At 74.2% G+C, this 56,766-nt stretch carries 52 protein-coding genes (2 of these 52 only partly in view); 31 read left to right on the top strand and 21 right to left on the bottom strand.

The window, feature by feature from the left end; all coding sequences use genetic code 11:
• Positions 1-350, bottom strand: the 5' portion of a protein-coding gene (locus AB0881_RS13555; protein WP_366616913.1) for a roadblock/LC7 domain-containing protein. The gene continues 103 nt to the left of window position 1, outside the view; 350 of the gene's 453 nt are visible here — the first part of the coding sequence; the start codon lies at positions 348-350; the stop codon falls past the left edge of the window.
• On the bottom strand, positions 347-3,703 hold the full coding sequence (locus AB0881_RS13550) for a nitrate- and nitrite sensing domain-containing protein (RefSeq protein WP_366616912.1): 3,357 nt from the start codon (positions 3,701-3,703) through the stop codon (positions 347-349). Before AB0881_RS13550 ends, AB0881_RS13555 begins: the two co-directional genes overlap by 4 nt.
• A 455-nt stretch (positions 3,704-4,158) precedes the next feature.
• Here AB0881_RS13550 and AB0881_RS13545 point away from each other — a divergent pair, with 455 nt between their 5' ends.
• From AB0881_RS13545 to AB0881_RS13525, 5 genes are all read left to right on the top strand, one after another.
• Positions 4,159-5,136 (top strand): ABC transporter substrate-binding protein, encoded by a 978-nt coding sequence (locus AB0881_RS13545; protein WP_366616910.1) that lies wholly within the window; start codon positions 4,159-4,161, stop codon positions 5,134-5,136.
• On the top strand, positions 5,136-5,915 hold the full coding sequence (locus tag AB0881_RS13540) for an ABC transporter permease subunit (RefSeq protein WP_366616908.1): 780 nt from the start codon (positions 5,136-5,138) through the stop codon (positions 5,913-5,915). Before AB0881_RS13545 ends, AB0881_RS13540 begins: the two co-directional genes overlap by 1 nt.
• Entirely contained in the window at positions 5,912-6,790 is an 879-nt protein-coding gene (locus AB0881_RS13535) for an ABC transporter permease (RefSeq protein ID WP_366616906.1), read from the top strand. Before AB0881_RS13540 ends, AB0881_RS13535 begins: the two co-directional genes overlap by 4 nt.
• A gap of 75 nt (positions 6,791-6,865) precedes the next feature.
• On the top strand, positions 6,866-8,176 hold the full coding sequence (locus AB0881_RS13530; protein WP_366616905.1) for a flavin-dependent oxidoreductase: 1,311 nt from the start codon (positions 6,866-6,868) through the stop codon (positions 8,174-8,176).
• Positions 8,177-8,193: 17 nt separating this feature from the next.
• The gene (locus AB0881_RS13525) at positions 8,194-8,982 is read left to right on the top strand and encodes an ABC transporter ATP-binding protein (protein WP_366616903.1); all 789 of its coding nucleotides are present in this window, start codon (positions 8,194-8,196) and stop codon (positions 8,980-8,982) included.
• Positions 8,983-9,148: 166 nt separating this feature from the next.
• Here AB0881_RS13525 and AB0881_RS13520 read toward each other — a convergent pair whose 3' ends face one another.
• The 7 genes from AB0881_RS13520 to AB0881_RS13490 all read right to left on the bottom strand — a co-directional run bounded on the left by AB0881_RS13520 (position 9,149) and on the right by AB0881_RS13490 (position 18,446).
• Positions 9,149-10,969: a bifunctional 3'-5' exonuclease/DNA polymerase gene (locus AB0881_RS13520; protein WP_366616902.1), complete on the bottom strand. Its 1,821-nt coding sequence runs from the start codon at positions 10,967-10,969 to the stop codon at positions 9,149-9,151.
• Between the two features lie 90 nt (positions 10,970-11,059).
• On the bottom strand, positions 11,060-11,566 hold the full coding sequence (locus AB0881_RS13515; RefSeq protein ID WP_366616900.1) for a DUF4234 domain-containing protein: 507 nt from the start codon (positions 11,564-11,566) through the stop codon (positions 11,060-11,062).
• Positions 11,567-11,735: 169 nt separating this feature from the next.
• Positions 11,736-13,358: a metallophosphoesterase family protein gene (locus AB0881_RS13510; protein ID WP_366616898.1), complete on the bottom strand. Its 1,623-nt coding sequence runs from the start codon at positions 13,356-13,358 to the stop codon at positions 11,736-11,738.
• Positions 13,359-13,454: 96 nt separating this feature from the next.
• Entirely contained in the window at positions 13,455-15,116 is a 1,662-nt protein-coding gene (locus AB0881_RS13505; RefSeq protein ID WP_366616896.1) for a cation acetate symporter, read from the bottom strand.
• Entirely contained in the window at positions 15,113-15,469 is a 357-nt protein-coding gene (locus tag AB0881_RS13500) for a DUF485 domain-containing protein (RefSeq protein WP_366616894.1), read from the bottom strand. The genes AB0881_RS13505 and AB0881_RS13500 overlap by 4 nt, the downstream gene beginning before the upstream one ends.
• A 421-nt stretch (positions 15,470-15,890) precedes the next feature.
• Positions 15,891-16,811, bottom strand: a complete 921-nt coding sequence (locus tag AB0881_RS13495) for a diacylglycerol kinase family protein (protein WP_366616892.1) — start codon at positions 16,809-16,811, stop codon at positions 15,891-15,893.
• 3 nt (positions 16,812-16,814) lie between these two features.
• Positions 16,815-18,446 (bottom strand): FAD-binding oxidoreductase, encoded by a 1,632-nt coding sequence (locus tag AB0881_RS13490; protein ID WP_366616890.1) that lies wholly within the window; start codon positions 18,444-18,446, stop codon positions 16,815-16,817.
• A 17-nt stretch (positions 18,447-18,463) separates the two neighbouring features.
• Here AB0881_RS13490 and AB0881_RS13485 point away from each other — a divergent pair, with 17 nt between their 5' ends.
• The 4 genes from AB0881_RS13485 to AB0881_RS13470 all read left to right on the top strand — a co-directional run bounded on the left by AB0881_RS13485 (position 18,464) and on the right by AB0881_RS13470 (position 22,152).
• Positions 18,464-19,060 carry a TetR/AcrR family transcriptional regulator gene (locus AB0881_RS13485; RefSeq protein WP_366616889.1) on the top strand — a complete coding sequence of 199 codons (597 nt, stop codon included), beginning with the start codon at positions 18,464-18,466 and terminating at the stop codon, positions 19,058-19,060.
• Positions 19,057-20,628, top strand: a complete 1,572-nt coding sequence (locus tag AB0881_RS13480; protein WP_366616887.1) for a glycerol-3-phosphate dehydrogenase/oxidase — start codon at positions 19,057-19,059, stop codon at positions 20,626-20,628. Before AB0881_RS13485 ends, AB0881_RS13480 begins: the two co-directional genes overlap by 4 nt.
• Positions 20,629-20,725: 97 nt before the next feature.
• Positions 20,726-21,667: a sucrase ferredoxin gene (locus tag AB0881_RS13475; RefSeq protein ID WP_366616886.1), complete on the top strand. Its 942-nt coding sequence runs from the start codon at positions 20,726-20,728 to the stop codon at positions 21,665-21,667.
• A gap of 188 nt (positions 21,668-21,855) precedes the next feature.
• Positions 21,856-22,152 (top strand): WhiB family transcriptional regulator, encoded by a 297-nt coding sequence (locus tag AB0881_RS13470; RefSeq protein WP_156215350.1) that lies wholly within the window; start codon positions 21,856-21,858, stop codon positions 22,150-22,152.
• 276 nt (positions 22,153-22,428) lie between these two features.
• Here AB0881_RS13470 and AB0881_RS13465 read toward each other — a convergent pair whose 3' ends face one another.
• The 4 genes from AB0881_RS13465 to AB0881_RS13450 all read right to left on the bottom strand — a co-directional run bounded on the left by AB0881_RS13465 (position 22,429) and on the right by AB0881_RS13450 (position 26,003).
• Entirely contained in the window at positions 22,429-23,115 is a 687-nt protein-coding gene (locus AB0881_RS13465; protein ID WP_366616885.1) for a dienelactone hydrolase family protein, read from the bottom strand.
• Positions 23,112-23,867 carry a phosphoribosyltransferase family protein gene (locus tag AB0881_RS13460; protein ID WP_366616884.1) on the bottom strand — a complete coding sequence of 252 codons (756 nt, stop codon included), beginning with the start codon at positions 23,865-23,867 and terminating at the stop codon, positions 23,112-23,114. The genes AB0881_RS13465 and AB0881_RS13460 overlap by 4 nt, the downstream gene beginning before the upstream one ends.
• 89 nt (positions 23,868-23,956) lie before the next feature.
• Entirely contained in the window at positions 23,957-24,916 is a 960-nt protein-coding gene (locus AB0881_RS13455) for an aryldialkylphosphatase (RefSeq protein ID WP_366616882.1), read from the bottom strand.
• Between the two features lie 61 nt (positions 24,917-24,977).
• Positions 24,978-26,003: a YihY/virulence factor BrkB family protein gene (locus tag AB0881_RS13450; RefSeq protein WP_366616880.1), complete on the bottom strand. Its 1,026-nt coding sequence runs from the start codon at positions 26,001-26,003 to the stop codon at positions 24,978-24,980.
• A 592-nt stretch (positions 26,004-26,595) separates the two neighbouring features.
• Between AB0881_RS13450 and AB0881_RS13445 the strand changes: the two genes are divergently transcribed.
• The 5 genes from AB0881_RS13445 to AB0881_RS13425 are packed head-to-tail and all read left to right on the top strand — an operon-like array spanning position 26,596 to position 30,205.
• Positions 26,596-28,266, top strand: a complete 1,671-nt coding sequence (locus AB0881_RS13445) for a nitrite/sulfite reductase (RefSeq protein WP_366616879.1) — start codon at positions 26,596-26,598, stop codon at positions 28,264-28,266.
• 12 nt (positions 28,267-28,278) lie between these two features.
• Complete coding sequence (locus AB0881_RS13440) at positions 28,279-28,458, top strand: Insertion element protein (protein ID WP_366616877.1); 180 nt, start codon at positions 28,279-28,281, stop codon at positions 28,456-28,458.
• Positions 28,455-29,165: a phosphoadenylyl-sulfate reductase gene (locus tag AB0881_RS13435; protein WP_366616876.1), complete on the top strand. Its 711-nt coding sequence runs from the start codon at positions 28,455-28,457 to the stop codon at positions 29,163-29,165. The genes AB0881_RS13440 and AB0881_RS13435 overlap by 4 nt, the downstream gene beginning before the upstream one ends.
• Entirely contained in the window at positions 29,147-29,905 is a 759-nt protein-coding gene (locus AB0881_RS13430; RefSeq protein WP_366616874.1) for a sirohydrochlorin chelatase, read from the top strand. The genes AB0881_RS13435 and AB0881_RS13430 overlap by 19 nt, the downstream gene beginning before the upstream one ends.
• Before the next feature lie 57 nt (positions 29,906-29,962).
• Entirely contained in the window at positions 29,963-30,205 is a 243-nt protein-coding gene (locus tag AB0881_RS13425) for a hypothetical protein (protein WP_366616873.1), read from the top strand.
• An 11-nt stretch (positions 30,206-30,216) separates the two neighbouring features.
• Here AB0881_RS13425 and AB0881_RS13420 read toward each other — a convergent pair whose 3' ends face one another.
• Positions 30,217-30,867 carry a DUF1707 domain-containing protein gene (locus AB0881_RS13420; RefSeq protein WP_366616871.1) on the bottom strand — a complete coding sequence of 217 codons (651 nt, stop codon included), beginning with the start codon at positions 30,865-30,867 and terminating at the stop codon, positions 30,217-30,219.
• Positions 30,868-31,019: 152 nt separating this feature from the next.
• On the opposite strand from AB0881_RS13420, the gene AB0881_RS13415 reads away from it, so the two are divergent.
• The 10 genes from AB0881_RS13415 (at position 31,020) to AB0881_RS13370 (ending at position 41,333) form a co-directional block, all read left to right on the top strand.
• Positions 31,020-32,648, top strand: a complete 1,629-nt coding sequence (locus AB0881_RS13415) for an acyl-CoA dehydrogenase family protein (protein WP_366616869.1) — start codon at positions 31,020-31,022, stop codon at positions 32,646-32,648.
• A 107-nt stretch (positions 32,649-32,755) separates the two neighbouring features.
• Entirely contained in the window at positions 32,756-33,127 is a 372-nt protein-coding gene (locus AB0881_RS13410; protein ID WP_366616868.1) for a type VII secretion target, read from the top strand.
• The gene (locus tag AB0881_RS13405) at positions 33,124-33,996 is read left to right on the top strand and encodes a hypothetical protein (protein ID WP_366616867.1); all 873 of its coding nucleotides are present in this window, start codon (positions 33,124-33,126) and stop codon (positions 33,994-33,996) included. Before AB0881_RS13410 ends, AB0881_RS13405 begins: the two co-directional genes overlap by 4 nt.
• 4 nt (positions 33,997-34,000) lie before the next feature.
• Entirely contained in the window at positions 34,001-34,438 is a 438-nt protein-coding gene (locus AB0881_RS13400; RefSeq protein WP_366616866.1) for a YbaB/EbfC family nucleoid-associated protein, read from the top strand.
• 193 nt (positions 34,439-34,631) lie between these two features.
• On the top strand, positions 34,632-34,931 hold the full coding sequence (locus AB0881_RS13395) for an SAV_915 family protein (RefSeq protein ID WP_366616865.1): 300 nt from the start codon (positions 34,632-34,634) through the stop codon (positions 34,929-34,931).
• A complete protein-coding gene (gene lysA, locus AB0881_RS13390) occupies positions 34,928-36,244 on the top strand; it encodes a diaminopimelate decarboxylase (protein WP_366616863.1) in 1,317 nt (438 codons plus the stop codon). Before AB0881_RS13395 ends, lysA begins: the two co-directional genes overlap by 4 nt.
• A 251-nt stretch (positions 36,245-36,495) precedes the next feature.
• On the top strand, positions 36,496-36,585 hold the full coding sequence (kdpF, locus tag AB0881_RS13385; RefSeq protein WP_366616862.1) for a K(+)-transporting ATPase subunit F: 90 nt from the start codon (positions 36,496-36,498) through the stop codon (positions 36,583-36,585).
• A complete protein-coding gene (gene kdpA, locus AB0881_RS13380; protein WP_366616860.1) occupies positions 36,585-38,246 on the top strand; it encodes a potassium-transporting ATPase subunit KdpA in 1,662 nt (553 codons plus the stop codon). Before kdpF ends, kdpA begins: the two co-directional genes overlap by 1 nt.
• On the top strand, positions 38,246-40,414 hold the full coding sequence (gene kdpB, locus AB0881_RS13375; protein WP_366616858.1) for a potassium-transporting ATPase subunit KdpB: 2,169 nt from the start codon (positions 38,246-38,248) through the stop codon (positions 40,412-40,414). Before kdpA ends, kdpB begins: the two co-directional genes overlap by 1 nt.
• Position 40,415: 1 nt before the next feature.
• Complete coding sequence (locus AB0881_RS13370; RefSeq protein WP_366616856.1) at positions 40,416-41,333, top strand: potassium-transporting ATPase subunit C; 918 nt, start codon at positions 40,416-40,418, stop codon at positions 41,331-41,333.
• A 562-nt stretch (positions 41,334-41,895) separates the two neighbouring features.
• Here AB0881_RS13370 and AB0881_RS13365 read toward each other — a convergent pair.
• From AB0881_RS13365 to aztA, 7 genes are all read right to left on the bottom strand, one after another.
• The gene (locus tag AB0881_RS13365) at positions 41,896-42,828 is read right to left on the bottom strand and encodes an RNA polymerase sigma-70 factor (protein WP_366616854.1); all 933 of its coding nucleotides are present in this window, start codon (positions 42,826-42,828) and stop codon (positions 41,896-41,898) included.
• Between the two features lie 82 nt (positions 42,829-42,910).
• Entirely contained in the window at positions 42,911-44,272 is a 1,362-nt protein-coding gene (locus AB0881_RS13360; protein ID WP_366616853.1) for an NAD(P)/FAD-dependent oxidoreductase, read from the bottom strand.
• 44 nt (positions 44,273-44,316) lie between these two features.
• The gene (locus AB0881_RS13355; protein WP_366616851.1) at positions 44,317-45,216 is read right to left on the bottom strand and encodes a carbamate kinase; all 900 of its coding nucleotides are present in this window, start codon (positions 45,214-45,216) and stop codon (positions 44,317-44,319) included.
• Entirely contained in the window at positions 45,213-46,148 is a 936-nt protein-coding gene (argF, locus tag AB0881_RS13350) for an ornithine carbamoyltransferase (protein WP_366616849.1), read from the bottom strand. The genes AB0881_RS13355 and argF overlap by 4 nt, the downstream gene beginning before the upstream one ends.
• A complete protein-coding gene (locus AB0881_RS13345; protein ID WP_366616848.1) occupies positions 46,145-47,377 on the bottom strand; it encodes an arginine deiminase in 1,233 nt (410 codons plus the stop codon). The genes argF and AB0881_RS13345 overlap by 4 nt, the downstream gene beginning before the upstream one ends.
• 12 nt (positions 47,378-47,389) lie before the next feature.
• A complete protein-coding gene (locus AB0881_RS13340; protein ID WP_366616846.1) occupies positions 47,390-48,817 on the bottom strand; it encodes an amino acid permease in 1,428 nt (475 codons plus the stop codon).
• Positions 48,818-49,013: 196 nt separating this feature from the next.
• Positions 49,014-49,667, bottom strand: a complete 654-nt coding sequence (aztA, locus tag AB0881_RS13335; RefSeq protein ID WP_366616845.1) for a zinc ABC transporter ATP-binding protein AztA — start codon at positions 49,665-49,667, stop codon at positions 49,014-49,016.
• 51 nt (positions 49,668-49,718) lie between these two features.
• Here aztA and aztB point away from each other — a divergent pair, with 51 nt between their 5' ends.
• From aztB to AB0881_RS13300, 7 genes are all read left to right on the top strand, one after another.
• Complete coding sequence (gene aztB / locus AB0881_RS13330; RefSeq protein WP_366616843.1) at positions 49,719-50,567, top strand: zinc ABC transporter permease AztB; 849 nt, start codon at positions 49,719-49,721, stop codon at positions 50,565-50,567.
• On the top strand, positions 50,564-51,781 hold the full coding sequence (locus tag AB0881_RS13325; protein ID WP_366616841.1) for a hypothetical protein: 1,218 nt from the start codon (positions 50,564-50,566) through the stop codon (positions 51,779-51,781). Before aztB ends, AB0881_RS13325 begins: the two co-directional genes overlap by 4 nt.
• Positions 51,778-52,695, top strand: a complete 918-nt coding sequence (aztC, locus tag AB0881_RS13320) for a zinc ABC transporter substrate-binding protein AztC (protein WP_366616839.1) — start codon at positions 51,778-51,780, stop codon at positions 52,693-52,695. Before AB0881_RS13325 ends, aztC begins: the two co-directional genes overlap by 4 nt.
• Positions 52,696-52,730: 35 nt before the next feature.
• On the top strand, positions 52,731-53,882 hold the full coding sequence (aztD, locus tag AB0881_RS13315; RefSeq protein WP_366616837.1) for a zinc metallochaperone AztD: 1,152 nt from the start codon (positions 52,731-52,733) through the stop codon (positions 53,880-53,882).
• Between the two features lie 400 nt (positions 53,883-54,282).
• Positions 54,283-55,320 (top strand): polyprenyl synthetase family protein, encoded by a 1,038-nt coding sequence (locus tag AB0881_RS13310; RefSeq protein ID WP_366616835.1) that lies wholly within the window; start codon positions 54,283-54,285, stop codon positions 55,318-55,320.
• A 123-nt stretch (positions 55,321-55,443) separates the two neighbouring features.
• Complete coding sequence (locus AB0881_RS13305; RefSeq protein ID WP_366616834.1) at positions 55,444-56,508, top strand: hypothetical protein; 1,065 nt, start codon at positions 55,444-55,446, stop codon at positions 56,506-56,508.
• An 18-nt stretch (positions 56,509-56,526) separates the two neighbouring features.
• A protein-coding gene (locus AB0881_RS13300) for a hypothetical protein (RefSeq protein ID WP_366616833.1) crosses the window boundary here: on the top strand, positions 56,527-56,766 show its start. It continues 390 nt past the right edge of the window; the window shows 240 of its 630 coding nt (coding positions 1-240); the start codon lies at positions 56,527-56,529; its stop codon lies beyond the right edge, outside the window.

Here is a 56,766-nt window from a genome sequence, read left to right as displayed (position 1 = left end):
ACCCGCTCCACCAGGAGGGTCATCTCGTACGCCACCAGCCCGAGGTCGCAGTCGGACGCGGCCAGCACCGCGAAGACCGACCCGTTGGCGATCGACATGACGAACAGCAGCCCGCGGTCCATCTCCACGACCGTCTGGGCCACGCCGCCGGCGTCGAAGATCTTCGCCGCGCCCTGGGTGAGGCTCATCAGGCCCGAGGCGATGGCCGACAGCTGGTCGGCCCGCTCGGGCGGGAAGCCCGCCGAGTACGCCATCGGCAGGCCGTCCGAGGAGACCACCACCGCGTGCGCCACCTTGGGGACGCGATCCGCGAAGTTGGTCACCAGCCAGTTGAGATCCTGCCCGCTCACCGGGTTCCTCCGTTCTCTCCGTCGCCCTGCGAGGAGCCCTCACCTGTCGTGCCGGAGCCGGACGGGTCGCCCGGGCCCTCCGAGCCACGCGTCTCGTTACGCCCCCGGCTGACGCCGCGCTGAAGGCTGGCGAACCGGTTCCGTACGGTATCGGCCGACGGAGCGGGCGCCGGCGGCGGTGCCGCCGCGCCCGGGGCCCCGGGCTGCTGCCCGGGTACCTGCGGCGGCGACTGCCCGCCGGGGCGCGCCCCGACCGCGCCCGGCACCCGGTTCTTGCCGGGTACGCGCTTGGGCAGTCCCGCCTGCGTGCGCTGGCCGGCCACCGGCTCCCGGACCGCCTCCGCGGCCCGGAACCCGGCGTCGGCTGGAGATTCCCAACCCTTCACGGGATCCTCGATCGGTGTCTGGTCGGTCCGGCGCTGGAACCACTCCGACCGCATCGCGTCGAAGATGGGCGAGCGCGGAGGCACCCCGGGCGGGGCGGCCCGGTCATGATCATGCTCGGCCGGGGTCCGGTCGGGCAAGCCCCGTTCCGGCGCCGGTCCGGCGCCGGCGCCGGGCGCGACCCCGTTGGCGGCGCCCCCGTGCTCGGGCGCACCGTGCTCGGGCGGCGAGACCATCGGCATCGGCCCGGTCTCCCAGGGGTTGCCCGGCCGCGCCGGCGGCGCCGGGTCCGGTACGGCCGGCTGCGCCTCGGGCACTCCCGCCACCGGCGGCACCGGGGCGGTGCGGTTCGGGTCGCCCGCCTCGGGGGGCTCCGCCGCACCGCCGCGCGCCGGGTGCTGGGCACCGGGCTGCCGCTGCGGCAGCGGCCGGTCCCCGGGCGGCTGCCCTTGCCGGGGCCCGTGCTGGAACTCGTGCGGCTGCTCGTACTGCTTGTCGTACGGCTGCTCGTACGGCTGGTCGTACGACTGCTCGTACGGGGGCTCGTCCATCGGCGGCTCGGGCCGCTCCGGCTCGGCGGGCGCGTGCCGGCCGCGCATCGCGTACGGGTCGCGCAGCCCGCGCGGCGCCTCCTCGGGCGGCCCCTGGTCCAGCGGCTGCAGCGGCGGGACCGGCCCGGTCCCGCCGGGCGAGGGGTACTGGCCGTTGCTCCCGAACGCGGGCTGCGGCCCGGTGCCGCCGTACGGCGGCTGCTGCTGCGGGCCCGTACCGCCCATGATCGGCTGCGGGCCGGTGCGGCCGCTTCCGCCGGGGCGCCGGCCGGGGGGCATGCCGTGCGGGCCGGACTCGTCCCCCGCCATCGGCTGCGGCCCGGTGCCGCCGGGGACGGTGCGCATCGGCCCGGTGCCGCCCATCCGCGGGCGCGGGACGCCGAACTCGCCGGTGCCCTCGCCCTGGCGGTAGTCACCGGGGGCCGCCGGGGGCGGACCGGCCGCGGGCGGGGTGGCCATCGCGGCGTACTCGGCGGACCTGGCGCCCTCTTCCAGCACGCCGAACCCGCGCGATCCCACGCCGCCGCCGCCCGCCGGGGCGATGACCTGGTCGGGCAGCACCACGAACGCGGTGAGCCCGCCGCCCTGCGCGGCGCGCAGCTCGACCCTGACGCCGTGCCGGACGGCCAGCCGGCCGACCACGAACAGGCCCATGCGGCGGGCCGCCGAGAAGTCGATGACCGGCGGGTTCGCCAGCCGCCAGTTGGCCTGCTCCAGCTCCTCTTGCGACATGCCCACGCCGGCGTCGGTGATCTGCAGCATGGCGCCGCCGCCGCTGAGCTGCTGGCCGGATACGGTCACCCGGGTGTGGTCGGCGGAGAACACCGTGGCGTTCTCCACCAGCTCGGCCAGGAGGTGGACGAGGTCGTTGACGACCGGGCCGGCGACGGTCATGTCGCCGTGCACGCGCAGCTGGACCCGCTCGTACTGCTCGACCTCCGACAGCGAGGCGCGCACCACGTCGATCAGGGGGACCGGCCGGTTCCACCGGCGGACCTGGTCCTGGCCGCCGAGGACCAGCAGGTTCTCGTTGTTGCGGCGCATGCGGGTGGCGAGGTGGTCCAGCCGGAACAGGTTGCCCAGCTGCTCCTCGTCGCGCTCGCTCTGCTCCAGGTCCTCGATCAGCTTGAGCTGACGCTCGATCAGCGACTGGCTGCGCCGCGACAGGTTGACGAACATCGCGTTGATGTTGCCGCGCAGCACGGCCTCGTCGGCCGCCAGCCGGACCGCCTCCCGGTGTACCTCGTCGAACGCCCGCGCGACCTGGCCGATCTCGTCGGAGGAGTCGACGTCGATCGGCTCGACCTCGATGCCCTCGGCGGCCGCCTCGGGATCGCGCAGCCGGTCCACCAGGCCGGGCAGCCGGGTGCCGGCCACCTCCAGGGCGCCGACCTGGAGCCGGCGCAGCGGCCGCACCAGCGAGCGCGCCACGGCCCCGGTGGCGAGCGCCGCCACCAGCAGCCCGATGAGCAGCAGCGCGGCGTCGATGCCCACGCCGACGTACGCGTCGTCCTTCAGCTCGCGGCTGTGGCGCACGATCGAGGCGGCCATGTTCCGCTCCACCTCGCGCATCTGGCCGAGGCGGACGGTGGCCGCCTTCTCCCACGCGATCGCCTGCGAGGGGCGCAGCCCGACGGCCAGTGTCGGGGAGGCGTCCGAGCGGACCAGGACCTGCTGGTAGATGCCCTCGACCTGGCCGATCTCCGGCCCGGTGACGGTGTCCTCGAACGCCTGCCGCTGGGCGGTGGTGGCGGTCGTGCGGAACAGCGCCATCTGGCTGTCCTGCTGCGACCGGGTGGCCAGCAGCCGCTCCCGGTCGGCGGGGGTGGCGAAGCGCCGGCTCAGGATGACCGAGGCGACGAGCGCGCGCTCCTGGGACGCGTTGTCCTTCGCGCGCGCGAGGGCGGCGAAGGCCCTGGTGCTCTCGGCCACCTCGGCGTTCGGGCTGCCCTGGGCGACCAGGTCGTTCAGGTCGAGCAGCGCCACGATCACCTGGCTGTAGATGTCCAGCGTGGAGAACGCCGAGGCGCTGTTCTGCCCGGCGATCTCGCGCATGCCGGGCAGCGTCTGGAGCCGGTACCGGACGTCGCCGATCTTGGCGCGCACCAGGGAGGAGTAGTCCTCACCGATGTCGCCGAGCGCCTCCCGGACCTCCCCTGCCGCACGGTCGGTGACCGCCTGCTGGTCCTTCAGCGTCTGGGTCTGGCCCGCCCGCGCCGCCGTCAGGAACTGGACCGTAAGGTCTCGTTCGTCTTCGAGTTCCTGTACGAGTCCGGACACCCGCTCACTGAGCGTAGCCAGCCGTTCGATTCGCGTATAGACGCCGGCCTCGGCCACACCGTCGCGAACCCGCAGGCCGGCCAGGATGCCGGCAACGGTCGCGGGGATGAGGATCAGCACCACGAGCCTGGTGGTCACGCGGGTGTTGGCGAGCCTGAATCGGCGCCCGCCCGCGCTCCGACCGGCGTTGCCGTCGTCGTCCGGCGTGAGGGAGCGAGCATCCGGACCTCGCACGCGGTCCTGCTCCATCGCTGGTCGCACGTCCCTCCATCACCTATTCACGGGTCCGCGGCGGCTCGCCCACCGATCGCCGCCCCGCACGGCGCGGGGTTCCCGTGACCTGTCGATACCTCTGGGGCGAGGGTCATTGCAGCACAGAGTAATCCCAAGAACAAACCCCAAGATGGGCCATTTCGAACTTCCGCCATTTTGGGGTGTTTGTACGTGTTTTAGCCCTATTTGTCCGCTTCGCGTATCACGTACATAAACATCGAGGCAACGTTCGAGAGTTACCCAGGGTTACTGCGCTAGAGTCCGCCACGATCATGCCGTTGAACGGCATAACTCCCATATCCCCCCTGAAGGAGCCCTCGATGAGGTTCGCTCACAGCCGGCGCCAGTGGATCGCCGGGGCACTCGCCGGCTCGCTCGCCCTGGCGCTGACCGCCTGCGGCGGCGGTGGCGAGAAGTCGGCCAACGGACTGGAGCAGTCCGAGATCACGGTGGGCGTCATGCCCATCACCGAGGGCGCGGGCGTCCAGATCGCCATCTCCCGGGGCTTCTTCAAGGACGAGGGCCTCGAAGTGAAGATGCAGACGGTCACCGGTTCGGCCGACGCGCTGCCCAAGCTCAAGGGCGGCCAGCTCGACATCGCGCACGGCGGCCACGTTGGCCTGATCCAGGCCCAGGCCAGCGGCGACGTCAAGCTGAGGATCGTCGCCGAGGCGTCCTCGATGACCAAGAACCTCAACGGCGTGCTGGTCCCCAAGGACTCCCCCATCAAGTCCCCCAAGGACCTGGCGGGCAAGAAGATCGGCACGAACGCGATCAACAACCAGAACAGCCTGCTGCTTCGCGCGACCCTCCAGCCGCACAACGTGACGATCGACGAGAAGAAGGACGTCGTCGTGGCGCCGTTCCCGCAGCAGGAGGCGCTGCTGAAGAACGAGAAGGTGGACGCGATCATCGTCCCCGAGCCGTTCGTCACCCAGATCCAGCAGTCGCTGGGCGCGCGGATCCTCACCGACTTCTCCAGCGGCCCGACCAAGGACTTCCCGATCACCGGCTTCGCCGCGAGCGAGAAGTTCGCCACCGAGAACCCCAAGACGGTGGCCGCGTTCCAGCGCGCGCTGGTGAAGGCGCAGGCCATCGCCGGTGACCGCGCGGTGCTGCAGGAGGCGATGCCGAAGTTCACCAAGCTCGACCCGAAGGTCGTGAGCGTGATCGCCCTGAACGGCTTCCCGACCTCTACCAGCGCCACCCGGGTCCAGCGGGTCGCGGACGTCATGCGGCAGTTCGGGTACCTGAAGCAGGACCTGGACGTCAAGCCGTTCGTCGTGCAGAACGGCTGATGAAGGCCCGGCTCGCGCGCGTCGCGCGGGGCGCGGTCGGGGTGGCCGGGGCCATCGCGCTCGCCGAACTGGTCGTACGGACCGGTCTCGTCGACGCCGAGGACGTCCCGCCCGCCTCGACCGTGCTCCTGCGCGCCGCCGAACTCTTCGCCGACACCGAGTTCCTCACCGCGGTCGCCGACACCGTCCGCGCCTGGCTGGGCGGGCTGCTGCTGGCCACGGTCGTCGCGGTGGCGCTGGGCCTGCTGCTCAACGCCACCCCGTGGCTCAACAGCGCCGCCCGGGTCGTGGTCGAGCTGCTGCGGCCGATCCCGTCGCTGGCGTTGATCCCGCTGGCGACCGTGACGTTCAGCTCGGTCACCCAGTCCAAGATGTCGCTGGTGTTCTACGCCTCCACCTGGCCCATCCTCATCAACACGCTGTACGCGCTGCGCGATGTGGACCCGGTCGCCAAGGAGACACTGCGCAGCTTCGGCTTCGGCAAGCTCGCCGTGCTGCTGCGGGTCAGCCTGCCGAGCGCCGCCCCGTTCGTCGCCACCGGCGTGCGGATCGCGCTCTCGGTCGGGCTCGTCGTGGTCATCAGCACCGAGCTCGTCGCCGGCGGCGGCGAGGGCATCGGCGGCTTCCTCATGGACAGCCAGACCGGCGGCGGCCAGACCGACCTCATGCTCGCCGGCGCGGTCTGGGCCGGCCTGCTCGGCCTGCTCGCCAACGCGGTGCTGGTCGGTACGGAGCGCCGCGCGTTCCGCTGGCACGCGGCCGGAACGGAGGCGGCATGACCGACGTCAAGGCGGCCACCGCCGAGAAGACGGCCGGTGCCGCACGCAAGGGCGCCGGGAAGCCGGGCGCCGGGCGCGGGCTGCGGCTGCTCGGGACCGGCATCGGGCGGCTGTGGCTGTTCGTGCTGCTGATGGCGCTGTGGGAGGTCGTCACCCGGATCGCGAACGGGTCCTTCTTCCCGCCGCCCTCGGAGATCGTCGCGGCCCTGCACGAGATCTGGTTCTCCGGCCCGGCGAGCGACCTGTTCCTGACCGAGAAGGCGATCGAGGACTTCAAGCCGAGCTTCACCAACCTGTTCACCGGCTGGGCCATCGCCGCGGTGAGCGGCGTGCTGCTCGGCCTGCTGATCGGCCGGTCCCGGTTGCTGGGCGACCTGCTGGACCCGCTCCTGCAGTTCCTCCGGGCGGTGCCGCCGCCCACGATGATCCCGTTCCTCCTGGTCATCCTGGACCTGGACGGCCCGCTGCAGATCACCACGATCGCGTTCGGGGTCGTCTGGCCGGTGCTGCTCAACACCATCGACGGCATGCGCACCGTGGACCGGCTCCAGCTGGAGACGGCGCGGGTCTTCGGCATCACCGGGCTCACCCGGCTGCGGCGGGTCATCCTGCCCGCGGCGGCACCGAAGATCTTCGCGGGGCTGCGGGTCAGCCTGGGCTTCGCGCTGATCCTGATGGTGATCTCCGAGCTGATCGGCCAGACCTCCGGCATCGGCGCCCACCTCGTCCTCGCCCAGCAGAGCTTCGAGCTGGCCGAGATGTGGGCCGGCATCGTGCTGCTCGGCGTCCTCGGCTGCCTGTTCAACATGGTGTTCCTGCTGGTCGAACGGCGGGCGCTGCGCTGGCACGTCGGGGCCAAGAGGCTCGCGGACTGACCGGGAACGACCGCTTCACCCATCCCACCCCCCGAAAATCTCTCTCAATCCACTACGAACGGAGACAGGCAAGGCATGCGCGTACTGATCGCGGGGGCCGGCATCGGCGGACTCACCACGGCGCTGAGCCTGCACGCCGCGGGCATCGAGGCGGAGCTGGTGGAGTCCGCGCGGCGGCCGCGGCCGCTCGGCGTGGGCATCAACCTGCTGCCGCACGCCGTGCGCGAGCTGACCGCGCTCGGGCTCGGCGAGGCGCTGGCCGGGATCGGGCTGCCGGCCGAGGAGCTGGTGCACTTCGACCGGCACGGGAACCGGGTGTGGGGCGAGGGCCGCGGCACGGCCCTCGGTTACCGCTGGCCGCAGATCTTCGTCCACCGCGGCGAGCTGCAGATGCTGCTGCTGGAGGCGGTGCAGGAGCGGCTCGGCGCGGACGCGGTCCGTACCGGGACCACCCTCACCGGCTTCACCGAGGAGGCCGGCGGCGTCACCTCGCGGGTGCGCGACCAGGACACCGGCACCGGATCCGAGATCCGGGCCGACGTCCTGGTCGGCGCCGACGGGCTGCACTCGGCGGTGCGCAAGGCGCTGCACCCGGACGAGGGCGGCCCGCTGTGGAACGGCGTCCGGCTGTGGCGCGGCACGACGGAGGCCGACCCGTTCCTCGACAACAGGACGATGGCGGTGCTCGGCAGCAAGCACGCGGCCAAGTTCATCTGCTACCCGATCTCCAGGGAGGCCGCCGACCGCGGCCGCGCGCTGGTGAACTGGCTCGGCGAGGTGCAGGAGCGCCCCGTTGACCCCGACGACCCGGCCGGCACGGCGGGCGGGCTGACCGAGGTCCCCGACTGGAACCGCGAGGGGCGGATCGAGGACGTCATGCCGTACTTCGAGGACTGGAACGTCCCGTGGCTGGACGTGCCGGGCCTCATCAAGGGCGCCGGGGAGATCCTGGAGTACCCGATGGTGGACCGCGCGCCGCTGCCGTTCTGGACCCGGGGACGGGTCACGCTGCTCGGCGACGCGGCCCACCCGATGTACCCGCTCGGCTCCAACGGCGGCTCGCAGGCGGTCCTCGACGCCCGCGCCCTGGCGTACGAGCTGGCCCGGGCCGCCACCCCGGAGGAGGGGCTGGCCGCGTACGACGCCGCGCGGCGGGAGACCGTGAACGCCATCGTGATCGGGAACCGCGTCAACCCGGGCGACGCCATCCTGCACACCGTGGCCGAGCGCGCCCCGGACGGCTTCGCCCGGATCGAGGACGTGCTGACGCCGGACGAGCTCGCGCCGCTCGCCGCCGGCTACCAGTCCATCACCCACACCGACGACATGAACCGCGACTCGCCCTGGGCGGTCTCGGCCGCTCCCCCACCGGCGCGCACGCGCTGAGGCAGCAGGTGAACACCATGCTAGAGATCAACGAACTGACGCACCGCTACGGCGACCACACCGTACTGTCCGGCCTGGACCTCAAGGTCGCGGCCGGGGAGCTGGTCAGCATCGTGGGGCCGTCCGGCTGCGGCAAGTCCACGCTGCTGCGCGCCATCGCCGGGCTCGTCCCGCCGACGGGCGGCAAGGTGGTGCTGAACGGGAAGCCGATCGACGGCGTCCCCGACGACCTGGCCGTGGTCTTCCAGGACTACAGCCGGTCGCTGATGCCGTGGCTGACCGTGCGCGACAACGTGGCGCTGCCGCTGCGCCGGCGCGGCAAGGGCAAGAAGGATCGGCGCGCCGCCGCGCAGGAGGCGCTGGAGCAGGTCGGCCTCGCCGACGCCGGCCGCAAGTACCCCTGGCAGCTGTCGGGCGGCATGCAGCAGCGGGTGTCGATCGCCCGCGCGCTGGCGTACCGGCCGACGCTGCTGCTGATGGACGAGCCGTTCGGCTCGGTCGACGCGCAGACCCGCGAGGACCTGGAGGACCTGGTGCTACGGGTGCACCGGGACGGCGGCATGACGATCCTCCTGGTCACCCACGACATCGACGAGAGCGTCTACGTCGGCGACCGGGTCGTGGTGCTGGCCCGCAACCCGGGCCGGGTGCGCGCCGAGCTGCCGGTCGGCCTGCCCGCCTCCCGCGACCAGATCGAGACGCGCGGGCTGCCGGAGTTCGTCCGCCTCCGCGCCGAGGTCGGCCGCCTCGTACGCGGCAGCGCCCAGGACGGGCCCGGGAACGAGCCCGTCGACGTCACCAAGTAGCCGCACGGAAAGCCGCGCCCGCGAACGACCTCGCGGGCGCGGCTTTCTCATGCCCACCACGGGACGGACACGCAGCCCGCACAGCAGGACACCGCACACGCGGCACACAGGCGACAGCGCACAGACGGCAGCGTGCGCGGCACACCAGGTGGGACGCCGGGTGGGGTCACTTGGCGTCGGCGTAGCTGGTGACGGTCGCGATCTCCATGGGGAAGACGACCGGGGTGCGGTCGAACAGCAGGCGGGCCGCCTCGCGTGATGAGGCGTGGATGGCGTCGGCGACCTGGTCGGCCAGGGCGTCGGGGGTGTGGACGATGACCTCGTCGTGCTGGAAGAAGACCAGGCGGGGCGGGCCGAGGACGGTCAGCCGGCGGCGCAGCGCGGCCAGCAGCGCCAGCGCCCAGTCGGCCGCCGTGGCCTGAACGACGAAGTTGCGGGTGAAGCGGCCGCGGGCGCGCAGCGCCTGCGCCGCGGTGGCCTGGCCGGACCGGCCCGCGCCCTCCTCGCCGGCGGCGGTCAGCCGCCGCCAGCCGGCCGACGGCGGCGGGCAGGTGCGGCCCAGCCGGGACCGGACCAGCTCGCCGCGCTCGCCCGCGCGGGCGGCCGCCTCCACGTAGCCGAACGCCTGCGGGAACCTGCTCTTGAGCACCGCGAGCAGCTGTACGGCCTCGCCGGTGCCGCCGCCGTACATCGCGGACAGCAGGGCGATCTTGGCCTTGTCGCGGGCGCTCATGCCTCCACCGGCGGTGCCGCTGAACGCGTCGGACAGCGCGGCGTACAGGTCGCCCTCTGCGGCGGCCGCGGCGAACGCCCGGTCGCCGGCGAGCGCGGCCAGCACCCGCGGCTCCAGCTGCGCGGCGTCGGCGACGACCAGCGACCAGCCGGGATCGGCGACCGCCGCCTGCCGCAGCACCCGCGGGATCTGCAGGGCGCCGCCGCCGTTGGTGGCCCAGCGGCCCGAGACCACGCCGCCGACGACGTACTCCGGCCGGAAGCGGCCGTCGCGCACCCAGGTGTCGGCCCACGACCAGCCGTGCGCGGTGTGCAGCCGGGACAGCTCCTTGTACTCCAGCAGCAGCGGGACGGCCGGATGGTCGAGCCGCTTGAGCACGTGCGCGCGGGTCGAGTCGACGGGCAGCCCCACGGACGCGAACGCCTTGAGGATCTGCGCGGGCGAGTCGGGGTTGACCGGGCGGCGCAGCCCGAACGCGGCGCTGATCCGATCGGCGAGGTCCTGCAGCCTGCGCGGCCGCATCCCGCCGGACGGGCGCGGGCCGAGCAGGCCGGTGAGCACGGCGTCGTGCCGCTCCGCCGACCAGGGCAGCCCGTCGTGGCTCATCTCGGCGGCCACCAGCGCGCCCGCCGACTCGGCCGCCGCGAGCAGCGCGAACCCCGGCAGCCCGGCGATCCGCCGCTGCTGCTCGGCGTGCACGGCCAGGATGCGCTCCAGGTCGCCCGCGCCGCCGGGCTCGGGATCGTCCGCGCCGGTGCCGGGCACGGCGGCGGGCTCCCGTACGGCCGCGACGCCGGTCACGCTGTCGCCGAACGCGCCGTCCTCGCCGTCGCCCTCTTCGTCGCCTCCGGAAGGTGCCGGGGACGGGAGCAAGTCGCCGGTGTCGAACAGGAGGCCCTGGGGATCGGCCTCGGCCGGGGGCGGCGGGTCGTCGGGAACGGGCTCGCCGTGCAGCCGCGCCCACGCGGCCCGTACCGAACGCGGCTCCCCGTAGCGCCCGGCGTGCCCGAGCAGCAGCGTCTCGACCAGCTCCAGGTCGTGGCAGCGGCCGACGCGCACGCCCGCGCCGAGCAGCCGCGGGTAGAGCCGCGCGGTGGACGGCCACACCCAGCGCGGGGACGCGGCGCGCTCGTGCGCGGCGATGGCCGCCACCAGGTCGGGAACGGTCTCGGCGGGCGCGGCGGGCGAGCCGTCCTCGGACAGCCGGTGCAGCGTGCCGCCGCCGTCCGGTCCCGCCGCCACCGCGATCCTCACCCGCCCATTGTGGACGGTGGCACCGACAGAACGCGGAACCCCTCCGCGCCAGGGAGCGCGGAGGGGTTCCGATGCGGGCCCGCGGCCGGGTCAGGCGGCCAGGGAGACCTGCTGGCCGGGCTGGGTGTCGCCGTACCGGTCCACGATCTTGTTGAGCTGGATCTGGTAGTAGAGCACGCCGAAGCCGAGGATGCCGAGCAGGAAGCCGATCCCGCCGCTGCAGGACGGCTGGAGGCCGGCGGCGCGCTGGGCCTGGGCGATGCGGCCGCCCAGCTTGACGTACATGATCAGCGGCCAGATGCCGAGCGTGACGAAGCCGAAGATCATCGACAGCAGCGCGTTGGTGGCGGCGTCGCCGACCCGGCGGTCGTAGTTGAAGAGCTCGGCGTGCACCTTGAAGAACCAGACCAGGCCGTAGATGCCGAACGTGATGATCGGCAGGCCGAGCCAGGCGCCGATCGGGTTGCGGCGCTTCATGTTGTAGCCGGTCGCGGCGGCCGCGGGCGCGTGCTGCTGGGCGGGCACGGGCGCCTGCTGGCCGCCGTACTGGGGCTGCTGCTGGTACGGCTGCGCCTGGCCCTGCTGGGGGTAGCTCATCGCGTGTTCACTCCCGGGGGCGTGGCCGCGCGCGGCGCGGCGCCCCGTTTCGAGGATCCTTGATTGATGACGTTCGACTGTACGGCAGAAGGACCGCGCCACATGTAGGGAAACATCAGATTTTCCCGAGTTCACCGATACTTATCCCGAGAACACCGTTCTGTCGCGCTCAGCGCAGCGCGATCGTCACCTCGTCCTCGCACGGCGGCCGGGCCTCGTGGTCGCCGCACCCGGTCACGCCGTAGCACCGGATGCGCAGCTCCGCCGGGGTGACGTCCACGCGCAGGAAGCTCTTGAAGAACGGCGGCCGGTCCCAGTCGGCCATCTCCGACCGGAACCGCTGCGGGAGCCTGCGCACCGGGAGCCGCGTCATCCCGGGCCGCCACCGCCCGTCGCGCGGCACGCCGAGCGCCCACGCGACGAACCGCACCCGCAGCGGCGGCTTCGCGGTCCCCGTGCCGGGCCCCGCCGCGACGGGAGCGCCGCCCTCCGCCGCGCCCTCGCCGTCCAGGCCCTTGGCGGACGACGCGAGCGACCCGGTGCCGCCGTAGCCGCGGCCGGGGTTGATGCCGAGCCGGTGGCGGACGGCCTGGGTCGCCTCTTCGGGCGTCAGCTCGAACAGCTTCGGCATCCGCAGCACCCGGCCGTACAGCTTGCTGTAGCGCGACAGCGAGTCGCCGCGCAGCGGGTAGCAGCGGAAGTCGTCCTCGTCCACCAGGCGCGTCTTGGGGATGGTGTGGGTGGCGTGCATGAACGCGCCGCCGCCCCCGGCGACCACGTACTGCACCGTCCGGTCGCCGACGCGCATCGGGTAGCGCTGGTAGTTGTGGATGTCGCCGCCGATCGCCGCGACGTAGTTGTGCGCCGGGTCCTTCACGATCGCGTCGACCGTGCCGCCGCCCTCGATCCTCCCGGGCTTGGCGCGGTCGTCGACGTACAGCGGCTTGCCGGTGATGAGCAGCTTGGGCCGCGGCCCGGCGGACACCTCGCGCAGCCACTCCCCCTGGTCGCGGTCGATGCCGCCGGTGATGCCGGTGTCGATGGCGACGATCCGCAGCGCCGGGGTGTCGATGGCCCAGTAGGGGCCGGGCTGCACGGCGCGCTGCCCGGGAGCGCCGCGGTACTTCTCGCGCGCCGCCGCGAGCGCCGCCTCGTCGATCTCGCCGGGCCGCCGCCACAGCAGCCGCGCGATCGGCCCGAACGGCCCGCGCCACGGGTCCGGCCTGCAGTTCATGTCGAGGTCGCAGAACACGCGCAGGAAGCCGCGCAGCCCGTCGTACCAGTCGTGGTTGCCCGGGACGGCGTAGACCGGCCCCGGGTAGTCGCGGTACGGCCGGAAGAACTTGTCCGGGTAGTCGGCCGCCTCCCCCGCCGGGTAGACGACGTCGCTGGCGACGACCATGAAGTCGGTGCCGGCGCCGGCGTTCAGCATCGGCGGCACGACCGCGTACTGCGAGCGGTCGCCCTCCCCCGGGTCCCCGAGCACGACGAACGAGAACGACTCGTCCGGCCGGTGCATGGTGAACCCGGCGCGGGTGCCGCGCTCGGCGAGCGCGGCGACGCAGCGGCGGCGGATGCCGTTGGACGGGTCGCCGAACAGCTCGGCGACGACGTCGTTGCGGGAGCGCCACAGCACCAGCGGCCGCCGCCAGGAGAACCGCGGGACGCGGTCGGGCATCAGGTCGTAGAAGCCGCCGCGGGTGCGGCAGGCCCAGCCGGCCCCCTCCTCCGAGGTACGCGAGTTGGCCGGTGCGGGTTCCTGGTCCGGTGCCGTCGCGTCCTCGGCGCGCACTCACTACCTCCGTGGGGGGGGGACACGCGGGTAACGGTGATGATCGTACAGCGGCGGCACCGCCCGCAGGGGGCGGTGCCGCGCTTTACGGGACGGTCAGTGCGCGCCCTTGCCGGTGAGGGCGCGCACCTCCAGCTCGGCGTACTTGTCGTCGGTGCGTTCCTTGGAGAGAACCGTTCCCAGGTACGCGCACAGGAACCCGAGGGGAATGGAGATGAGGCCCGGGTTCTGCATCGGGAACGGCGCCACGATCGTCTCGCTGAACAGCGCGTCCGGGTTGCCCTTGGGCAGGGTCGCGGACTTGCCGCCCCACGCGATCGAGCTGCACATCACCAGCGCGACGGCCGAGACGAGCCCGCCGTAGATGCCGGCGACCGCGCCGACGGTGTTGAACCGCTTCCAGAACAGCGAGAACAGCAGCGTCGGCAGGTTCGCGGACGCGGCGACCGCGAACGCGAGCGCGACGAGGAACGCCACGTTCAGGCCGCGGGCGAAGATGGACAGCACGATCGCGACCGCGCCGATGACCAGCGCGGCGATCCGCGCCATCCGCACCTCGTCGCGCTCGCTGGCCTGGCCGCGCTTGAAGACGTTCGCGAACAGGTCGTGCGCGAACGACGACGAGGACGCCAGCGTGAGCCCGGCGACCACGGCCAGGATCGTCGCGAACGCCACCGCCGCGATGACCGCCAGGAAGATCGCGCCGCCGGTGGAGCCGGGGCCGCCGCCGAGGTGCTCGGCGACCTGGACGGCGGCGGTGTTGCCGCCCTTGTCCTGCGCCGCGACCGCCTTGCTGCCGACGAGCGCCGCCGCGCCGAACCCGATGACCAGCGTCATCAGGTAGAACACGCCGATGATGCCGATCGCCCAGTTCACCGAGGCACGGGCGGCCTTGGAGTTGGGGACGGTGTAGAAGCGGATCAGGATGTGCGGCAGCCCGGCGGTGCCGAGCACCAGCGCCAGCCCGAGCGAGAGCAGGTCGAGCTTGGACCACATGTCGGTGGCGCCGTACTTCAGGCCCGGCTTCAGGAACGCGTCGCCCTTGCCGCTGGCGTCGGCGGCGGCGCCCAGCAGGGAGGAGAGGTTGAAGCCGTACTTGGCCAGGATCCACACGGTCATGACGGCGGCGCCGGTCATCAGCAGCACGGCCTTGACGATCTGCACCCAGGTGGTGCCCTTCATGCCGCCGACCGTGACGTAGAAGATCATCAGCGCGCCGACGACCACGATCGTCCAGATCTTGGCGGCCTCGCCCTCGGCGCCCAGCAGCAGCGCGACCAGCGCGCCCGCGCCGACCATCTGGGCCAGCAGATAGAAGATCGAGACGACGATCGTGGAGATGCCGGCCGCGGCCCGCACCGGGCGCTGCCGCATCCGGAACGCCAGCACGTCGGCCATCGTGAACCGGCCGGAGTTGCGCAGCATCTCGGCGACCAGCAGCAGCGCGACGAGCCAGGCCACCAGGAAGCCGATCGAGTACAGGAAGCCGTCGTAGCCGGAGAGCGCGAACATGCCGGCGATGCCGAGGAACGAGGCGGCCGACATGTAGTCGCCGCCGATCGCCAGCCCGTTCTGCACGGCGCTGAACTGGCGGCCGCCGGCGTAGAAGTCGGCGGCGGTGCGGGTCTGCCGGCTCGCCCAGATCGTGATCCAGAGCGTGAGCGCGACGAAGACGGCGAAGAGGATCAGCGAGAACACGCGGTGCTCGTTCTCGGCGGGCGCGGCCAGCAGCTGCGGCGCGGCGAGCGTTCCGGTCACTTGCCCTCCTCCTCGGTGCCGGCGGGGGCGGCCGGGCCGACGGCCGCGGCGAGCGGTTCGAGCCTGCGGCGGGCGTACCGCTCGTACGCCCAGGCGATGAGGAAGGTGGAGAGGAACTGGAGCAGGCCGAAGACCAGCGCCACGTTGATCTCACCGACGACCTTGGTGCCCATGAAGCCGCGCGCGTACGCCGACAGCACGACGTACAGCAGGTACCAGGCCAGGAACGCCACGGTCATCGGGAGCACGAAGCGGCGGAAGCTCGATTTCAGCTTCTGGAACTCCGGGCTCCGGTTCATCTCCAGGAAGGCCTCGTGGTCCAGGTCAGGGGAGTCGGGAGAGTCAGGTTTCACACACACCTCCGGCGGGCGTGGCCCCGCCCGGTCGTCCTGCCATGCGTCATCCCGCCATGCCATCGCGGGAGCCGCGGGCAGAGCGGTACCGGCGGGGCCGTTGGGCGGCCATTTGACCAAGAAGTTGGCCGGCGCCAATAGAGGAGGTGATCCGGTCGATGCGGGTCCGATGCCGGAACGAGATCCCGATCTCACTCAGCGTGATGACGGGAGGGCCGTAAACGGGCGCCGGTGCCAACCCCCATGGACACCGGCGCCCTCACGACCCGGGTGCCCGCGGGCATCATGAGTCCCCCCAGAACGGCGAAGCTCTCGCCTTCTCATGATGCCTCCGCAGACGACCCGAAGGTCCCTGAAGAGGGACGTTGTCCACGCTATCCGGGCGTCCGTAATGCGGGCGTAAATCGCCCCATACGCCGTCTCAAAATCGTCCGGGGGGATCCTCGGGCGGATCCGCGGGGGCCAGCACCCGCAGCGCGGCGGGCATGATCCGGGCGGTCACCGGGAGTGTTCCCGGCAGCTCGCCGTCCGCGCCGTACGGGAGCGTCCGGCCGGGCTCGGCCAGCTCGATCCGCACCTCGCGGCCGCGCAGCACCTCGACCTGCGGCCGGCGGACGTGCGAGCCGTCCGACAACTCGCGCATCACCGCGAAGAACAGCGGGCGCGGGGCGTCCCCGATCACGACGATGTCGAGCAGCCCGTCGTCCACCCGCGCTCCCGGGGCGATCCGGCGGCCGAACCCGTAGTAGCCCGAGTTGGCCGCAACGACCGTGTAGCCGCGGCGCTCCAGCACCTCGCCGTCCACCGTGATCCGGTACGCGGCGGGCCGCCAGGTCGCCATCGCCCGCAGCGCGCCGACGTAGTACGACGCCTGCCCGCGCAGCAGCCGGGACTTGTTGGCGTTGTCGTTGGCCACGGCGTCGACGCCCGCGTACACGCTGCCCAGCACCGGCGTCCCGTTCGCCTCGACCGCGTCCACCGGCCGCGGCTCGCCCTCCAGCAGCAGTTCCGCCAGCTCCGCCGGCCCGGACGGGACGCGCAGCTGCCGGGCGAAGTCGTTGCCGCGGCCCGCCGGGACGATGCCGAACACCGCACCCGTCCCCGCCAGCGCGCCCCCCACGCAGCCGACCATGCCGTCGCCGCCCACGCCGAGCACCACGTGCCCCGCCCCGGCCGCGCCGCGCGCGAGCGCGGTGGCGTGCTCCAGCCCGCGGGTGTACTCCACGACGACCTCGGCCCCGGCGTCGCGCAGCAGCCGGGCCAGCGGGACGAGCCTCGCCGCCGCGGCCGAGCCGCCGGCGGACGGGTTGACGAGCGCGGTGAACGTACGGGGGGACGGCACGGCTTACTCCTTGTGAGGGACGGCGCGCGGCGGGCCCGCCTCGACCAGGATGCCCGGATTGAGGATGCCGCGCGGGTCGACCCGCGCCTTGACCGCCCGCAGCACCTCCATGCCGAGCGGGCCGATCTCGCGGGCGTACCAGTCGCGGTGGTCGGTGCCCACCCCGTGGTGGTGGCTGATCGTGCCGCCGGCGGCGATGATCGCGTCGTTGGCGGCGTGCTTGGCGCGGGCCCAGTGCGCGACGGCGTCGTCGGCGCCCTGCGCGGAGACCACGGTGAAGTAGAGCGACGCGCCGGCCGGGTAGACGTGCGAGATGTGGCACATGACCAGCGGCGGCGTGCCCGCGCCCGACAGCTCGCGGATGAGGGCGGCCCGCACCGCCTCGTACAGGGCGGGGATCCCGGACCAGAACGCTGCGGTCTCCAGCGTCTCGGCGAACGCCCCGGCGTCCAGGAGGGAGTCGCGCAGGTACGGGGCGTTGAAGCGGCCGTGCTCCCACTTCTCCCCCGGCCCGGCGCCCAGCGGCTCGCCGCCCGCCGCGGCCAGCACGGCGCCCGCCGCCGCCCGCCGCGCCTCGATCTCGCCGGGCGTCCCCTCGTACCCCAGCACCGCCAGGCAGCCCGCGGCGCCCGGGGGCGCGGCGCCGATCGCGGCCGGATCGGCCAGCCCGATCATGGTCTCGGTCTCGTCCGACAGCCGCAGCACCACCGGCGGCGGGCCGTCCTGGGCGAGCCGGGGCAGCGCCGCGGCGCCGCGCTCGAACGACGGGAAGCGCCACCCCTCGTACGCGGCCGCCTCGGGCACCGGCCGGACCCGCGCCGTCACCGACGTGATCACGCCGAACGCGCCCTCCGAGCCCAGCACGAGCTGCCGCAGGTCCGGGCCGGCGGCGGACTTGGGCGCGCGGCCCAGGTCGAGGGTGCCCTCGGGGGTGGCGACGGTGAGCCCGGCGACCATGTCGTCGAAGCGCCCGTACCCGGCGGACGCCTGCCCGCTGGACCGGGCGGCGGCGAACCCGCCGATCGTGGCCCACTCGTAGGACTGCGGGAAGTGCCCCAGCGTGAAGCCGTGCTCGCGCAGCAGCCGCTCGGCGTCCGGGGCGCGCAGCCCCGGCTGGAGCACGGCCGTGCGGGACACGGGGTCGACGGAGACGAGCGCGTCCATGCGGCGCAGGTCGAGCGTGACGAACGCGTCCACGCCCTCCGGGGCGAGGCCGCCGACGACGGACGTGCCGCCGCCGAACGGGACGACCGCGACGCCGTGCTCGGCGCAGGCCGCCAGCACGGCCAGGACCTCGTCGTGCGATCCGGGCAGCACGACCGCGTCGGGCGCGTCCGCGACCTCGCCCGCGCGGACGCGCAGCAGGTCGGGGGTCGACTTGCCGCGGGTGTGCCGGATCCGCGCCTCGGGGTCGGTGCGCACGTGCCCGGGCCCGCCGGCCGCCCCGGCGAGCGCCGCCAGGACGGCGTCCGGCAGGCGCGGCTCCGGTACGGCGATGCCGTCCAGCGGGACGGGCGGCGCGGCCGCGGGCCGTACGCCGAGCAGATCCCGCAGCAGGCCGACCACCGTCTCCGGCAGCGGCGTGGCCCTGGCGGGGTCGCCCCACCCGCTCCACAGCATGTCCCGCGTCTCCATGTCTTACACTGTGACATATGACGTCAGAACGTCACAAGAGGACCGGCGACGACCGGGTGCTGGACGCGGCCCGCGACTGCGTGCTGGCCGTGGGCGTGCGCCGCACGACGCTGACCGACATCGCGCGGCGCGCCGGCGTCTCGCGCATGACCCTCTACCGGCGCTGGCCCGACGTCCGCACGATCGTGGGCGACCTGATGACCCGCGAGTGGCTGGCCGCCGCGCTCGGCGCGCAGCCCCCCGCCGGCACCGGCCCGGCGCGGGCGCGGCTGGTGGCGGGCCTGGTCGAGGGCGTCCGGGCGGTCCGCTCGCACCCGCTGCTCCGCAAGATCATCGAAGTCGATCCCGAACTGCTGCTGCCGTACATGCTCGACCGCCTCGGCACCAGCCAGCTGGCGTTCCTGGAGATGTTCGAGGGCACGCTGCGGGAAGGGCACGCGGACGGCTCGATCCGGCCCGGCCATCCCGCCCGGCAGGCCCGCGCGCTGCTGCTGGTCGTCCAGTCGTTCGCCCTGTCCGCGCGGACGGTGACCGGCGGCGGCGATCCGGAACTGGACGACGCCGCGTTCGACACCGAGCTGGCGCACATCCTGGAGAGGACCCTCGCCCCATGACCCCTCCCCCCGCCGCCCCCGGGCGCTCCTCCCTGAACGCCGCCCGCCGCGAGCGCGAGCTGGCCGCCCTGCCGGACGAGGTCGTCGACGTCCTGGTCGTCGGGCTCGGCGCCACCGGAGCCGGGGCCGCGCTGGACGCCGCCGCGCGCGGCCTGAGCGTCGCCGCGATCGACGCCCGCGACCTGGCGTTCGGCACCTCCCGCTGGAGCTCCAAGCTGATCCACGGGGGTCTGCGCTACCTGGCCTCCGGGCAGGTGGACGTGGCGTATGAGAGCGCCGTCGAGCGCGGCGTCCTGATGGCGCGCACCGCCCCGCACCTGGTGCGGGCGCTGCCGTTCGTGCTGCCGCTGACGCCGCTGGTGCCGCACCGCCAGGCCGCGCTGACCCGCGCCGGGCTGGCCGCCGGGGACGCGCTGCGGGCGGCCGCCGGCACCCCGCGCGCCCTGCTGCCGGGCCCGCGCCGGCTGTCGGCCGTCGAGACGCTCCGGCTGGCGCCCGCGCTGCGCCCGCACGGGCTGCGCGGCGGCCTGCTGTCCTGGGACGGGCAGCTCGCCGACGACGCCCGGCTGGTGACGGCGATCGCCCGTACCGCCGCCGCGCACGGGGCCCGGATCCTCACCCGCTGCCGGGCGCTGGCCGTCACCGGCGACGGCGCCGAGGTCCGGGACGAGCTGACCGGGCGGACGCTCACCGTCCGCGCCCGGTCGGTGATCAACGCGGCCGGGGTGTGGGCCGGCGGGCTGGTGGACGGCGTGCGGCTGCGGCCCTCGCGCGGCACCCATCTGGTGGTCCGCGCCGAGAGCCTGGGCGGCCTGACGGCGGGCGTGCAGGTGCCGGTGCCCGGCGCGACCGCCCGCTTCCTGCTGGTGCTCCCCCAGGGCGACGGCCGGGTCTACGTGGGCCTCACCGACGAGCCGGCCGACGGCCCGATCCCCGACGTGCCCGTGCCGTCCGAGGGCGAGATCGGGTTCCTGCTGGACATCCTGGGGTCGGCGCTCGACCTGCCGGTGCGGCGCGCGGACGTCGCGGGCGCCTACGCGGGCCTGCGCCCGCTCCTGGACGACGGGCAGGGCGCCACCGCCGACATCTCGCGCCGCCACCAGGTGCTGACCTCGGCGGACGGCGTCGTCACGGTCGTCGGCGGCAAGCTCACCACGTACCGGCGGATGGCCCAGGACGCGGTGGACGCCGTGCTCGCGGGCGGCCGGGTGGAGTGCGGGCGGCCGAGCCGCACGGCGCGGATCCCCCTGGTCGGCGCCGCGCCGCCGGACCGGCTGGCCCGGCTGGACGCGCCGCGCCGCCTCGTCCGCCGGTACGGGACGGAGGCGCCGCTGCTGGCCGCGCTCGCGCGGGAGGAGGGCGCCGGGGCACTGGAGCCGGTGGTCCCAGGCCTGCCGGTCACGCGCGCGGAGCTGGACTGGGCCGTCCGGCACGAGGGGGCCCTGGACGCGGGCGACCTGCTCGACCGGCGGACCCGCATCGGGCTGGTCGCGGCCGACCGCGACGCGGCCCTCCCGGCGGCCGAGACCGCACTCACCAGGCAAGGAATCGTCCCGGATTCGGTATGACGAGCGTCACCTGGCACCCCTCGGCGGAGTGAGTTAGGTTACCCTAACCTAATAATCGACGATCGCCATGACCCGACGGAGAGCTGGGGGGGACGGCTTGACGCGCCGCGACAGCTGCGAGCACTGCCCGGGCAGCCACTCGGGCGAACGGCCGTGCCTGGCCAGTGCCACGGTGAAGGCGCACAGCTGGCTGCTCATCGAGCACCCCGGCCCGTGGCCCGAGCGGATCGAGCACCTCGCCGACTCCGCCGCCTGCCCCGCCCCGATCGCCGAGACCGTGCGCGCCGCCCTGGCCGCCGGGGTCCGGCCGCAGCTGATCCGCAGGGCGGGCCGGCGGCGGCGCGTCCCGCCCGTCCAGGTGTACGCGGGGTTCTCGGGAGACGGCGCGGGCTCCGGCCGGGCGTGGCTGGAGGGCCGGGAGCTGGACGATCCCGCCGCGCTGGCGGACCTGGACCTGCGCGCGCTGGCCGCCGGCGAGCGGCCCGGCTTCGGCGATCCGGTGGACGACCCGGTGCTGCTGGTCTGCACGCACGGCCGCCGCAACGCCTGCTGCGCCCGCACGGGGGCGCCGCTGGCCCGATACCTGTCCGCGCGTTTCGACCCTTTTGTGTGGGAAACAACCCACGTCGGCGGCGATCGCTACGCAGCCAATCTCGTATGTCTTCCCCACGCTCTGTACTACGGCGACCTTGGCCCCAAGGAGGCCACGGCGGCGATCGAGGCGTACCTGAACGGCCAGGTCACGACGGACCGGCTGCGCGGCAGGGCCGGGCGGCCCGAACCCGTGCAGGCGGCCGAGCACTTCGTGCGGGAGCATTCGAAGATCTTCGACATCGACGCCGTGACCGTGGAATCGGTCACCGGAACGGGACCGTACGAGGCGCTGGTGCGCGCTCGGCAGAACCGTTACCGAGTGATCTTTCAGAGCGTCGTACCGCCCGATCCGTGCGGCCAGGAGTACGGCTCCGAGTGCCGGGAGAACCTCCGGACCTACATTGTTAGGGACATCACCCTTCTCAACGAAGCGGCCCTCGTGTAATCTCTCCAAGGCCCCATTTAGAGGGTCTCCCTGTCGCACGGCCCCTCGGTCGCCCGGCGAACCGGGCGGAGGGGAACAGAGCGGCAACTCCAGACGTTGGACCATTCGGCGCTTCAGACACCTGTCTTCGGAGCATGTCGAGCGTCCATGTCGTTTTTTGTTCGTAAACCAACCAAGGTGGGTGTTCCATGGCTCAGGTACGTCGGCAGGCAAACCTCCCTCGTCCCAGCTGGGGCTGGCAGGACGCCGCGGCGTGCCGGGGGGAAGACCTCGTGCTCTTCTTCGGCCCCGACGGCGAGCGTCAGCCCGAGCGCGAGATTCGCGAGCGCAAGGCCAAGCAGATCTGCATGGGCTGCCCCGTCCGCTCGGACTGCCTGGACTACGCGGTGTCCCGGCCCGAGAAGTACGGCACGTGGGGCGGCCTCAACGAAGACGAGCGCGCGTCCGAGCGCCGGCGCCGCATGCGCCGCGCCAACGCCGCCTGACGCCGCCTGACCAGGCGCCGCAAGGGCTCCCCTCGCGCACCCCGGCACGCCACCGGAATCAGAACGTACGGCCCCGCCCGGCGGGGCCGTTTGCGTTGCCCGCTCCGGCGGGACGCGCAAACGGCCCCGCCGGACGTTCTACTACCGCCCCTACTACCACTCCGGCCGCTTCTCCGCGCGCCCTTTCAGCGAATCCTTGAAAACCGATCACGGCCGCCAATCCGGGAATGGCGCGCGCGACCTTCCCTGATACCGCACCCGGCCCGGCAATGCGGGCTATTTCCGCAAATTCGCGGTGAACCATTCCGCGCTCCGCCGGGCCACCTCTTCCAGCGCGCCCGGCTCCTCGAACAGGTGCCCGGCCCCCGCGACCAGCGCCAGCGCGTGCCCGCCCGCCGGGTCCATCCGCTCCAGCGCCCGCTCGTTCAGCGACAGGACCTCCAGGTCACGGCTCCCGACCAGCAGGAGCGTGGGCGCCCGCACCTCCTCCAGCGCGTGCGCCGCCAGGTCCGGCCGCCCGCCCCGCGACACCACCGCCGCCACGTCGTCCGGCGCGGCCGCGGCGGCGACCAGCGCGGCCGCGGCGCCCGTGCTGGCACCGAACAGCCCCACCGGCCCGCGCACGGCCCGCGACGCCCCCGACGCCCCTGCCGCGTCCCCCGCGGCCCGGTCGTCGGCCCGCACCCAGTCCACGACCCGGCCCAGCCGCCCGGCCAGCAGCGGGACGTCGAACCGCAGCCGGGCGCTGCACCGGTCGCTCTCCTCCTCCTCGGCCGTCAGCAGGTCGAACAGCAGGGTGCCGAAGCCGTGCGCGTTCAGCGCGGCGGCGACCCGCCGGTTGCGCGGGCTGTGCCGCCCGCTGCCGCTGCCGTGGGCGAAGACCACCACGCCGCGGGCGCCGGCCGGCTCCACCAGGTCGCCCTCCAGCCGGACGTCGCCGGCCGGAAGGTGAACGCTGCTCACCGGCCCTCCTCCCGCTCCCGGGCGGCGCGCTCCAGCAGGCCGGTCACGTCCGCGTCGGCGAGCTGCTCGAAGTGGCCGTACCACTGGCCGACCGCCCGGAACGACCACGGCGCCGCGAGGACGACGACCTCGCCGGACGCGCCCCCCTCCGCCGCGGCCGCCGCGGCCACCTCGGCTACCTCGGCTTCCAGGGCCCGCACGGTCTCGGCGGCGCCCACCGGGACCGCCAGCACCAGCCGGGCCGGCCCGCGCCCGCGCAGGGCCCGCACCGCCGCGCGGGCCGTGCCGCCGGTCGCCAGCCCGTCGTCCACCACGATCACCGGCCGGCCCGCCACCTCGGGCAGCGGGCGCCCGCCCCGGTAGGTCCGGACGCGGCGCTCCAGCTCGGCGCGCTCGGCCGCCACCGTCGGGGCGAGGTCGGCGCGGTCCAGCCCGACCCGGGCCAGCAGGTCCTCGTCGAACACCGGCTCGCCGCCCTCGGCGATGGCCCCCACGCCCAGCTCCGGCTGCGGCGGATAGCCGATCTTGCGGGTCACCAGGACGTCCAGCGGTACGGGCCGCTCCGGGCTCGTCAGCCTGCGGGCGATCTCGTACCCGACCGGGACGCCGCCGCGCGGCAGCGCGAGGACCACGGCGCCGTCCAGGCCCAGCGGCACCAGCCGCTCGGCGAGCACCCGGCCCGCCTCGGCGCGGTCGGCGAACGGCAGCCGGACGGGAAGGTCGGTCTCGTGCGCCGTCCTGTTCCAGCGCATCGGGCGTCACCCCCTTCTGGGGACGCGGCGGAACACCTGTCGCCCTGTGACCTACCCATTTACGCCGCGCCCGCCCGGCGCCCGCGCGGTCAGGAACCGGTGGCGGCCAGCCAGCGGAGGGGGTTGTCGCGCACGATCGCGCGCAGCGCGGCCTCGTCGGCCCCGGCGGCCCGCAGCGCGGGCAGGAAGGTCTCGAACAGGTAGCCGAAGCCGGTGCCGCCGTACCGGGTGATCTGGGTCATCCGGGAGACGCCGGTGCTCAGCAGGAGCCGGTCGGCGTGCCCGCCGTCCAGGAACTCCATCACGTTGCGGACCCGGCGGTCCAGCGCCTCGGGGTCGCCCGCGGCCAGCCCCAGGGAGCCGAACGACACGTACGCCCCGGCCTCGGCGATCTTGCGGTGCGCGGCCGGCTCGTCCACCAGGTCCTGGTGGCCCACCGCGACCCGGTGCGGGGGCAGCCCGGCGGCGGTGAGGATCTCCAGCTGGGTCAGCCCGGCGCGGCCGTGGGTGGCCACCGCGAGGCCGGAGTAGCGGGCGGCCTGGGCGGCGGCGCGCAGGCAGCGCTCCTCGGCGGCGGTCGGGGCCTCGCCCCAGGTGCCGATCTCGCCGATGACGCCCGGCAGCGCGTTGGTGCCGTCCATGCCGAAGCCGATCTCGGCCAGCAGCCGCTCGGCCAGCTGCTCGACGCCGGACTCGGCGACGTAGGCGGGGTGGAACGGCTCGGCGAGGAAGCCGGTGCCGGCGACCACCGCGACCCGGGAGCCGGCGGCGATCCGGGCCAGCGCGGCGGCGTTGCGGCCCATCCCGGTGCAGGTGAGGTCGACGACCAGGCCGAGGTCGTGCCCGGCGCGCAGCGCGTGGAGCTCGCGGGTGACCGGCTTCTCCTCGTCCAGCCAGCGGCGCGGGTCGTCGTCCAGCAGCGCGGGGCGGGCCGGCCAGCGCAGGTCGAGCTGGAGATGCTCGTGCGGCAGCACCGGTCCGGTGATGTCGGACGTCGAGATCGTTCCGGTCACGGTGCGCAGCCGTCCGGGCTCCTCGCGGGGGGTCATGGAACGCGAGGTTACGACACATTTAGCAATATCCGACCGCAAATCCGGACAGTTTTTACCTTCAGCCTCCCGCGGCCGCCTCTTCCCGCCGGGCCCGCGCCAGCGCCGTGCCGGGGCTCGGCCAGCGGCGGTCGATCTCGGCGTTCAGCGCGGCCCCGATCAGCACCGCCAGCGCCGCCACGTAGAGCCAGGCGAGCACCGCGATCGAGGCGGCCAGCGACCCGTACACCGACACCCCGGCCAGCGAGCCGGCCAGGTAGAGCCGGAGCGCAAAGCTGCCCAGGATCCAGATCAGCAGCGCGACCACCGCGCCCGGGACCTGGCGGAGCCAGGAGCTCCGCACCGGGACGCTCATGTGGTACAGCAGCGCGAGGAACGCGATCGACAGTGTCACCACGACCGGCCAGTACGCCACCGGGATGAACCCGGCGCTCTCCGGCAGCGCCTGCCGCACCAGCGCGGGCCCCGCCACCAGCAGCGGGATCAGCACGATCATGATCAGCAGCCCGATCAGGTAGAGCGCGAACGCGCGCAGCCGGGTGCGGATCACGCCGCGGATGCCCGACAGCCCGTACGCGATGGTGATCGTGTCGATGTAGACGTTGGTCGCCCGGGAGCCCGCCCACAGCGAGATCAGGAAGCTGATCGAGACGATGTCCGGGCTGCCGCCGCGGATCACGTCGTCGATCAGCGGCACCACCACCGAGTCCACCGCCGGCCCGGTCAGCACGGTCCGCGCCTGCTCGATCAGCCAGCCGCGGATCTCGGTCACCGTGCCGGGCCCGAGGACCCCGCGGAAGTGGCCCATGGTGCCGATCAGCCCGATCACCAGCGGCGGCAGCGACAGCAGCGCGAAGAACGCGGCCTCGGCCGCCAGCCCGGTCACCCGGTAGCGGAACGCGGCGACGGCGGTGTCGCGGACCAGCTGCCAGCAGATCCGCGGGACGGCGCGCGCCCGCCCGCGCGCGACGATCAGCCGCTCGCGCAGGCCGTTCCGGGACAGAGCGCGGAGCGCGGTCCCCCATCGCCCCGTGTCCGCGTCGCCCTCCTCCGCCGGGGTGCCCGTGGTGTCCGAAACCGTGGTCACACCGATACACCGTAGGGCGTCGTCCGCGTTCATACCCGCTTTGACGTACGGAACCGGTTTCCGGCCCAACATCACATCCGGCTCTCGGGGCATGGCGCGGAGCAGGCACCGGCGGGCGTCGGCGATAATCGAGGGGTGATCTGCCAAGCGTGCCGTGACCACCGCCACGAGGAGTGCCGTGGCGGGTCCTGGTGCGACTGCCAGCACAAGCCGTCCGCGCGGAGCGGGCGGAGCGCGGACGCCGCCGGCGAGAGCGGCGGAGCGCCGCCGGACGAGGCGGAGCGGTCCGAGCCGCGGGTGAACTGGAGGCGTCAAGGATGACGCATCTCACCTGTCCGCATGCCGGACGGAACTGGACAGCCCGCGAGACGGCATGTCAGAGTTCGGGTATGACTGCTGCGGATCCGTTGCTGGTGATGCGCCGGCACGTGGACTTCCTGCGCGTCCGCAGCGCGATCTGTCCGTGACGCCCCGACCACGCCCCCTGTATTAGACGGGCGCGTGGTGCATCGGCGTCACGTTCCACCCACTCCTGCTCAGCGTCGAGCCGGCCGCTCATGACTGCCGGTGCGCTACGCGTCCCCACCACACGATGGATGAGGATCGCGCCGTGCCACCTGCGACCAAGCGCAAGAAGGGCGAGGGCCAGTGGGCCCTCGGCTACCGAGAACCGCTCAACAAGAACGAAGAGAACAAGAAGAACGACGACGGGCTCAACGTCCGCAACCGGATCATCGAGATCTACTCGAAGACCGGCTTCGACTCGATCGACCCCGCCGACCTGCGCGGCCGGTTCCGCTGGATGGGCCTCTACACCCAGCGCAAGCCCGGCATCGACGGCGGCAAGACGGGCGCGCTCGAGGACGAGGAGCTCGAGGACCGCTACTTCATGATGCGGGTCCGCATCGACGGCGGGCAGCTGACCGGGGCGCAGCTGCGCACCATCGCGGACGTCTCGACCCGGTACGCTCGCGGCAGCGCCGACATCACCGACCGGCAGAACGTCCAGCTGCACTGGGTGCGGATCGAGGACGTCCCGGCGATCTGGGAGGCGCTGGAGGCCGTCGGCCTGCACACGATGGAGGCGTGCGGGGACGTCCCGCGCACCATCATCGGATGCCCGCTGGCCGGGATCGCGGCCGACGAGGTCATCGACCCGACGCCGCAGCTGCGCGACATCCACGACCGCTACATCGGCTCCCCCGAGTTCTCCAACCTGCCCCGCAAGTACAAGACGGCGCTGTCGGGCTGCACCGCGCACTGCACCGTCCACGAGATCAACGACATCGCGTACGTGGGCGTGGTGAACGAGGCCGGCGAGACCGGCTACCAGGTGTTCGTCGGCGGCGGGCTGTCCACCAACCCGATGTTCGCGCAGAGCCTCGGCGTGTTCGTCAAGCCGGAGCAGGCGACCGAGGTGTGGCACGGCGTCACCTCGATCTTCCGGGACTACGGCTACCGGCGGCTGCGCAGCCGCGCCCGGCTGAAGTTCCTGGTGAAGGACTGGGGCGCGGAGAAGTTCCGCGAGGTGCTGGAGAAGGAGTACCTCGGGTACGCGCTGCCCGACGGCCCCGAGCCGCCCCCGCCGGTCCGCCAGCGCGACCACGTGGGCATCCACCTCCAGAACGACGGCAACTACTACGTCGGTTTCGCCCCGCGGGTCGGCCGGGTGAACGGCGAGCTGCTCGGCACCATCGCCGACCTGGCCGAGCGGTACGGGTCGGGCCGGGTCGCCAACACGATCGAGCAGAAGATGGTGATCCTCGACGTCCCCGAGGAGAACACCGAGCCGCTGGCCGCCGCGCTGGCCGAGCACGACCTCCAGGTCCGGCCGTCCACGTTCCGCCGCCAGACGATGGCCTGCACCGGCATCGAGTACTGCAAGCTCGCGATCGTCGACACCAAGCAGCGCGCGATGGACCTGATGGACGAGCTGGAGAAGCGGCTGCCCGACTTCGACCAGCCGCTGACCATCAACGTCAACGGCTGCCCCAACGCCTGCGCCCGCATCCAGGTCGCCGACATCGGCCTCAAGGGCCAGCTGGTGGTGGACGAGAACGGCGACCAGGTGGAGGGCTTCCAGATCCATCTGGGCGGGCAGCTCGGCGCCACGTTCGGCAAGAAGGTCCGCGGGCTGAAGACCACCTCGGCCGGTCTCACCGACTACGTCGAGCGGGTCGTGCGGAAGTTCGACGAGCAGCGCACCGAGGGCGAGACGTTCGCCGCCTGGGTGCACCGCGCCGACGACGCCGACCTCAAGTAGGGACGGGCGGGAATGAGCGAGCGCGCGGCGCCCTTCTACTGCCCGTACTGCGGGGAGGAGCACCTGGAACCACGCGAGGAGCACGGGGCGTGGTACTGCGCCGACTGCGTCCGCTCCTTCCAGCTGAAGTTCCTCGGCGTCGGAGCCCCCCGAACGAACGCCTCCCAGGCGAGCAAGGAGAACGACCGGTGACGCTGCTGGAGACCGACAGACCGACTCTCGATCTCGAGGACATCGTCGAATCCGCCGCCGCGGCCCTGGAGGGCGCCTCCACGCTGGAGGTCATCCGGTGGGCCGCCGCCACGTTCGGCGACCGGATCTGCCTGACCTCCTCGATGTCGGACGCCGCCCTGATCCATCTGGTCTCGAAGGTCAAGCCCGGGATCGACGTGCTGTTCGTCGACACCGGCTACCACTTCGCCGAGACGATCGGCACCCGGGACGCGGTCGAGGCCGTGTACCCGGTGAACGTGATCAACGTGACGCCGTCCCGCACGGTCGAGGAGCAGGAGGCCGCGCTCGGCCCCCGGCTGCACGGCCGCAACCCGGACCTGTGCTGCCACCTGCGCAAGGTGGAGCCGCTGGGCCGGGCGCTGGAGGGCTACATGGCCTGGTTCAGCGGGATCCGCCGGGACGAGACCACCAGCCGCCGCGACCGCCGGGTCGTGGAGTGGGACCGCAAGCGCGGGATGGTCAAGGTCAACCCGATCCTGGACTGGTCGCAGGAGGACATGGACAACTACATGTCCGACAACGGCGTCATCGTGAACCCGCTCCACTACGACGGCTACCCCTCGATCGGCTGCGAGCCGTGCACCAGCCGCGTCGCGCCCGGCGAGGACCCGCGCAGCGGCCGCTGGGCCGGGATGGGCAAGACCGAATGCGGTATCCACCTGTGACTCGGCCGATGGTCGCGGTGGCGCACGGGAGCAGGGACCCGCGCGCCGCCGCCACCGTGGAGGAGCTGCTGGACGCCGTCCGGGCCCGCCGCCCGGACGTGCCCGTCCTGACGTCGTACCTGGACCACGCGCCGCCCGCGCCGGACCGGGTGCTGGACGGGCTCGCCGCCGGCGGGGCGGCGGGCGCCGTCGTCCTCCCCCTCCTGCTCACCGCCGCGTACCACAGCAAGTCCGATATCCCCGGCGTGCTGGCGCCGGTCCGCCGGCGGCACCCGCTGTTCGACGTCCGCACGGCCGCCACGCTGGGCCCGCACCCGCTCCTGATGGCGGCCCTGGAACGCCGGCTCGCCGAGGAGGGCGTGGAGATCGGCGACCCCGGGACGGCCGTCGTCCTGGTGTCGGCGGGGTCCAGCGACCCCTCGGCCAATGCCACGATCGGCCGGCTGGCCCGGGAGTGGCGGGACCGCGGCTGGCACGGCGTGGTCCCCGCCTACGCCTCCGCCGCCCGCCCCGCCCCCGCCGCGGCGGTCCGGGCCCTGTACGAGGCGGGCGCGCCCCGCGTCGCGGTCGCCTCGTACTTCATGGCCCCCGGCCACTTCGCCGACAAGGTCCGCACCGAGTCCCTGGCCGCCGGCGCCACGGCGGTCTCCCCCGCCCTCGGCGCCGCCCCGGAGCTGGCCGACCTGGTCCTGCTCCGCTACACCGAGGCCCTCGCCGCGACCACGGCCGCCGCCGTCTGATCCACCGCCGTCCACTGCGTTCCCGCATACCCTCGGCCCAGCGGGTATGCGGAACGTATGACCGATCGCGAAGACCTCGGGCACGAGCCCGAAGAGACCCATGACAAGCGGTTCGCCCCGGTGAACCGGGACGCGAACGGGCGCGGCCGCACCGTGCCCCGGGGCGGCGAGGGAGTCCCCGACGAGGGGCAGACCGTGCCCGCCGAGGAGGAGGGGATGTCCCGGCAGGAGGACGAGGCCGGCGGCACCGCCACGCCGGGCGTCGACGTGGGCCACCCGGACGCGGCCCCGCCCGACTGAGGCGGGCCCGCTCAGCCGCGGCGCGTCCGGCGCTCCTCCCACCAGGTCGTCAGGGCGCGGCGTACGGGGGCGTGGTGCTCGTCGTCGACGATCTTGACGTCGCCCATGACGGCGGTCGCCTGGATCCGTACCACCGGGACGGGCAGGCCGGCCTTCGCTTCGCGGACGAGGACCCTGCGGTCGCCGAGGATCGAGTGGCCGGTCATCCGCACCAGCACGCCGTCCGGGACGATCACCTTGACGTCGCCCATCACGGCGGTCGCGGTCACGGCGACCTCGCCGCTGGGGACCTGCGCGCCGCGCAGGTCGAGGACGACGTCGCCCATCACCGACAGCACCTCCAGGGGCTGGTCGATGCGGCCGACGATGCGCTCCTTGCAGTCGCCCATCACCGCGGTGAATCGGCGCTGGACCTGGAGCGGGGCGGGCTCGGCGCCGGGCGCGCCCATGCCCGGCAGGTCGCGGGTGATCGTGTCCAGGTCGCCGCGGGTCACCGCCAGGTAGGCGGCCTCGGTGCGCTCGGTCAGCTCCTCGAAGGTCAGCCGGCCCTCCACCGACGCCACCCGCAGCCGCTCGACGACGGTCTCGCGCTCGGCGTCGGAGGCCCGCAGGTCGGGATCGGGCGGGATCTGCGGCCGGTGATGCGGGGTGGGCTGACTCATGGTTCCGAAGGTATGCCCTCCGGCCCCCCGGGCAATCCGCCGCGCGGACGAGATCGCCCCGCGCCTTTGGGAGGACTCCTTCCACCGTTCCGAATGAGGTTCGGTATCCTGCCTGGTGGCGGCCTGTTTACCCGAGCGTTGCGGAGTGGCGGATGGCGACCCACCAGGTGTTCAACCAAGTTCCCCCGCTCGCGGGCCACGACGCGGCCGACGACCGGGCGCTGCTCGACGGGATCGAGCGGGAGGGCGCCGGCTGGGCGCTGGAGGACGTCCACGCGCTGGGCCGGCTCGCCGGGACGGAGCAGGCGCAGGAGTGGGGGCGGCTGGCCGACGAGCACCCGCCCGTCCTGCGGACCCACGACCGCTACGGGCACCGGATCGACGAGGTCGAGTTCCATCCGGCCTGGCACGAGCTGATGCGCACGGCCGTCGAGCACGGCCTGCACGGCGCGCCCTGGGCGGACAGTCGGACGGGTGCCCACGTGGCGCGGGCCGCCAAGTTCTACACCTGGCGCGTCGACGCCGGGCACGGCTGCCCGATCTCGATGACGTACGCCGCCGTCCCCGCCCTGCGCCAGAGCCCCGAGCTGGCCGCCCGCTTCGAGCCGCTGCTGGCCCGCCCGGTGTACGACTTCGGGCTGCGCGAGCCCGCCGGCAAGGACGGGCTGCTCGCCGGGATGTCGATGACGGAGAAGCAGGGCGGCTCCGACGTCCGCGCGAACACGACCGAGGCGGCGCCCGCGGCGGACGGGACGTACCGGCTGCGCGGCCACAAGTGGTTCACCAGCGCCCCGATGTGCGACCTGTTCCTGACCCTGGCGCAGGCGCCCGGCGGCCTCACCTGCTTCCTGGTCCCCCGGGTGCTGCCCGACGGGACGCTCAACCCGATGCGCCTGATGCGGCTCAAGGACAAGCTGGGCAACCGGTCCAACGCCTCGTCCGAGGTCGAGTACGAGGACGCCGTCGCCTGGCGCGTCGGCGACGAGGGCCGCGGTGTCCGCACCATCATCGAGATGGTCAACATGACCCGGCTCGACTGCGTGATCGGCGCCGCCGCCGGGATGCGGCAGGGCGTGACCACGGCCGCGCACCACGCGTCCCACCGCAAGGCGTTCGGCGCCTACCTCATCGACCAGCCCCTGATGCGGAACGTGCTGGCCGACCTGGCGATCGAGTCGGAGGCCGCCACCACGCTGATGCTCCGCCTGGCGGGCGCCACCGACCGCTCGGTACGCGGCGACGCGGCCGAGACCGCGTTCAAGCGGCTGGGGCTGGCCGTCAGCAAGTACTGGGTCTGCAAGCGCTGGCCCGCCCACGCCGCCGAGTCCCTCGAATGCCTCGGCGGGAACGGGTACGTCGAGGAGTCCGGCATGCCGCGGCTCTTCCGCGAGTCCCCGCTGAACTCCATCTGGGAGGGCTCCGGCAACGTCGCCGCGCTGGACGTGCTGCGCGCCATGGCCAAGGAGCCGCAGACGGTGGAGGCGCTGTTCGCGGAGATCGACGCCGCCGCGGGCGCCGACGCCCGGCTGGACGCCGCGATCGGCGAGGTGAAGGCGTCGCTCGCCGACGTCGCGACCATCGAGCTGCGCGCCCGCCGCGTGGTGGAGCGGCTCGCCCTCGCCCTCCAGGGCTCGATCCTGGTCCGGTACGGGCACCCGGCCGTGGCCGACGCCTTCTGCGCCACCCGCTTCGGCGGCGACTGGGGCCACGCGTTCGGCACGCTGCCGCCCGGCCTGGACCTGGCCCCGATCATCGACCGCGCGACCCCGAAGACCGGCTGAACGGCGAGGACCCGTGCGCGGCCCGGATCAGGACGGCGTCAGGGGTCTGTCAACAGGGCGTTAAGGCACCTTGCCGGACGCCCTTCCGACGATCTTGACTGGCGGCCGTGAACCGCATCGACGAGATCCTGAACGGCCACTCCCCGTCCCCCGGATGGCCTCCGCCTCCGCCGCCGCCCCCGACCCCCCAGGAGGTGGAGGTCGAGCGGGACCGGCTGCGCGAGCTCAAGGCGGCGCTTCCGGCGGCGTCGCGCGGGCTGGAGGCCGCCGTCGAGGGACTGGTGGGCCTGTCGGTCGCCGAGGCGTCGTTCACCTCGTTCACCTACTCGCTGGCGCTGGCGTACAACGAGGTCGAGGCGTACACGCGGCGCGAGCTGCGGCAGCGGGCCGAGGACACCGCCGAGATCGGCGACCGGGCCGGGCGCTCCGCCGACGTGTGGGAGGCCGCCGAGCGGGCGAGCGCGCCCCGGGTGGTGTGACCGTGATCGGGCTGGAGCACGGCGCCGAGCTGGCGCGCCGGAACCTGCAGATCGGCTCGGCGGCGGCGCTGGCGCTGTCGGCGCTGGGCGTGCCGGCGGCGTGGCCGTTCGTGCCGCCGCTGTACGTCCACCAGTACCCGCCGCAGGCGTTCTGGGACGGCGGCGTCGCGTGGGCCGGGGCGGTGTCGCGGGTACGGGCCGTGCGCGAGGAGGTCGAGCGGCTCGTCGAGGGCGTCGAGGAGGACGGCTGGCGGAGCGAGGACGGCCGCGCGTTCCGCCGCCGGATGGACCGCCATCTCGCCGACCTGCTGGCGATCGAGATCCGGGCGGCGGCCGTAGCGGCGGTGCTGTTCACGGCGGCGACGCTGACCATGGCCATGATCGTGTTCATGTCGATGGTGGCCGCGCTGCTGGCGGCGCTGGCCGCGTGGGTGGCGGTCTCGACCGTCTTCCCGCCGAGCGCGGCGATGGCGCGGCTCACGGCGACGATGACGCTGGCGAACGTCAACGCGACGCTCAAGGCCGTGGAGGCCGCGTTCGACACGGCGCTCCACACCTGCGCCGGAATCCTCGGCACGCTCGTCGCCGGCGACATCCTCGCGGAGGCGGCGCACGGTGATTTCAGCGGCCTGGAAAATTTCGTCCAGGCGACGGTCGACCAGGGGCCGATGCTGGCGTGGGGAACCGCGAACCGCGTGGAACGCGACCTCACCGCCACGGGCCTCGGCAGCGGCACTCCGGGCCTCTCTCACGCGGCCGGCGCCAAGGCTTTCCACGAAACGCAGTACAACGGGGGAAGCCAGGCGGTCACCGGGGGCCTGACTCCCGGGCAGAACGCCGACGGCTCCTATTCATATCCCTGGGAATGAGCGAATGAAGGAATTGCAGGACGTTCTCGGATTCGACCCCGAGAGGCTGGCCGACGACGCCGACCGGTTCATCGCCGGGCTCCGCGAGATGTACGAGGCGGAGACCGCGCTCACCGCGCGCGCCGAGTCGCCGGACGGGCGGGTGGCGGTGGAGTGCTCCCGGACGGAGGGGCTGCGGGCGCTGCACCTGGATCCGCGCGCGATGCGGATGGGGGCCGGGGAGCTGGCGGAACTCATCGTGGAGCTGACCGGGCGGGCCCAGCGGGAGATCGAGTTCGCGGGGCGGGAGCGGCTCGCCGGGTTCCTCGGCGCGGACAACTCGCTGATCGGCGAGCGCGAGGCGATCGGGCGCGGGCTGCGCGACGCGACCGGAGCGATGGAGCGGAATCTGGCGGACGCGACCGAGAGGCTCGAAAGGCTGCGGAGCCTGCTGCTGCGCTGATCGGGCCAAAAGGGCGAGGGCCTGGCACCAGAGGGGGGTGCCAGGCCCTTTCGTTTTTCCGTGCGCTCCCCGCCCGTCAGGATCGCGTCAGGATTTCCGCGGCCGCCGTCAATACGGCGTAGAAGCGGCCGATTTTGGCCTTTTCTGGCAATAACGTGACTCCCGGCCTTGAAGTTCGAGAAAGGACGGGCTGGTGGACGAGCAGTTAATCGTTCCCGTACGACCGGGCGAGAGCGGGATCGTCGCGCTCCGGACGGGGCGCCTGGACCGGACCGGGGAGCGGGTCGGGATCGCCTTCACCTCCGAGGAGCGGCTGCGGGCCGCGCTCGGCGGCGGGCAGCGCCGGATCCGCCTCGGCGAGCGCGCGCTGCGGTCCCTGCTGCGGCCGATGGGCATCACGCGGATCCAGGTGGATCCGCTGCTGGTCGGCCCGGAGTTCCCGGCCGCGCCGGCGGCCCGGGGCGCCGAGCGCGTCGTGGCGGGTGCCCGATGACGGCGCTCGTCCAGGGTCTCGACCGCGCGCTCTGGCCCGCCACGGCCCGCGCCCACCCCGACGGCGACGTGTCGATCGGCCGGGTGCCGCTCACCGCAATCGCCGCCCGCTGGAGCACGCCCGTCCACGTCCTGGACGAGACGGACGTGCGGTACCGCTGCCGCGCCCTGCGCAACGCCTTCCCCGGCGTGGAGGTCGCGTACGCCGGCAAGGCGTTCCTGTGCCGGGCGATGGCGGCCTGGATCGCCGAGGAGGGGCTGTCGCTGGACGTGTGCTCGGCCGGCGAGCTGGCCGTGGCGGGCACCGCGGCGTTCCCCGGCGAGCGGGTGCTGATGCACGGCAACGCCAAGACGCCCGAGGACCTGAAGTCCGCGCTGGCGTACGGCGTGGACCGGATCGTGGTGGACTCGTTCCACGAGATCACCCGGCTGGCCGCGCTGGCGGGCGACGGGCACCGGCCGCGCCTGCTGGTCCGGGTCACGCCCGGCGTGGACGGGCACACGCACGCCGCGCTGACCACCGGGACCGACGGGCAGAAGTTCGGCTTCCCGCTGGCCTCGGGGGCCGCCGCCGAGGCGGTCCGGCGGGTGCTGGGCCAGCGCGGGCTGGACCTGGTCGGGCTGCACTGCCACATCGGCTCCCAGATCACCGATCCGGGCGCGTTCGACCGCGCCGCCCGCCGCATGATCGCCTTCCTGGCCGCGGTACGCGACCGGCACGGCGTCACGCCGCGGCGGCTGGACCTGGGCGGCGGGTTCGGCGTGCCGTACCGGGAGGGCGAGCCGGAGCTCGACACCGGCCTGCTGGCCGGGCGGCTGCTGCGGACCGTCCGGGAGTGCTGCGCCGAGCACCGGCTGCCGGTGCCGCTGCTGACGATCGAGCCCGGCCGGGCCGTCGTGGCGCGGGCCGGGGTGACCGTCTACCGGGTGGTGGGCGTCAAGCGCGGCGCGGCGGGCGAGCGGCTGGTCGCCGTGGACGGCGGCATGAGCGACAACCCCCGGCCCAGCCTGTACGGGGCCCGCTACTCGGTGCGCCTCGTCGGCCGGAAGAGCGGCTCGGGCACCCGGCGGGCGACCGTCGTGGGCCGGCACTGCGAGGCCGGGGACGTCCTGGTCCGGGACGCGCGGCTGCCCGCCGACGTGCGGCCGGGAGACCTGCTGGCGGTGCCCTGCACGGGCGCCTACCACCACTCGATGGCCTCCAACTACAACCTGGTCCGCCGCCCGCCCGTGGTCGCGGTCCGGGACGGGCGGGCGCGGGTCCTGGTCCGCCGCGAGACGGTCGAGGACCTTCTCGCACGCGACGTGGGGTGACTCCCTTTCAGGGGCATTCGCGGGGCTCGGTGTCAGGACGGCGTCAAAACCGCCGCGACCGGCGTCAAGAACGCGTCAACGCCCCCGGAAACCCCCTTGAACTCGCGCTTTACTCCCAAACGGGCCCAGAACGTACAGCCGTGAATCCGACACAGAGGTGACCTACCGACCATGAGCGACGTGGCGTTCGTCCTGCTGACCGTGGCGATCTTCGTCGCGCTCGGCCTGCTGGTGAAGGGCGTGGAGCGGCTGTGAGCGCCGAGAACATCGCCGGCCTGGTGCTGGCCGTGCTGCTGATCGTCTTCCTCGTCATCGCCCTCGTATATCCGGAGCGTTTCTAGTGAGTACGACCGTCGCGGGGATCCTGTTCATCGGGTCCCTCGCGCTCGCCGTGGCCGTCGCGTACCGGCCGCTCGGCGACTATATGTACCGCGTCTACAGCGGTACCTCCCACACGCGCGTGGAACGCGCCGTGTACAGGCTGATCGGGGCCCGCCCGGAGAACGAGCAGACCTGGGGCGCCTACGCCCGCAGCGTGCTGGCGTTCTCGGTGGCCGGGATCCTGTTCCTGTACGCCTTCCAGCGCGTGCAGCAGCACCTGCTGCTGAGCCTGGGCATGGACCCGGTCAAGCCGGACCAGGCCTGGAACACCGCGGTCAGCTTCGTCACCAACACCAACTGGCAGTCGTACTCGGGCGAGTCGACGATGGGCCACCTGGTGCAGATGGCGGGGCTGGCCGTCCAGAACTTCGTGTCGGCCGCGGTCGGCATGGCGGTGGCGATCGCGCTGGTGCGCGGGTTCGCCCGCGCGAAGACCGAGCACCTCGGCAACTTCTGGGCCGACCTCACCCGCGGCGCCATCCGGATCCTGCTGCCCATCGCCTTCGTCGGCGCCGTCGCGCTGATCGCGGGCGGCCTGGTGCAGAACTTCGACGGCGGCACCACCGCGAGCACGCTGACCGGCGGCACGCAGACCATCACCGGCGGGCCGGTGGCCAGCCAGGAGGTCATCAAGGAGCTGGGCACCAACGGCGGCGGCTTCTACAACGCCAACTCCTCGCACCCGTTCGAGAACGCCGCGTCCTGGACCAACTGGCTGGAGATCTTCCTGATCCTGGTGATCCCGTTCGCGCTGCCGCGCACGTTCGGCCGGATGGTCGGGCAGAACCGGCAGGGGTACGCGATCGCCGCCGTGATGGCGACCATCGCGGTCGTCAGCGTCACGCTGACCACCACGTTCCAGCTGATGGGCGACGGCACGGTCCCGACCGCGGCGGGCGCCGCGGCGGAGGGCGTCGAGACGCGCTTCGGCGTGGCGAACTCGGCGACGTTCGCCGCGGCGACCACGCTGACGTCCACCGGCGCCGTGGACTCCTTCCACGACTCCTACACCAGCCTCGGCGGCATGATGACGATGTTCAACATGATGCTGGGCGAGGTGGCGCCCGGCGGGGTGGGCTCCGGCCTGTACGGCATGCTGATCCTCGCGATCATCACGGTCTTCGTGGCCGGGCTGATGGTCGGCCGCACCCCCGAGTACCTCGGCAAGCGGATCGGCGCCCGCGAGATCAAGTTCGCCGCGCTGTACTTCCTGGTGATGCCGGTCCTGGTGCTGGCCGGCACGGCGGTGGCGATGGCGACCGAGAGCGGCCGCGAGGGCATGCTGAACAGCGGCCCGCACGGCCTCAGCGAGGTCCTGTACGCCTTCACCTCCGCGTCCAACAACAACGGGTCGGCGTTCGCCGGCCTGACGGTAAACACGGTCTTCTACGACACCGCGCTCGGGCTGTGCATGGCGCTCGGCCGGTTCATCCCGATCATCTTCGTGCTCGCGCTGGCCGGCTCGCTGGCCCGCCAGGCGCGCACGCCCGAGTCGGCGGGCACGCTGCCCACGCACCGGCCGCAGTTCGTCGGCATGGTCGCCGGGGTGACCGTCGTCCTCGTCGCTCTCACGTTCCTGCCGGCGCTCGCGCTCGGGCCGCTGGCCGAAGGGATCAACTGATGGCCGTCCAGACCGTTCCAGAGAAGCAGGCCGAGCCGCCCGCTCCGGCGGGCAAGGGGGGCGGCAAGGTCCAGGGCGGCCTGCTGGACCCGAAGCAGCTCGTGCGGTCGCTGCCCGACGCGTTCCGCAAGCTGGACCCGCGCACGCTGTGGCGCAACCCGGTGATGCTGATCGTCGAGGTCGGCGCCGTGTTCACCACCGTGCTCGCGGTGCTCGACCCGAGCGTGTTCGGCTGGCTGATCGTCGCGTGGCTGTGGCTGACCGTGCTGTTCGCGAACCTGGCCGAGGCCGTCGCCGAGGGGCGCGGCAAGGCGCAGGCGGACGCGCTGCGCAAGGCCAAGGCGGACGCGGTGGCCCGCCGCCTGCTCGGCTGGGCGCCCGGCGCCGCCTCCGTCCGGGAGGAGCGCGTCGGCGCGCCCGAGCTGAAGCAGGGCGACCACGTGGTGGTCGAGGCCGGCGAGATCATCCCCGGCGACGGCGACGTGGTCGAGGGCATCGCCAGCGTGGACGAGTCGGCGATCACCGGCGAGTCCGCGCCGGTCATCCGGGAGTCGGGCGGCGACCGCTCGGCCGTCACCGGCGGCACCAAGGTGCTGTCGGACCGGATCGTCGTGAAGATCACGCAGAAGCCGGGCGCGTCGTTCATCGACCGCATGATCGCGCTGGTGGAGGGCGCCGACCGGCGCAAGACGCCGAACGAGATCGCGCTGAACATCCTGCTGGCCGCGCTGACGATCGTGTTCCTGCTGGCGGTGGCGACGCTGCAGCCGCTGGCGATCTACGCCAAGAGCGGCCTGCCCGGCGTGCCGGACTCGCCCGCCCTCGATGGCAACGGCGTCACCGGGATCGTGCTGGTGTCGCTGCTGGTGTGCCTGATCCCGACCACGATCGGGGCGCTGCTGTCGGCGATCGGCATCGCCGGCATGGACCGGCTCGTGCAGCGCAACGTGCTCGCCATGAGCGGGCGCGCGGTCGAGGCGGCCGGCGACGTGAGCACGCTGCTGCTGGACAAGACCGGCACGATCACGCTGGGCGACCGGCAGGCCGCCGCGTTCCTCCCGGTGGACGGGGTGGGCGAGGCGGAGCTGGCGGACGCCGCGCAGCTGTCCAGCCTGGCCGACGAGACCCCGGAGGGCCGCTCGGTCGTCGTGTTCGCCAAGCGCGAGTACGGCCTGCGCGAGCGCACCCCCGGCGAGCTGGCGCACGCGACGTGGGTGCCGTTCTCCGCGCAGACCCGGATGAGCGGCGTCGACCTGGCCGAGAACGGCACCGCGCGGGCGCTCCGCAAGGGCGCCGCGACCGCGGTGGCCGACTGGGTCCGCGCGCACGGCGGCGACGTCTCCCCCGGCCTCGGCCGCATCGTCGACGGCGTCTCCGCGTCCGGCGGCACGCCGCTGGTGGTGGGCGAGCTGGCGGGCGGCACCGCCCGCGTCCTCGGCGTCATCCACCTCAAGGACGTCGTCAAGGACGGCATGCGGGAGCGGTTCGCCGAGATGCGCCGGATGGGCATCCGGACCGTCATGATCACCGGCGACAACCCGCTGACCGCCAGGGCCATCGCCGACGAGGCCGGGGTGGACGACTTCCTCGCCGAGGCCAGGCCGGAGGACAAGCTCGCGCTCATCAGGAAGGAGCAGGAGGGCGGCCGGCTGGTCGCGATGACCGGGGACGGCACCAACGACGCCCCGGCCCTCGCCCAGGCCGACGTCGGCGTCGCGATGAACACCGGCACCTCGGCCGCCAAGGAGGCCGGGAACATGGTGGACCTCGACTCCGACCCCACCAAGCTCATCGAGGTCGTGGAGATCGGCAAGCAGCTGCTGATCACGCGCGGCGCGCTCACCACGTTCTCGATCGCCAACGACATCGCCAAGTACTTCGCGATCATCCCGGCGATGTTCATGGGGCTGTTCCCCGGGCTGGACGCGCTCAACATCATGCGCCTGCACAGCCCGCAGTCGGCGATCCTCTCGGCCGTCGTCTTCAACGCGCTGGTCATCGTGGCGCTGATCCCGCTGGCCCTGCGCGGCGTGCGGTACACGCCGGGCGGCGCGTCCCGGCTCCTGTCGCGCAACCTGCGCGTCTACGGGCTGGGCGGGCTCGTCGCCCCGTTCATCGGCATCAAGCTCATCGACCTCATCGTCCAGTTCCTTCCGGGGATGTCCTGACATGCACGCACCCAGCTGGATCCGCCAGCACCTGGCCGCGCTCCGCGCGCTGCTGGTCTTCACCGTCCTGCTCGGCGTCCTCTACCCGCTGGCCGTCTTCGCCGTCGGCCGGCTGCCGGGGCTGAGCGACCACGCCGACGGGTCCCTCATCGAGCGCGACGGCCGCGTCGTCGGCAGCTCGCTCATCGGCCAGTCGTTCACGGACGCGGACGGCGACCCGCTCAGGCAGTACTTCCAGAGCCGCCCGTCCAACGCCGGCGACGGCTACGACCCCACCTCCACCGGCGCGAGCAACCTCGGCCCGGAGGACGTCGTCGACACCCTGCCCGACCCCGCGGCCGTCGCCGCCGGCAAGGAGGACGAGAACGCCCGGCAGAGCCTGCTCACCCAGGTCTGCGAGCGCAGCCGCGACGTCGGCGGGCTGGAGGGCGTGGACGGGCGCCGCCCGTACTGCACCCCCGGCGGGGCCGGGGCCGTCCTCGCGGTGTTCGGCGAGCGCGCGGCGGACGGCTCCGTGCCGCGCCCGACGCGGGTGGTCAGCCTGAACGAGCAGCAGGGCGTGGTGAAGGCGCCGTTCGTCGCCGCCTACCGGGGCGTGAAGGTCGAGCTGGCCCGCTACGGCGAGGACTACGCGAAGGGCGTGGTCGTCCCCGTGAAGGGGGACGCGCCGGCCAGGCCGGCCGTGCCGAGCGACGCCGTCACGGCCGGCGGCAGCGGGCTGGACCCGCACATCTCCCGCGCGTACGCCGACCTCCAGGCCGCGCGGGTCGCCAAGGCCCGCGGCGTCCCCGCGCGGGAGGTCGAGCGCCTGATCCGGGACGCCGAGACCGGGCGCGCGCTCGGGTTCATGGGCGAGCCGGCGGTCAACGTGCTGGAGCTCAACCTCGCCCTCGACGAGGCGCACCCGTACCGCGGCTGACGCCGGGCGGGGGGGCGGGCCCCCCCCGGGCGGGCGGCCCGCCCCCCCGCCCGCCAAGGGCAAGCTACCTGGGGCGCGGGGGGCGCCCCCGGGAGCGGGGGGGGGGGGCCCGGGGGCGGGGGCCGGCGGGGGGGGGCGCCCCCGGCCCCGCCCGGCCGCGGGGGCTGGGCGGCGCCGCCGCCGGGCCGGGCCGCGGCGGTGGCGGCGAGGAGGTCCAGGCAGATGCCTCCCGCGACCCTGGTGAGCCAGGCCCGGGGCCGGTCGATGAGGGCGCGCTCGCCGTCGCCGAGGGCGTACCAGCGGCGGTAGGTCTCCTGGACGATCCGCTCGGCCGCCGCGGGCGAGCCGAACATCCACAGGGCGGTCTCCAGCAGGTGCCGCCGCTCGTCGAGCATCTCCGCCGCCGAACCGGCGCCCGCCTCCGGGCGCGTCATGGCCGGCCCCCGCCGGGGAGGGCCTTCTTCGTCGTCCGCACGTCGTCCTCACTTCCTCCGAGACGCCAGCTAAGACCGGGCGGCCGGCCCGGTTGTGACGTCCGCGGCGCATCGCGAGGGCCGGCGGGTCACGGCATGGCGGACACCGCCGCGATCTTGGCGGGGTTCATCATCCAGAGCACCCGGTCGATGCCCTGGCGGGAGGCGCCGAGGCCGAGGACGGCGAGCACCGCGCCGTCGCGGCGGAGCAGCGCGCCCGGCTGCCCGTTCACGCTGCGCCACTCCACGTCGACCCCGGCCCAGAACCGGGCCGCGAACGCCCTGTGGTACCGCGCGACGCGGTCGGCGCCCACCACGGGGATCCGGGACGCCCGGACGGCGCCGCCGCCGTCGGAGTAGCTGATCACGTCCGCCGCGAGCAGCTTCTCCAGCGCGGCCAGGTCGCCCGAGCGGGCGGCGGCGACGAAGGCGGTCAGCAGCCTGCGCTGCTCCGCCCCGGACACCGGCGCGCGGCGCCCGGACGCGACGTGCGAGCGGGCCCTGCTCACCAGTTTCCGGGCCGCCACCTGGGTGACCTGGAGGATGTCCGCGATCTGCGCGTAGGGGTAGTCGAACGCCTCCCGCAGCACGAACGCCGCGCGCTCGCCGGGCGGGAGCCGCTCCAGGAGGAGCAGCACCGCGAGGCCGAGCGCCTCGCCGCGCTCGGCGCCGAGGTGCGGGTCGGCGCCGGTGTCGACCGGTTCGGGGAGCCACGGGCCGATGTACGTCTCGCGGCGGGCCCGCGCCGACTGCAGGGCGTTGATGGCGAGCCGGGTGGTGGCAGTCGCCAGGAACGCGGCGGGGTTGGCCACGGCGGAGCGGTCGTACGTCTGCCAGCGCAGCCAGACGTCCTGGAGCAGGTCCTCGGCCTCGGTGGCGCTGCCCAGCATCCGGTACGCGATCCCGAACAGCCGCGGCCGCGCGGCGGCGAAGTCCGCCGCGGCCCGGTCGAGGTCCTCCCGCCCGCCGCCGTCCTCCGGCCCGGTTCCGCCCATCGCCGCCGCCCCTGTTCCGCTGGTCACTGGTCCCGCCTCGCCTTCGAGCGCCCCCGGTCAGCTACGACAAGACAGGCCGGCGATCTGTGACACCCCTTCCCGGGCGGGGTCAGCGGAGTTCGCGCAGGGCGGCCTCCACGGTCCGGTGGAAGGTCGGATAGGTGTAGATCATGTGCTCGAGGCGGGCGGTGGGGACCTCGGCGTGCACGGCGACGTTCAGGCCGTACAGCACCTCGCCGCCCGTGGGGCCGGCGGAGGTCGCGCCGACCAGGACGCCGCGGCCGGCGTCCTCGACGAGCTTGACGAACCCCTCGTTGCCGGGCCCGTGGACCAGGCCCCGCGCGGACGAGGCGATCGGCACCAGGGCGGTGCGCACGCGCACGCCCCGCTCGCGCGCCTGCCGCTCGGTGAGGCCCACGGCCCCGATCTCGGGGTCGGTGAACGTGACGCGCGGCAGCGCCCGGTAGTCGGCGTCCGGGCCGGGCCGGCCCAGGATGTCGCGGACGGCGATCCGCGCCTGGTACATCGCGACGTGCGTGAACGCGCCGCGGCCGGTGATGTCGCCGATCGCCCACAGCCCGTCCGCGGCCCGCAGCTGCCCGTCGGTCGGCACGGCCGGCGCGGCGGGGTCGATGCCCGCGGTGTCCACAGCCAGCGCGGCCAGGTCGGGGCGGCGGCCCGTCGCGACGAGCAGGCGCTCGGCCCGCAGCGGTTCCAGGCCGCCTTCGAGCAGGGCCTCGAACATGGTGCCGTCATGCTCGATCTGGACGGCCCGGACCCCGGTGCGCACGGTGACGCCGTCGGCCCGCAGCGCCCGCGCGGCCAGCTCCCCGGCCTCCGGCTCCTCCTGGGCGAGCAGCCGGTCCCCGCCTTCCAGCACGGTCACCGCGCAGCCGAAGCGGGCGAAGACCTGGGCCAGTTCCACCCCGATCGCGCCGCCGCCGAGCACGAGCATCGAGGCGGGGACCTCCTCGGCCTCGATCGCCTCCCGGTTCGTCCAGTACGGCGTCCCCTCCAGGCCCGGGACCGGGGGGACGCGGGGCCGGGAGCCGGTGGCCAGCACGACGCCGCGGGCGGCCTCGAACGCGCGCTCGCCGGCGATCACCCGGTGCGGGCCGGCGAGCCGTCCCGTCCCGCGCACCAGCCGCACGCCCCTGGCCTCCAGCCGGCCGGCGGCGGCCCGGTCGTTCCAGCCGGAGGCGGCCTCGGACCGGACGCGGTCGGCGACCCGGTCCCAGTCGGCGACCGCCTTGCCCTCGCCGGCCAGGAACGGGACGCGGCCCGCCTCGGCCAGCGCGTTCCCGGCGCGGATCATCATCTTGCTGGGGACGCACCCCCAGTACGGGCACTCGCCGCCGACGAGCCCCGCCTCGATCCCGATCACGTCCAGTCCCGCCGCGGCCAGCTCGCCCGCGGCGAACTCGCCGCCCGGCCCCAGACCCACGACCACGACGTCGACCTGCTCCTGCATGGCGTTCTCCGATCTCACTGCTCTCGCTGCATCTCGCTGCTGTGTCATGCCGCCTCGACGCGGGTGCCCGCGGCTCCGGACAGGAGCGCGGGCGCGTCGGCGAGCGCGCCGATCACGGCGACGGAGCCGCGGCGGTGCTCGGCGAAGCGGCGGGCCGCCTCCGCCTTGGGGCCCATGGATCCGGCGGGCAGCGGCAGGCGCCGCAGCCCGGCGGGGGTGATGCCGCGGATGGGGCGGGCGCGCGCGGTGCCGTGGTCCTGCATGACCGCGGGGACGTCGGTGAGCAGCAGCAGCGCGTCGGCCTTGAGCCGGGTCGCGAGCAGCGCGGCGGCCAGGTCCTTGTCCACCACGGCCTCGACGCCGCGATGGTCGCCGCCGGTCGGGACGCCGCCGCCCCCGGCCGCGATGACCAGGCACCCCTCGCCGACGAGGCGGGCGATGGTCGGCAGCTCGACGATGTCGCGCGGCTCGGGGGAGGGGACGACCCGCCGCCAGTCCGCCCCGTCCCGGCGCAGGGTCCAGCCGTGCTCGGCGCGCAGCCGCCCGGCCTCCGCGGCGCCGTACGTACGGCCGACGAACTTGGCCGGCGCGCGGAACGCGGGATCGTCCAGGCGGACCACCGTCTCGGTGAGGACGGCGACGATCTCGCGGCCGGGCAGGGCGCGGCGCAGCTCGCGGGCCAGCCAGTAGCCGATCATGCCCTGCGTCTCGGCGCCGAGCACGTCCAGCGGGTACGGGGCCGACAGCGCCGGGTCGGCGGCGCTCTCGACGGCCAGCAGCCCGACCTGCGGGCCGTTGCCGTGTGTGACGATCAGCTCGTTGCCGCCCGCCAGCGCCGCCAGCCCGCGGACGGCCTCGCGGACGCGGGCGACCTGCACGGCCGCGTCCGGCCGCTCGCCCCGGCGCAGCAGCGCGTTGCCGCCGAGGGCCGCGACGATCCTCATCGCCGTCCCTCCAGCCGCCGGGTGAGCAGCGCGTACAGCACCGCCTGCGTGGCGGGCAGCCGGTTGGCGGCCTGCCGGAAGGCCAGCGAGCGCGGGCCGTCGAGGACGCCGGCGGTGACCTCCTGGCCGCGGTGCGCGGGCAGGCAGTGCATGAAGACGGCGTCGTCGCGGGCGTGCGCCATCAGCTCCTCGTCCACCCGGTAGGGCGCCAGCGCCGCGGTACGGCGCTCCCGCTCGCTGTCGGCGTCGCCCATGGACAGCCACACGTCGGTGTACACGACGCTCGCGCCCTTGACCGCCTCGACGGGGTCGGCGGTGAGCGTGACGGCGCCGCCGCGCCGCTCGGCCTCGGCGGCGGCGAACTCCGCGGCCTCGTCCGGCGGCGCGTACCCGGGCGGCGTCGCGACGGCGACGTCCATCCCGGCGAGCGCCGCGGCCTCCATCAGGCTGCGGGCGACGTTGCCGCCGTCGCCGAGGTAGGCGACGCGGCGGCCGTGCAGGTGGCCGAAGCGCTCCTGGACGGTGAGCAGGTCGGCCACGGCCTGCAGCGGGTGGTGGCCGTCGGTCAGCGCGTTGACCACCGGGACCGGCGCCGCCGCGGCCAGGTCGGCGACATCGGCGTCGGCGAAGGTGCGGATCACGATCGCGGCGGCGTAGGCGCCCATCACCCGGGCGGTGTCGCCGATGGTCTCGCCGCGCCGCAGCTGGAGCTCGTCGGGCCCGACCGCGACGGGCGTCCCGCCGAGCCGGGCCACCGCCGCCGCGGTCGACAGCCGCGTGCGGGTGGACGGCTTGGCGAAGTACATCGGCACGGTGCGGTGGGCGAGCAGGTCGTGCGCGGACTCGGGCGCGTTCTGGAAGTCGGCCGCAAGCCGCAGCAGGAGGGTCACGTCGTCGCCGCTCAGGTCGGCGGCGCGCAGCAGGTCTTTCACGGTGTCACCTCGTTCACGGGGGTCGTCGCGTCGCGCTGGAGGGGGCAGCTCATGCAGCGGGGGCCGCCGCGGCCGCGGCCGAGCTCGCCGCCGGGGATGGTGACGACCTCGATCCCGGCGCGGCGGAGCATGGTGTTGGTGGTGACGTTGCGCTCGTACGCGACGACCACGCCGGGTTCGAGGGCGAGCACGTTGTCGCCGTCGTCCCACTGCTCGCGCTCGGCGGCCCGCACGTCCTGCTCGGCGGACAGGACGCGCACGCCGGGCAGGCCGAGGGCGCGGGCGATGGCGGGGAACAGCGCGTCGTTCTCGCGCACCAGGACCTCGCGGCCCGCGTCGCGGCCTGGGGTGAGGCTGTACGAGCGCAGCGGCGGCAGCCCCGGGTAGGCGGTGAAGGCGTCCCGGTCGACCATCGTCAGGACGGTGTCGAGGTGCATGAACGCGCGGCGCCGCGGCAGCCGCGCCGCGATGACCTCGCGGGCCGCGCCGGCGCCGAACAGCCGGCGGGCGAGCAGCTCGACGGCCTGCGGGGTGGTGCGCTCGCTCATCCCGACCAGGACCAGGCCGTCGCCGATGACGTGGACGTCGCCGCCCTCCAGGGACGGCAGCCGGAGGTCGATCCCCTGGTACCACACGGGGACGTCGCCGCCGGCGAACATCGGGTGGTACCGGTAGACGGCGTCCAGGTGGACGGTCTCGCGGCGCCGCGCCAGCTTGGCCATCGGATGCAGCGTGACCCCGCCGTAGAGCCATGCGGATGGGTCGCGGGTGAACAGGTGGTTGGGGAGCGGCGCCAGCACGAAGTCGCCGTCGTCGAGGGACGACAGCAGCAGGCTGTGCACGGCCAGGTCCAGCTCGGCCTTGGTCAGCCCGCCGATCAGGTGGCGGGTGAGGGTCTGCGGGTCCATGGCGTCCAGCACGGACCGCACCGGCCCGGCGAGCGTCGGTCCGAGCGCCGCCTCGGCCGCGGTGCGGTCGAGGACGCCGGCCCGGGCCTCGTCGATCTTGAGGGTCTCGGCGAGCAGGTCGGCGAGGTAGTGCACCCGCACGCCGCGCTCGCGGAGCGTGTCGGCGAACACGTCGTGCTCCTGGCGGGCGCGCCTGGCCCACAGCACCTCGTCGAAGAGCAGGTCGTCCTTGTTGGCCGGGGTGAGGCGGAGGAGTTCCAGGTCGGGGCGGTGCAGCAGCACCTGCCGCAGGCGCCCGACCTCGGAGGAGACGGTGAACACGGAGGGGTCCCTTCAGGCGGCGTGGGCGGGCGGCTCGGGCGTCGCGGGCCGGCCGGGCGGCGGCGGGCCGTAGAGTTCCGCGGCCTCCACCGCGGTCTCGATCTCGGCGTCCACCTCCTGGTCGTGGACGCCCTTGGCGCGATACTTCAGCCAGGCGTAGACCGGCATGCCGGCGAGGATGAGCAGCGTGCCCTTGTAGACGACCTCGTAGCCGGCGCCGGCGATCGCCCAGGCCGAGTAGCCGAACGCCAGCAGCGCGATCACCGCGTCGCGGGCGAGCCGCCCGCCGGAGAACGCGGCGCGGTCGGTGGCCAGCAGCACCAGCTCGGCGACGGCGGCGTAGGAGTAGGGGATGACGGTGGTGAGCGTGGCCAGCAGGATGATGAACGTGAACTGGTCGACCAGGGCGGCGTTGTAGTTCATCAGCATCAGCCCGGTGACCAGGACGCTGGAGACGGCGAGTCCGACGACCGGCGCGCCGCCGCGTCCGGTGCGGGTGAACACGCGGGGGAACAGCCCGTCGCGCGCGGCGGCGAACGGGATCTGGCCCTGCAGCAGGATCCAGCCGTTCAGCGCGCCGAACGCGCTGATGGCGGCGCCCGCCGCGACCAGGTCGGCGGCCCACCCGCCGAACGCGGCGCCGGCGGCGTCCGCGAACGGGGCGGTCGAGGTGGCCAGCGCGGCCGCCGGGACCAGGCCGAGGACGGCGACGGTGCCGAGGATGTAGACGAGCGCGGTGACCGCGGTCCCGGCGACGGTGGCGCGCGGGATGGTCCGCTCCGGGTCCTCGACGTCCTCGGCGGGGACGGTCGCCGACTCCAGGCCGATGAACGACCAGAGGGTGAGGGCCGCCGCGGCCGTCACCGCGGAGAAGGCGCTTCCGCCACTGGCGTTGAACTCGCCGTAGTTGCCGGCCTCGACGAAGAACAGCCCGACCACCGCGACCAGCAGCAGCGGCACGAGCTTGACGACCGTGGTGACGACCTGGACGGCGCCGCCCCCGCGGACGCCGTACGCGTTGACCGCCGTGAGCAGCCAGATGGTCGCCAGGCCCACTCCTGCGGCGAGGATCCTGTCGTCGCGCAGCGCCGGCCAGAAGTGGGCGAGGTAGCCGACGAACGCGACGGCGATCGCCGCGTTGCCGGCCCACACGGCGATCCAGTAGCCCCACGCGGTCTGGAACCCGACGAAGTCGCCGAACGCCCGCCGCGCGTAGGCGTACGGGCCGCCGGTCCTGGGGTAGGCGCGGGCCAGCCGCGCGAACACCAGGGCCAGCAGGATCGCTCCGGCGGCGGTGAACCCCCACGCGACCAGGCTGATCGGCCCGTACTCCGCGAGCGTGCTGGGCAGCAGGAACACCCCCGACCCGATCATGTTGCCCACCACGAGGGCCGTGGCCATCCAGGGCCCCAGCTTGCGGCGGGCGGGTTTCGCGCTCATGGACGCCTCCTTCGGGCGCGGTGCGGTGCCGTGCCTCAAGCTGATCACCGCGCCGCGGGCCGGGGCCCCTGCCGTCGGTCACCGGGCCGCCGGACCAAGGTCCCCGTTCCGGCGGGTCACCGGTCCCGGGCGGCCGGAGGGCCGGAGGGCCGGGGGCTGGGGGGCCGGGGGCTGGAGGGAGCGGAGCGCGGGGGCGTCAGCGCGCCGCGCTCGCGGACGGCGCGAGCCGGCCGTCCCGGAGGTGGAGGCGGTGGTCGGCGTGCCCGGCCGCGTCCGTCTCGTGCGTGGCGTGGACGACGGTCACGCCGCTCGCCGCCAGCTCGCCGAAGGCCTCCAGCACGTCCTCGCGCGCGCCGTGGTCGAGCCCGGCGGCGGGCTCGTCCAGCAGGAGCAGGTCCGACTCCTGGGCCAGCCCCTGGGCGAGCAGGACGCGCCGGTACTGGCCTCCCGACAGACGGGCGAGCTGCGTGCGGCCGAGGCCGGCGACGCCGGCGCGCTCCATGCAGGCGTCGACGGCGGCGCGGTCCGCGCGGGTGAGGCGCCGCCACGGGCCGCGGAGCGCCCAGCGGCCCATGGCGACCGCCTCCCGGACCGTCATCGGCAGCGCCGCGGGCGCCGGGGCGCTTTGGAAGACCATGGCGGGCGGCCGCGCGTGCCCGCGTTCCACGGTGCCCGCCGACGGGGCCAGCGTCCCGGCGAGCACGCCCAGCAGCGTCGACTTGCCCGAGCCGTTGTGCCCGGTCAGCGCGGTGACCCGCGCCCGCGGGACCGCCGCGGTGATGCCGTGCAGGACCGTCGTGGAGCCGTAGCCCGCGCGTACCCCGTCAAGCCTGATCGCCGTTCCGTCCACCGACACCCCTCTCTTGCAAACGATAACGGTTTTCATTATACGATGCCCGCCATGGAGTGGCTGTTTGCCCCATTTGGGGTCTCTTTTGTGGAACGGGCGCTCTGGGCCGGTCTGCTGGTGTCGGGGATCTGCGCCCTTGCCGGGACGTGGCTCGTCCTGCGCGGCATGGCGTTCCTCGGCGACGCGATGTCGCACGGGATGCTGCCCGGCGTCGCCGCCGCCTCCCTGCTCGGCGGCAACCTGATGCTCGGCGCCGCGCTCAGCGCGGCGGCGATGGCGCTGGGCGTCACCGCGGTGGCCCGGTCGCGGCGGCTGTCCCAGGACACCGCCATCGGCCTGCTGTTCGCCGGGATGCTCGCCGCCGGGGTGATCATCGTGTCCCGGTCGCGGAGCTTCGCGGTGGACCTGACCGCGTTCCTGTTCGGCGACGTGCTCGCCGTACGGCCGCGCGACCTGGCCGTGCTCGCGGCGGCGCTGGCCGCGGCGGCCGTCATCGCCGCCGCCGGGCACCGCGCGTTCACCGCGCTGGCCTTCGACCCGCGCAAGGCCGCGACCCTCGGGCTGCGCCCCCGCCTCGCGCAGGCGGCGCTGCTGGCCCTGCTCACCCTCGCGCTCACCGCCTCGTTCCACGTCGTCGGGACGCTGCTGGTGTTCGGCCTGCTGGTCGCGCCGCCCGCCGCGGCGGTGCTGTGGGCGCGCGGCGTCCCGGCGGTGATGGCCGGCGCCGCGCTGCTCGGCGCGCTGTCGACGGTCGCCGGCCTGCTGCTGTCGTGGCACCTGCGCACCGCCGCCGGCGCGACCATCACCGCGACCGCCGTCGCCCTGTTCTTCGTGTCCGCGCTGGCCGCGCACGTCCGCGACCGCGCCCGCCCCCAGGCCCTGGAAGGAGCCGCCCGATGAACCCCCCAGACCGGAATCCCGCCCGCGCCCGCCCGCGGGCGCGGCGCGGGCTGCCGATCCTCGCCGCCGGGGCGGCGGTGGCGCTGCTGGCCGCGTGCGGCGGCTCGGGCGACGGCTCGGACGGGACGGGAGCGGCGGCGGAGCCCGTACCGCACGGGTACGTCGAGGGCGCCGAGGAGGCGGGCGAGGCGCAGTGGCGGCTCGTCCTGGCGGAGGCGGGCGGCGGCAGGGTCCGCGCCCTCGACCCCGCCACCGAGAAGGTCACCGAGATCGGCACCGTGGACGGCCTCACCGGCATCGCCACCGACGGCCGCTTCGCGTACCTCGCCACCGCTGGCGGCGTGCGGATCGCCGACACCGGCGTGTGGACGGTCGACCACGGCGACCACGTGCACTACTACCGCGCGCGGGCGGGCGTCGTCGGCGACCTCGCCGGCGCGGGCGCCGACACCGTCGCCGGGGACGCCGCGCGCACGGCGCTGGCCGCGCCCGGCGGCGTCCGGGTGCTGGACCGCGAGGCCCTCGGCAAGGGCGAGATCCGGCAGGCCGCGAGCATCACCGGCCGAACGGCGCTGCCCTACGGCGAGCGGCTGCTGGTCCCCTCCGGGGACGGCGGGCGGGTCGCGGTGCACGACCGCTCCGGCCGGCGGGTGTCGGAGCTGCCCGAGCCGTGCCCCGAACCCCGCGGGCAGGCGGTGACGCGGCGCGGCGCCGTCCTCGGCTGCGCGGACGGGGCGCTGCTGGTGACCGGCGACGGCGGCCGGTTCGCCGCGGAGAAGATCGCGTACCCGGGCACGGTCCCCGCCGGCGAGCGCGCCGGGCGGTTCCACCACCGGCCCGGGGCCGCCGTGCTGGCGGCCGCCGCCGGGGACGACGGCGCCTGGGTCCTCGACCTGGCCGCGAAGGAGTGGCACCGCGTCGGCTCCGGGCCCGCCGCGGCCGTGAACGCGGTGGGCGAGGACGCGCCCGTCCTGGTGCTCGGCGAGGACGGCACCCTGAGCTCGTACGACGCGGAGACCGGGAAGCGGCTCACCTCCCGGCGGCTGCTGAAGGACACCCGGAACGCGGTCATCCAGGTCGACACCGCGCGGGCCTACGTCAACGACCCGGCCGGCCGGGCCGTCCACGAGATCGACTACGCCGACGACCTGCGCGAGGCCCGGACGTTCGACCTCGGGTTCGCCCCCGCCCACATGGTGGAGACGGGCTGGTGAGGGCGCGGCTGCTCGCGGCACTGGCCGCGCTGTGCCTCGCGCTCCCGCTCGCCGGCTGCGCCGGCGAGGGCGCGGACCGGACCGGCGTCGTCGTCACCACCGACATCCTCGGCGACATCACCCGCAACATCGTCGGCGACCAGGCCGAGGTGACCGTGCTGATGCGGCCGGGGACCGACCCCCACTCGTTCGCGATCTCCGCCCGGCAGGCCGCCCGCCTCGAGGACGCCGCGCTGCTCGTCCACAACGGCCTCGGCCTGGAGGAGGGCGTCGCGCGCCACGTCCAGGCGGCGGAGCGGCAGGGCACGGCGACGCTGGCCGTGGGGGAGGGCGTCGACCCGATCCGGTACACCAGCGGGAAGACCGCGCGGATGCCCGACCCGCACTTCTGGACCGATCCCGTCCGCGCGGCCAAGGCCGTCGACCTGATCGCGGAGCGGGTGGTGCGGCGCGTCGCCGGCGTCGACGCCGCGAAGGTGCGCGCGAACGCGGCCGCGTACCGCGCCCGGGTCGAGGCGCTCGACGGCGAGATGCGCGGCCGGTTCGGCGCGATCCCGGCCGCGCGCCGCAAGCTCGTCACCGACCACCACGTGTTCGGCTACCTGGCCGGGCGGTACGGGTTCGAGGTCGTCGGGGCCGTGATCCCGAGCGGTACCACGCTGGCCTCGCCCAGCGGCGCGGACCTGGAGTCGCTGGCCGGCGCGGTCCGCCGGGCCGGTGTCCGGGCGGTCTTCGCCGACTCGGCCCGGCCCGCCCGGCTGGCCGAGGTGATGGTCAAGGAGACCGGGCTGGCCATCACGATCGTCGCGCTGCACGGCGAGACGCTCACCGGCCCGGACGGCGACGCCCCCACGTACCTGCGGATGATGCGCGCCAACACCGGCGCCATCGCCTCCGCGCTGTCGGGCCAATGACCGGGAAACACAGGAAACAGGAAGCAGGAGAACCCATGTCCCGTATCAAGGCGGCCGCGCTCCCCATGGCGCTGGCGCTGGGCCTCACGCTCACCGCGTGCGGCCAGGAGGAGCCGCGCCCGGCCGCGCAGCCGAAGACCCAGGTCAAGGAGCCGCTCGTCGCCACCTACGACGGCGGCCTGTACGTCCTGGACGGCACGACGCTGAAGGTCGCCGCGACCCTCCCGCTCCCCGGGTTCAACCGGGTCAACGCGGCGGGGAACGGCCGCCACGCGCTCGTCTCCACGTCCACCGGCTTCCGCGTCCTCGACGCGGCCGGCGCCCGGCTCACCGACGACGAGTTCGCCGCGCCGAAGCCCGGCCACGTCGTGCGGCACGCGGGGCGTACCGTCCTGTTCTCGGACGGCACGGGCAAGGTGACCGCGTTCGACCCGAAGCAGCTCGGCGGCGAGGGGCTGCCGCAGGCGGCCACGCACACCACCGAGCACGCCCACCACGGCGTCGCGATCGAGCTGTCGAACGGCGAGCTGGTGGTCACGCTCGGGGACGAGGAGAAGCGGCCCGGCATCCAGGTGCTCGGCAAGGACCGCAAGGAGATCGCACGCAACGAGGACTGCCCCGGCGTGCACGGCGAGGCCACCGCCCAGGACGAGGCCGTGATAATCGGCTGCGAGACCGGCGCCCTGCTTTACAAGGACGGGAAGATCACCAAGATCGACTCGCCCGACCCGTACGGGCGCATCGGCAACCAGGCGGGGCACGAGGAGTCCCCGATCGTCCTGGGCGACTACAAGACCGACCCGGACGCCGAGCTCGAACGGCCCGAGCGGGTGTCGCTGATCGACACCCGTACCGGCAAGCTGAAGCTGGTCGACCTCGGGACGAGCTACACGTTCCGGTCGCTGGGGCGCGGCCCGCACGGTGAGGCCCTCGTGCTCGGGACCGACGGGGCCGTCCACGTCATCGACCCCGAGACCGGGAAGGTCACCCGGCGGATCGAGGTCCTCGGCGAATGGAGCGAGCCGCTCGAATGGCAGCAGGCGCGGCCCGCCCTCCACGTGCGCGACCACACCGCGTACGTCACCGACCCGGCGGCCCGGAAGGTGCACGCCGTCGACATCGAGTCGGGGAAGGTGACGCTGACCGCGACGCTGCCGCAGGCGCCCAACGAGCTCACCGGAGTCTGAGCTCCGGGCGCACCCGCGCCGGGCTCGAACCGGCCGCGGCCGGAGATACGGAATAGAGCGGGAAGTTATCGCGAAGGTGGCGGGAAGGCGCCCGATTCCGCATTTTCTCCGGCCGCGGCCCGCAATTGCCGCATCGTCGTCCCAGGGCCTGCAAAATGGACGGCCCGCGTGCGGAAGTTCGCCGATACCGCCGCGCCATATTCGGCTGGCCTGCGGCGCCGCAGCGGCTCCCGGTACCTGCGGCTTCGTTCCCCGATGCCGGTCCAAGCCGCGCGTTCGTGCTATTTCCGGCGGCCCGCCGAACGTTTCGCGCCGCCGCCGCCCGGCAATTTCTCCGAACGCCCCGACGGCCCGCGCGCGAGCGCGCCCGGGACCCGGACCCAGCGATCAGGAGCGGCGGATGAACATGCGGACGGCGAACGGCGCGGCGGCGGACACCCTGTCCCGGTGCCGCGAACTGGTGTGGCCGGCGCTGCGCGCGGCGGTGGCCACCCTCGACCCGCGGCTGGAGGCGATGTCGGGGTTCACCCTGGGCTGGCGCGACGCCGGCGGCGCGTTCGTCCCGGACGGCGGTGGCAAGGGGCTGCGGCCGGCCCTGGCCGTGCTCGGCGCCCGCGCCGCGGGCGCGCCCCCCGAGACCGGCGTGCCCGGCGCCGTCGCCGTCGAGCTGGTGCACGTCTTCTCCCTCGTGCACGACGACATCATGGACGGCGACGAGCGGCGCCGGCACCGGCCCACCGCATGGAAGGCCTACGGCGTCGGGCCGGCGCTGCTGACCGGCGACGCGCTGCTGGCCCTGGCGCTGGAGACGCTCGCCTCCTCCCCGGGCGACGAGCGCGCCGAGGCGTCCCGGCTGCTGTGCGGCGCGCTGATGGAACTGGTCGGCGGCCAGGCGGCCGACGTGTCGTTCGAGACCCGGCCGTGGACGGGGACCGGCGCCGTGACGGTCGAGGAGTACCGGGACATGGCCGTCCGCAAGACCGGCGCGCTGCTCGGCTGCTCCGCCGCGATCGGCGCGGTGCTCGCCGGCGCCCCCGCGGCGGTGGCCGGCGGCCTCGCCGAGGCGGGCCGCCACCTCGGCCTCGCGTTCCAGATGGTGGACGACGTCCTCGGCATCTGGGGCGACCCCGACGTCACCGGGAAACCCGTCCACAGCGACCTGCGCCGCCGGAAGAAGACGCTGCCCGTCCTGGCGGCGCTGGCCGCGCCCGTGGCGGACGCCCGGCTGGTGGACCTGCTGGACCGCGCGCGCGACGAGGACGACCTGCGCCGTACGGCGGAGCTCATCGCCGCCGCGGGCGGCCGCGACGCCGCCGAGGACCTCGCCCGCCGCCACCTGGACACCGCCCTGGCCACGCTGGCCGGGCTCGACCTGGACGCCGCCGCGACGGCCGAGCTCGTGGCGCTCGCGGAGTTCCTGGCGGACCGCAGCAGCTGACCCCTCGGGCAAACCTGCGGACTGCCTTCCGCTAACTCAGGGTCATGAGCTATGACTCTATGTAATAATCGGTTCGGCGAAGCGTCATGGCCGAGCAGATCCCCGCACCCCGACAGGAGCCCGATGAGCATAGGACCGCCCCTGGAAGTGCCGCCGGTCTACTGCCCCGTGGAGCCCGCCATCCATCCCCGTGTGGAGGTGATCGAGCGCCGGGCCGTGGAGTGGCTCGACCGCGTCCGCCTCTACCAGGACGACACCGACCGCCGGCGGGTGATCGGCACCAACAGCGCCGAGTTCTACGCGCGCTTCGCCCCGTACGGCCCCGAGCTCAACGTCCAGATGGCCGCGCACTGGGTCTACTGGGGCTTCGTCTTCGACGACAGCCGGTGCGACACCGGCCCGATCGCCGCCCGCCCGGAGCGCTTCCTGGCCATGGCCGGTCCCATCCAGCGGGCCCTGGAGGCGCCGTCCGCGCCGATGGGCGACGATCCGCTGCTGGTCGCCCTCCAGGACATCGGGCGCTCGTTCCAGGAGTGCGCCACGCCCGTCCAGGTCCGCCGGTTCTGCGAGGCGCACCGCGCCTGGCTGTTCGCGGTCGCCTGGCAGATCGCCAACCAGCGCCGCGGCCACATGCCCGACCTGGCCGCCTACACCGCCATGCGGCTGCACAGCGCGGGCGGCGCCCCCACGCTGGCGATGCTGGAGATCGCCAACGCCGCCGAGGTGCCGGCCCGCGAGCACGACTCGCCCGCCGTCCGCGCCCTGACCGAGATGGCCATCCTCATCGCCTCCTGGGACAACGACCTCTACTCGTACCACCGCGAGCGGCACACCCAGGACAGGGCGCAGAACATCGTCAACGTCCTGGCCCACCACGAGGGCCTCGCCCACGAGGAGGCGATGGCGCGGGCGGTCGGCCTGCGCGACCGCGTGATGCGGCGCTTCCTGCTGCTGCGCGAGGCCGCCCGCCCCGGCGCGAGCGAGGAGCTGCGGCTCTACCTGACCTGCCTCGGGCACGCCGTCCGCGGCAACCTCGACTGGGCCATGCGGGCCCCGCGCTACCACGGCATGGAGCTCGAGGACACCACGCCCGGCGCGCAGAGCTGCGTCGACCGCCCGTCCGACGAGAGCGCCGAGCCGCTGCCCATCGCGGCCATCGCCTGGTGGTGGGACCGCCTGATCCCCTGACAACCGAAAAGGACGTTCATGCTGCCAACGGGACCGGCGGCCGGCTCCGACCTGGCGTCGGACGTGGCCCCCTCCTGCGCCGCCATCATCACGACCTGCGGTTTCCTGGTCGCGCTGTGGGTCTTCGCCCGCGAGATGCGCCGGACCGAGGTCCGCCTGCGCGGCGAGCGCGAGGAGGTCGAGCGGCGGCTGCGCGAGGAGTACGCGCAGGTCCGCGACAGGCAGGGCCGCGACCTCCTCATCGACCAGCTCCGCCGG

This window comes from Spirillospora sp. NPDC029432, from assembly GCF_040703975.1.
Lineage (GTDB): Bacteria > Actinomycetota > Actinomycetes > Streptosporangiales > Streptosporangiaceae > Spirillospora.
This window is presented reverse-complemented; position numbering and strand designations above follow the sequence as displayed.

Excerpts from the sequence above, each read along its gene's own strand:
- AB0881_RS13545 (WP_366616910.1), top strand. The coding sequence starts at position 4,159 with ATGAGGTTCGCTCACAGCCGGCGCCAGTGGATCGCCGGGGCACTCGCC.
- AB0881_RS13540 (WP_366616908.1), top strand. The coding sequence starts at position 5,136 with ATGAAGGCCCGGCTCGCGCGCGTCGCGCGGGGCGCGGTCGGGGTGGCC.
- AB0881_RS13535 (WP_366616906.1), top strand. The coding sequence starts at position 5,912 with ATGACCGACGTCAAGGCGGCCACCGCCGAGAAGACGGCCGGTGCCGCA.
- AB0881_RS13530 (WP_366616905.1), top strand. The coding sequence starts at position 6,866 with ATGCGCGTACTGATCGCGGGGGCCGGCATCGGCGGACTCACCACGGCG.
- AB0881_RS13525 (WP_366616903.1), top strand. The coding sequence starts at position 8,194 with ATGCTAGAGATCAACGAACTGACGCACCGCTACGGCGACCACACCGTA.
- AB0881_RS13515 (WP_366616900.1), bottom strand. The coding sequence starts at position 11,566 with ATGAGCTACCCCCAGCAGGGCCAGGCGCAGCCGTACCAGCAGCAGCCC.
- AB0881_RS13490 (WP_366616890.1), bottom strand. The coding sequence starts at position 18,446 with ATGGAGACGCGGGACATGCTGTGGAGCGGGTGGGGCGACCCCGCCAGG.
- AB0881_RS13485 (WP_366616889.1), top strand. The coding sequence starts at position 18,464 with ATGACGTCAGAACGTCACAAGAGGACCGGCGACGACCGGGTGCTGGAC.
- AB0881_RS13480 (WP_366616887.1), top strand. The coding sequence starts at position 19,057 with ATGACCCCTCCCCCCGCCGCCCCCGGGCGCTCCTCCCTGAACGCCGCC.
- AB0881_RS13470 (WP_156215350.1), top strand. The coding sequence starts at position 21,856 with ATGGCTCAGGTACGTCGGCAGGCAAACCTCCCTCGTCCCAGCTGGGGC.
- AB0881_RS13460 (WP_366616884.1), bottom strand. The coding sequence starts at position 23,867 with ATGCGCTGGAACAGGACGGCGCACGAGACCGACCTTCCCGTCCGGCTG.
- AB0881_RS13455 (WP_366616882.1), bottom strand. The coding sequence starts at position 24,916 with ATGACCCCCCGCGAGGAGCCCGGACGGCTGCGCACCGTGACCGGAACG.
- AB0881_RS13445 (WP_366616879.1), top strand. The coding sequence starts at position 26,596 with ATGGATGAGGATCGCGCCGTGCCACCTGCGACCAAGCGCAAGAAGGGC.
- AB0881_RS13440 (WP_366616877.1), top strand. The coding sequence starts at position 28,279 with ATGAGCGAGCGCGCGGCGCCCTTCTACTGCCCGTACTGCGGGGAGGAG.
- AB0881_RS13430 (WP_366616874.1), top strand. The coding sequence starts at position 29,147 with ATGCGGTATCCACCTGTGACTCGGCCGATGGTCGCGGTGGCGCACGGG.
- AB0881_RS13425 (WP_366616873.1), top strand. The coding sequence starts at position 29,963 with ATGACCGATCGCGAAGACCTCGGGCACGAGCCCGAAGAGACCCATGAC.
- AB0881_RS13420 (WP_366616871.1), bottom strand. The coding sequence starts at position 30,867 with ATGAGTCAGCCCACCCCGCATCACCGGCCGCAGATCCCGCCCGATCCC.
- AB0881_RS13415 (WP_366616869.1), top strand. The coding sequence starts at position 31,020 with ATGGCGACCCACCAGGTGTTCAACCAAGTTCCCCCGCTCGCGGGCCAC.
- AB0881_RS13400 (WP_366616866.1), top strand. The coding sequence starts at position 34,001 with ATGAAGGAATTGCAGGACGTTCTCGGATTCGACCCCGAGAGGCTGGCC.
- lysA (WP_366616863.1), top strand. The coding sequence starts at position 34,928 with ATGACGGCGCTCGTCCAGGGTCTCGACCGCGCGCTCTGGCCCGCCACG.
- kdpB (WP_366616858.1), top strand. The coding sequence starts at position 38,246 with ATGGCCGTCCAGACCGTTCCAGAGAAGCAGGCCGAGCCGCCCGCTCCG.
- AB0881_RS13370 (WP_366616856.1), top strand. The coding sequence starts at position 40,416 with ATGCACGCACCCAGCTGGATCCGCCAGCACCTGGCCGCGCTCCGCGCG.
- AB0881_RS13360 (WP_366616853.1), bottom strand. The coding sequence starts at position 44,272 with ATGCAGGAGCAGGTCGACGTCGTGGTCGTGGGTCTGGGGCCGGGCGGC.
- AB0881_RS13355 (WP_366616851.1), bottom strand. The coding sequence starts at position 45,216 with ATGAGGATCGTCGCGGCCCTCGGCGGCAACGCGCTGCTGCGCCGGGGC.
- AB0881_RS13340 (WP_366616846.1), bottom strand. The coding sequence starts at position 48,817 with ATGAGCGCGAAACCCGCCCGCCGCAAGCTGGGGCCCTGGATGGCCACG.
- aztB (WP_366616843.1), top strand. The coding sequence starts at position 49,719 with ATGGAGTGGCTGTTTGCCCCATTTGGGGTCTCTTTTGTGGAACGGGCG.
- AB0881_RS13325 (WP_366616841.1), top strand. The coding sequence starts at position 50,564 with ATGAACCCCCCAGACCGGAATCCCGCCCGCGCCCGCCCGCGGGCGCGG.
- aztD (WP_366616837.1), top strand. The coding sequence starts at position 52,731 with ATGTCCCGTATCAAGGCGGCCGCGCTCCCCATGGCGCTGGCGCTGGGC.
- AB0881_RS13310 (WP_366616835.1), top strand. The coding sequence starts at position 54,283 with ATGAACATGCGGACGGCGAACGGCGCGGCGGCGGACACCCTGTCCCGG.
- AB0881_RS13305 (WP_366616834.1), top strand. The coding sequence starts at position 55,444 with ATGAGCATAGGACCGCCCCTGGAAGTGCCGCCGGTCTACTGCCCCGTG.